At 69.6% G+C, this 57061-nt stretch carries 47 protein-coding genes and 8 pseudogenes (1 of these 55 cut by a window edge); 29 read left to right on the plus strand and 26 right to left on the minus strand.

The annotated features are described in order from the left end of the window. Positions 1–67 precede the first annotated feature (67 nt). Together ACSNOH_RS00800 and ACSNOH_RS00805 are read left to right on the plus strand one after the other, a co-directional pair. The gene (locus tag ACSNOH_RS00800) at positions 68–664 is read left to right on the plus strand and encodes a hypothetical protein (RefSeq protein WP_436719174.1); all 597 of its coding nucleotides are present in this window, start codon (positions 68–70) and stop codon (positions 662–664) included. Between the two features lie 461 nt (positions 665–1125). Then, the gene (locus tag ACSNOH_RS00805; protein ID WP_436719175.1) at positions 1126–2082 is read left to right on the plus strand and encodes an immunity 49 family protein; all 957 of its coding nucleotides are present in this window, start codon (positions 1126–1128) and stop codon (positions 2080–2082) included. A gap of 58 nt (positions 2083–2140) precedes the next feature. On the opposite strand, the gene ACSNOH_RS00810 is transcribed toward ACSNOH_RS00805, so the two are convergent. Both ACSNOH_RS00810 and ACSNOH_RS00815 read right to left on the minus strand, forming a co-directional pair. Continuing rightward, the gene (locus ACSNOH_RS00810) at positions 2141–2728 is read right to left on the minus strand and encodes a hypothetical protein (RefSeq protein WP_436719176.1); all 588 of its coding nucleotides are present in this window, start codon (positions 2726–2728) and stop codon (positions 2141–2143) included. Positions 2729–3126: 398 nt separating this feature from the next. Continuing rightward, complete coding sequence (locus ACSNOH_RS00815) at positions 3127–3750, minus strand: histidine phosphatase family protein (RefSeq protein WP_436719177.1); 624 nt, start codon at positions 3748–3750, stop codon at positions 3127–3129. A gap of 1403 nt (positions 3751–5153) precedes the next feature. Here ACSNOH_RS00815 and ACSNOH_RS00820 point away from each other — a divergent pair. The 3 genes from ACSNOH_RS00820 to ACSNOH_RS00830 all read left to right on the plus strand — a co-directional run bounded on the left by ACSNOH_RS00820 (position 5154) and on the right by ACSNOH_RS00830 (position 9179). After that, positions 5154–6713: an FAD/NAD(P)-binding protein gene (locus tag ACSNOH_RS00820; RefSeq protein ID WP_436719178.1), complete on the plus strand. Its 1560-nt coding sequence runs from the start codon at positions 5154–5156 to the stop codon at positions 6711–6713. Between the two features lie 38 nt (positions 6714–6751). After that, positions 6752–7990: an MFS transporter gene (locus ACSNOH_RS00825; protein ID WP_436719179.1), complete on the plus strand. Its 1239-nt coding sequence runs from the start codon at positions 6752–6754 to the stop codon at positions 7988–7990. A gap of 313 nt (positions 7991–8303) precedes the next feature. After that, a complete protein-coding gene (locus ACSNOH_RS00830; protein WP_436719180.1) occupies positions 8304–9179 on the plus strand; it encodes an endo alpha-1,4 polygalactosaminidase in 876 nt (291 codons plus the stop codon). Positions 9180–9676: 497 nt separating this feature from the next. Here the strand turns inward: ACSNOH_RS00830 and ACSNOH_RS00835 are convergent, their stop codons facing one another. Continuing rightward, entirely contained in the window at positions 9677–10828 is a 1152-nt protein-coding gene (locus ACSNOH_RS00835) for a NucA/NucB deoxyribonuclease domain-containing protein (RefSeq protein ID WP_436719181.1), read from the minus strand. A gap of 297 nt (positions 10829–11125) precedes the next feature. On the opposite strand from ACSNOH_RS00835, the gene ACSNOH_RS00840 reads away from it, so the two are divergent. Next, a complete protein-coding gene (locus ACSNOH_RS00840) occupies positions 11126–12394 on the plus strand; it encodes a hypothetical protein (protein WP_436719182.1) in 1269 nt (422 codons plus the stop codon). Positions 12395–12591: 197 nt separating this feature from the next. Here the strand turns inward: ACSNOH_RS00840 and ACSNOH_RS00845 are convergent. The 4 genes and pseudogenes from ACSNOH_RS00845 to ACSNOH_RS00860 form a co-directional block, all read right to left on the minus strand. Continuing rightward, a pseudogene (locus ACSNOH_RS00845) lies at positions 12592–12846 on the minus strand (hypothetical protein); the annotation flags it as partial. Positions 12847–13164: 318 nt separating this feature from the next. After that, positions 13165–13455: a hypothetical protein gene (locus ACSNOH_RS00850; RefSeq protein ID WP_436719183.1), complete on the minus strand. Its 291-nt coding sequence runs from the start codon at positions 13453–13455 to the stop codon at positions 13165–13167. Between the two features lie 2 nt (positions 13456–13457). Next, complete coding sequence (locus ACSNOH_RS00855) at positions 13458–13718, minus strand: hypothetical protein (RefSeq protein WP_436719184.1); 261 nt, start codon at positions 13716–13718, stop codon at positions 13458–13460. A gap of 5 nt (positions 13719–13723) precedes the next feature. Further along, positions 13724–14272, minus strand: a complete 549-nt coding sequence (locus ACSNOH_RS00860; RefSeq protein ID WP_436719185.1) for a DUF5994 family protein — start codon at positions 14270–14272, stop codon at positions 13724–13726. Between the two features lie 308 nt (positions 14273–14580). Between ACSNOH_RS00860 and ACSNOH_RS00865 the strand changes: the two genes are divergently transcribed. Beyond that, complete coding sequence (locus tag ACSNOH_RS00865) at positions 14581–15057, plus strand: DUF5994 family protein (protein ID WP_436719186.1); 477 nt, start codon at positions 14581–14583, stop codon at positions 15055–15057. Positions 15058–15082: 25 nt separating this feature from the next. Here ACSNOH_RS00865 and ACSNOH_RS00870 read toward each other — a convergent pair. After that, positions 15083–15260 (minus strand): annotated as a pseudogene (locus ACSNOH_RS00870) (YjbQ family protein); the annotation flags it as partial. Positions 15261–15790: 530 nt separating this feature from the next. Between ACSNOH_RS00870 and ACSNOH_RS00875 the strand changes: the two are divergent. From ACSNOH_RS00875 to ACSNOH_RS00890, 4 genes and pseudogenes are all read left to right on the plus strand, one after another. After that, positions 15791–16441 (plus strand): hypothetical protein, encoded by a 651-nt coding sequence (locus ACSNOH_RS00875; protein WP_436719187.1) that lies wholly within the window; start codon positions 15791–15793, stop codon positions 16439–16441. Between the two features lie 180 nt (positions 16442–16621). Further along, positions 16622–17104 carry an N-acetyltransferase family protein gene (locus tag ACSNOH_RS00880; RefSeq protein ID WP_436719188.1) on the plus strand — a complete coding sequence of 161 codons (483 nt, stop codon included), beginning with the start codon at positions 16622–16624 and terminating at the stop codon, positions 17102–17104. A gap of 127 nt (positions 17105–17231) precedes the next feature. Then, a pseudogene (locus ACSNOH_RS00885) lies at positions 17232–17855 on the plus strand (helix-turn-helix domain-containing protein); the annotation flags it as partial. Positions 17856–18182: 327 nt separating this feature from the next. Next, a complete protein-coding gene (locus ACSNOH_RS00890) occupies positions 18183–18317 on the plus strand; it encodes a SapB/AmfS family lanthipeptide (RefSeq protein ID WP_436719189.1) in 135 nt (44 codons plus the stop codon). A 328-nt stretch (positions 18318–18645) separates the two neighbouring features. Here ACSNOH_RS00890 and ACSNOH_RS00895 read toward each other — a convergent pair whose 3' ends face one another. Together ACSNOH_RS00895 and ACSNOH_RS00900 are read right to left on the minus strand one after the other, a co-directional pair. Beyond that, positions 18646–19179, minus strand: a complete 534-nt coding sequence (locus ACSNOH_RS00895) for an MOSC domain-containing protein (protein WP_436719190.1) — start codon at positions 19177–19179, stop codon at positions 18646–18648. Between the two features lie 283 nt (positions 19180–19462). Further along, a pseudogene (locus ACSNOH_RS00900) lies at positions 19463–19552 on the minus strand (SAM-dependent methyltransferase); the annotation flags it as partial. A 932-nt stretch (positions 19553–20484) separates the two neighbouring features. Here ACSNOH_RS00900 and ACSNOH_RS00905 point away from each other — a divergent pair. From ACSNOH_RS00905 to ACSNOH_RS00915, 3 genes are all read left to right on the plus strand, one after another. Next, positions 20485–26400, plus strand: a complete 5916-nt coding sequence (locus ACSNOH_RS00905; RefSeq protein WP_436719191.1) for an FG-GAP-like repeat-containing protein — start codon at positions 20485–20487, stop codon at positions 26398–26400. Continuing rightward, positions 26397–26819 (plus strand): hypothetical protein, encoded by a 423-nt coding sequence (locus ACSNOH_RS00910; protein ID WP_436719192.1) that lies wholly within the window; start codon positions 26397–26399, stop codon positions 26817–26819. The genes ACSNOH_RS00905 and ACSNOH_RS00910 overlap by 4 nt, the downstream gene beginning before the upstream one ends. Positions 26820–26969: 150 nt before the next feature. Then, the gene (locus ACSNOH_RS00915; protein ID WP_436719193.1) at positions 26970–27254 is read left to right on the plus strand and encodes an acylphosphatase; all 285 of its coding nucleotides are present in this window, start codon (positions 26970–26972) and stop codon (positions 27252–27254) included. A 35-nt stretch (positions 27255–27289) separates the two neighbouring features. Here ACSNOH_RS00915 and ACSNOH_RS00920 read toward each other — a convergent pair. The 5 genes and pseudogenes from ACSNOH_RS00920 to ACSNOH_RS00940 form a co-directional block, all read right to left on the minus strand. Then, positions 27290–27532 (minus strand): annotated as a pseudogene (locus ACSNOH_RS00920) (transposase family protein); the annotation flags it as partial. A 43-nt stretch (positions 27533–27575) separates the two neighbouring features. Beyond that, on the minus strand, positions 27576–27797 hold the full coding sequence (locus ACSNOH_RS00925; RefSeq protein WP_436719194.1) for a helix-turn-helix domain-containing protein: 222 nt from the start codon (positions 27795–27797) through the stop codon (positions 27576–27578). Then, positions 27797–28288 carry a DUF2975 domain-containing protein gene (locus ACSNOH_RS00930; RefSeq protein WP_436719195.1) on the minus strand — a complete coding sequence of 164 codons (492 nt, stop codon included), beginning with the start codon at positions 28286–28288 and terminating at the stop codon, positions 27797–27799. Before ACSNOH_RS00930 ends, ACSNOH_RS00925 begins: the two co-directional genes overlap by 1 nt. A 363-nt stretch (positions 28289–28651) precedes the next feature. Continuing rightward, a complete protein-coding gene (locus ACSNOH_RS00935) occupies positions 28652–29629 on the minus strand; it encodes an MBL fold metallo-hydrolase (protein ID WP_436719196.1) in 978 nt (325 codons plus the stop codon). A gap of 250 nt (positions 29630–29879) precedes the next feature. Further along, positions 29880–30347 (minus strand): hypothetical protein, encoded by a 468-nt coding sequence (locus ACSNOH_RS00940; protein ID WP_436719197.1) that lies wholly within the window; start codon positions 30345–30347, stop codon positions 29880–29882. 595 nt (positions 30348–30942) lie between these two features. On the opposite strand from ACSNOH_RS00940, the gene ACSNOH_RS00945 reads away from it, so the two are divergent. Continuing rightward, positions 30943–31425, plus strand: coding sequence for an NUDIX hydrolase (locus ACSNOH_RS00945; protein ID WP_436719198.1), 483 nt, complete (start codon positions 30943–30945; stop codon positions 31423–31425). A 403-nt stretch (positions 31426–31828) separates the two neighbouring features. On the opposite strand, the gene ACSNOH_RS00950 is transcribed toward ACSNOH_RS00945, so the two are convergent. Then, positions 31829–32182, minus strand: coding sequence for a hypothetical protein (locus ACSNOH_RS00950; RefSeq protein ID WP_436719199.1), 354 nt, complete (start codon positions 32180–32182; stop codon positions 31829–31831). 188 nt (positions 32183–32370) lie between these two features. On the opposite strand from ACSNOH_RS00950, the gene ACSNOH_RS00955 reads away from it, so the two are divergent. The 5 genes from ACSNOH_RS00955 (at position 32371) to ACSNOH_RS00975 (ending at position 38548) form a co-directional block, all read left to right on the plus strand. After that, entirely contained in the window at positions 32371–33207 is an 837-nt protein-coding gene (locus ACSNOH_RS00955) for a TnsA-like heteromeric transposase endonuclease subunit (protein WP_436719200.1), read from the plus strand. Next, on the plus strand, positions 33207–35444 hold the full coding sequence (locus tag ACSNOH_RS00960) for a transposase (RefSeq protein ID WP_436719201.1): 2238 nt from the start codon (positions 33207–33209) through the stop codon (positions 35442–35444). The genes ACSNOH_RS00955 and ACSNOH_RS00960 overlap by 1 nt, the downstream gene beginning before the upstream one ends. Next, positions 35441–36010, plus strand: a complete 570-nt coding sequence (locus ACSNOH_RS00965) for a hypothetical protein (protein WP_436719202.1) — start codon at positions 35441–35443, stop codon at positions 36008–36010. Before ACSNOH_RS00960 ends, ACSNOH_RS00965 begins: the two co-directional genes overlap by 4 nt. A 66-nt stretch (positions 36011–36076) precedes the next feature. Further along, positions 36077–36712 (plus strand): hypothetical protein, encoded by a 636-nt coding sequence (locus ACSNOH_RS00970; RefSeq protein WP_436719203.1) that lies wholly within the window; start codon positions 36077–36079, stop codon positions 36710–36712. 6 nt (positions 36713–36718) lie between these two features. Then, complete coding sequence (locus ACSNOH_RS00975; protein WP_436719204.1) at positions 36719–38548, plus strand: TniQ family protein; 1830 nt, start codon at positions 36719–36721, stop codon at positions 38546–38548. Between the two features lie 49 nt (positions 38549–38597). On the opposite strand, the gene ACSNOH_RS00980 is transcribed toward ACSNOH_RS00975, so the two are convergent. Beyond that, positions 38598–39332, minus strand: coding sequence for a hypothetical protein (locus ACSNOH_RS00980; protein WP_436719205.1), 735 nt, complete (start codon positions 39330–39332; stop codon positions 38598–38600). Positions 39333–39561: 229 nt separating this feature from the next. Continuing rightward, complete coding sequence (locus tag ACSNOH_RS00985; RefSeq protein ID WP_436719206.1) at positions 39562–40404, minus strand: helix-turn-helix transcriptional regulator; 843 nt, start codon at positions 40402–40404, stop codon at positions 39562–39564. A 256-nt stretch (positions 40405–40660) separates the two neighbouring features. Here ACSNOH_RS00985 and ACSNOH_RS00990 point away from each other — a divergent pair, with 256 nt between their 5' ends. Together ACSNOH_RS00990 and ACSNOH_RS00995 are read left to right on the plus strand one after the other, a co-directional pair. Beyond that, a complete protein-coding gene (locus tag ACSNOH_RS00990) occupies positions 40661–41593 on the plus strand; it encodes an oxidoreductase (RefSeq protein ID WP_436719207.1) in 933 nt (310 codons plus the stop codon). A 54-nt stretch (positions 41594–41647) separates the two neighbouring features. After that, positions 41648–42628: an aldo/keto reductase gene (locus tag ACSNOH_RS00995; protein WP_436719208.1), complete on the plus strand. Its 981-nt coding sequence runs from the start codon at positions 41648–41650 to the stop codon at positions 42626–42628. Positions 42629–42774: 146 nt separating this feature from the next. On the opposite strand, the gene ACSNOH_RS01000 is transcribed toward ACSNOH_RS00995, so the two are convergent. The 6 genes and pseudogenes from ACSNOH_RS01000 to ACSNOH_RS01025 form a co-directional block, all read right to left on the minus strand. Further along, positions 42775–43014 carry an amidohydrolase family protein gene (locus tag ACSNOH_RS01000; protein WP_436719209.1) on the minus strand — a complete coding sequence of 80 codons (240 nt, stop codon included), beginning with the start codon at positions 43012–43014 and terminating at the stop codon, positions 42775–42777. A gap of 70 nt (positions 43015–43084) precedes the next feature. Then, a pseudogene (locus ACSNOH_RS01005) lies at positions 43085–43702 on the minus strand (amidohydrolase family protein); the annotation flags it as partial. 41 nt (positions 43703–43743) lie between these two features. Continuing rightward, the gene (locus ACSNOH_RS01010; protein ID WP_436719210.1) at positions 43744–45495 is read right to left on the minus strand and encodes a CocE/NonD family hydrolase; all 1752 of its coding nucleotides are present in this window, start codon (positions 45493–45495) and stop codon (positions 43744–43746) included. Positions 45496–45537: 42 nt separating this feature from the next. Then, on the minus strand, positions 45538–46746 hold the full coding sequence (locus ACSNOH_RS01015) for an amidohydrolase family protein (protein ID WP_436719211.1): 1209 nt from the start codon (positions 46744–46746) through the stop codon (positions 45538–45540). A gap of 45 nt (positions 46747–46791) precedes the next feature. Beyond that, a complete protein-coding gene (locus ACSNOH_RS01020; protein ID WP_436719212.1) occupies positions 46792–47406 on the minus strand; it encodes a DedA family protein in 615 nt (204 codons plus the stop codon). A gap of 247 nt (positions 47407–47653) precedes the next feature. Next, complete coding sequence (locus ACSNOH_RS01025) at positions 47654–49177, minus strand: MDR family MFS transporter (RefSeq protein ID WP_436719213.1); 1524 nt, start codon at positions 49175–49177, stop codon at positions 47654–47656. 126 nt (positions 49178–49303) lie between these two features. On the opposite strand from ACSNOH_RS01025, the gene ACSNOH_RS01030 reads away from it, so the two are divergent. The 3 genes from ACSNOH_RS01030 (at position 49304) to ACSNOH_RS01040 (ending at position 52659) form a co-directional block, all read left to right on the plus strand. Then, positions 49304–50218, plus strand: coding sequence for a LysR family transcriptional regulator (locus ACSNOH_RS01030; RefSeq protein ID WP_436719214.1), 915 nt, complete (start codon positions 49304–49306; stop codon positions 50216–50218). A gap of 265 nt (positions 50219–50483) precedes the next feature. Next, on the plus strand, positions 50484–51710 hold the full coding sequence (locus tag ACSNOH_RS01035) for an amidohydrolase family protein (RefSeq protein ID WP_436719215.1): 1227 nt from the start codon (positions 50484–50486) through the stop codon (positions 51708–51710). 4 nt (positions 51711–51714) lie between these two features. After that, positions 51715–52659: an amidohydrolase family protein gene (locus ACSNOH_RS01040; protein WP_436719216.1), complete on the plus strand. Its 945-nt coding sequence runs from the start codon at positions 51715–51717 to the stop codon at positions 52657–52659. Between the two features lie 69 nt (positions 52660–52728). On the opposite strand, the gene ACSNOH_RS01045 is transcribed toward ACSNOH_RS01040, so the two are convergent. Then, positions 52729–53172, minus strand: coding sequence for a MarR family winged helix-turn-helix transcriptional regulator (locus ACSNOH_RS01045; protein WP_436719217.1), 444 nt, complete (start codon positions 53170–53172; stop codon positions 52729–52731). A gap of 117 nt (positions 53173–53289) precedes the next feature. On the opposite strand from ACSNOH_RS01045, the gene ACSNOH_RS01050 reads away from it, so the two are divergent. From ACSNOH_RS01050 to ACSNOH_RS01060, 3 genes and pseudogenes are all read left to right on the plus strand, one after another. Further along, the gene (locus ACSNOH_RS01050) at positions 53290–54555 is read left to right on the plus strand and encodes a multidrug effflux MFS transporter (RefSeq protein WP_436719218.1); all 1266 of its coding nucleotides are present in this window, start codon (positions 53290–53292) and stop codon (positions 54553–54555) included. 391 nt (positions 54556–54946) lie between these two features. After that, positions 54947–55351, plus strand: a complete 405-nt coding sequence (locus ACSNOH_RS01055; RefSeq protein ID WP_436719219.1) for a methyltransferase domain-containing protein — start codon at positions 54947–54949, stop codon at positions 55349–55351. Positions 55352–55492: 141 nt separating this feature from the next. After that, positions 55493–56116 (plus strand): annotated as a pseudogene (locus ACSNOH_RS01060) (IS5 family transposase); the annotation flags it as partial. 251 nt (positions 56117–56367) lie between these two features. Here the strand turns inward: ACSNOH_RS01060 and ACSNOH_RS01065 are convergent. Further along, the gene (locus ACSNOH_RS01065; RefSeq protein ID WP_436719220.1) at positions 56368–56589 is read right to left on the minus strand and encodes a hypothetical protein; all 222 of its coding nucleotides are present in this window, start codon (positions 56587–56589) and stop codon (positions 56368–56370) included. Between the two features lie 323 nt (positions 56590–56912). On the opposite strand from ACSNOH_RS01065, the pseudogene ACSNOH_RS01070 reads away from it, so the two are divergent. Beyond that, positions 56913–57061, plus strand: a pseudogene (locus ACSNOH_RS01070) (NF041680 family putative transposase); it runs 1333 nt beyond the window's last position.

The raw sequence follows: 57061 nt of genomic DNA on the forward strand, positions 1-57061 counted from the left end.
CGCCGGTACGCCGGTACGCCGGTACGCCGGTACGCCGGGTGCGCCTGTCACATAAGCTCTCTTGATCATGGGAGCGGACATTACGGCCCTCATCGTCGAGTGGGCCCACCTGGAGAACACCCCCGTCCTCGAACGCGAGCGCGCGCTCATCGAGGCAGCGTCCCCCGACGTCTATGACGAATCGGTCGAGGACGGCTGGGCCTGGCTGCCACCCGCCCCGGAGGGATTCCCCACCTGGTGCGCCCGGTACGAGTTCGGCGGCACCCTGGGGTCGTTCAAGCCGCACTTCTGGGCGGGCGAGCGGTGGTGGGCCGTACGCGAGCATGCCCCGGCCGACCTGCGGGCGGCGCTCGATGCCTTCCTTGCCGGGCTGATCTGGACCCCTCCCGGCACCGACGACGACCTGGACGAGGACGACGCCGAGCCGTGGTACGGCTCCATGTGGGCCTACTGCCCGCCCCCGGACGTCCCCGCCCTGACACGGGCATGGAACGCAGCCGGCCCACGGCTTGAGGAACTGCGTGAACCCTTCACCGCTCATGCTGCCGCCCCCGGGCAATGGATCGGCCAGTTCGACGAATTCACTCAGCTGCTCCACGGCTGGGCGAGGGCCGTCGCAGAAGCCCACCAGCGCGGATGGGGGCTGATCGGGCTGCCGATCTGATCCCTCCCGGCGCGAACCACCGCGCCCCGGTCACGGAGGTCGGCAGGGCAGTGGTCGTCGTGATGGTCACGCGGATCGTCCTCACCACAGGAGCGAGCACCGCCATCGCCGAGCGCCTTGGCAAACCGGCAGGGAGGAGAGCCGGGAAGCTCGTGACGGGGGGATTTATCAGTGCGCCATCGTCAGGCCTCGACCTGCTTGAGGATGGTGCTGCGGCGTCTTCGGGCTGAGCTTCAGGGCCGGCAGGCGTCCATGCCACCAGGTGCTGCGCCCCTCATGTTCACGGCCCGTCCGGCGGGCACCCCGCTCAGAGCCACCCACCGAGCGGGGCCTCCAGCACTGCCCCGGCACTCCGAGGGCGAGCCGGCGTTCGTTCATCCTCCCGGCGGCGCGCAGCGGCACTGTCAGTGGCTGCTGACATGATTGACGCCGGTTGGAAAGAACAACGAAGGACGGCATCCATGCAGGACGTGACACGCCATACGGTGAGCGAGCAGAAGATCGCCCAAGCGCTGGAGGACATTTACCGGCGAACGTTCTACCGCTATCACGGGCTCCGCTACGACCATCTGTCCCTGAAGGGACTGCAGGAGATACACGACGAACTCCTCGACTATGTCGCCGCCCGCACCGTCACGGACCCTGCACTCGACAAAGCGTCGCGCACAGCGCTGCTGACGGCGGGGGAGTGCTCCCTGGGGATACTGAACGTCGGCTGCTTCCCCGACGGCGACCAGGAGATTCCCCTCCCGTTCATCGACGAGGAACTCACCAGCGAAGAGATCGCCTTCGGCGACGACGTCATCGATGAGGCCCCTACGGCCCGCACATGGTGGGACACGTTCGCGATATGCCTGGTCAGCGGCCTGATGTGGCAATGGCAGCGGGTGGTTGGACTGCTCCTGCGCAGCGACCTCGCACCCGCGATCCGAGACGGAATCCCGTACTCGAAGCTGACGTCGGTGTCGGCTCCGGCGGACCTCGCCGCGATGGACGCACTGTGCAGCTACCTCACCCCGGCGCACGGGCACCTGCCGAAGGACTGGCCCACCGTCCCCTTGCGCCGGCCCGGAGCCGACGAACGCGCGGAGGCGGCGCGGGCCTTGGACCTGGCCGGCTCCCTGACGCCGGACCAGCGCCTTCTCCGCGTGCTCCTGGACGACGACCAGCATGCCTTCGAGCAGGCCCTCGCCGCCCGGCTCACCGAGCACCGGGAAAGCCTGGAACCCGACCCCGCCCCCCGGACTCTGCTGCCGCTCGGCCCTCTGGCCCTGGCCGCCCTCGCGATCCAAGCACACGGATGGGACCTGGGCGTCCGGTCCGGCTATCTGCCGCACGGCATCTTCAGCTCCCTGCAGGCGCTACGCGAAGCGGCGGGAGCAGATAAGAATGAACTGGGCGGCTGGACCGCCAAGTAGCAAGCTCCCGGCGGCGCGAACGGCGGCGACCGGGCAGCGTTCGCCGGGTGCCCGCACTCTACGCGGGTGTCCAGCGGGCGCCCGGCCAGTTGTACTCGTCGAAACCCTCCGACACCTTGCCGCACGGAGCGTAGATGCTCACGGCGAAGGTGCCTGTGGAGCGGTACCAGTTCACGTCCACCTTGTCGCCGGTCTCACGCTGCTCGAACCGGAAGCCCCGGTCCGATATGTTCTCGCTGGTGAGCTCCCAGCCGCTACCCGCAAGGCGCAGGCGGGTGCGCTCCTGAGCGGAACGAGCGACAGCCTCCGGGATATCCGTCACCTGCCACGACAGCTCGAAGCCGTGTACGTCCCTGAGGCTCCGGTCGATGTGGGCAATGGACTTCAGGCCTCGGTAGTAGCAGGCGTTCGTCGCCACCCGGGCGGGAGCGTCAGGGGCCTTGGGAAGGGCCGCCTCGTCGTAGACCCGTCGTGTCTCTTCCTTGAGGCGCGTGGCGACCCGGTCGGGGTCGGCCGCGGGGTACGGCTCGCCGTTCCACAACCGGAGGCCGACCACGACCATGCCGATGTTCACACCGACGACGAGCAGACCGCCGGCGCACCACAGGGCCGCACGGGCGGGGCAGCTTCCCAGAACAGAACTCATGATCGGGAGCGTAGGCGGCCCCTGCTGGGCTCCGCGTGGGTGCGGGTACTCAACTGCTGATGAGTAGCGCGTCGGGCCGAGTCTGTCCCGACCCCATGCTGACCACCGCGCGGTGCGGTGGGGTGGGGGCGGGATCAGTTGGTTCTGCGAACGACCTCCCGCACTCGCCCCTCACGCCCGATACCGGCCTGGGGGTCCATGCACGCCCGGACCGGAGCGAGAGGGCGACCATGACCCAGGCGCTCAAGTCCATCACGACCGGTGTTCCCTGGCCCTGGCATATCGGTTTCGGGCGGGACCGTCATGTGAAGGTCCTGTGGCCGCAGGGCGTACTGAAGCGGCGCCGGGTATTGGCTTGTGCGTCCCCGCAAAGGTGGTGCGGCTGACGACACCGGCTGTCAGATGCGGAACTCGGGTGGGAAACCGGTCCAGCGCAGTGATTCGGGGAGGTGCTGCATGTCGTTGAAGAAGAGCATCGAGGAGGGCCGGCCGGGCGAGTACCGGATGACGGTCAGGGCCGCGTTGCAGTGGTTGAGGCCGATCCAGCGCCACGCCGGGGCGTCCTGGGAGGCCCGGACGAACCAGCCGATGAGGAAGTTGTGCGTGACGACCAGTTCATGGACTGGTTCGTCTCCCTGCACCGGGCCGGTGAAGTGCGCCAGCGCTGCGCGGGCCAGTGCTGGACCGTTCTCGTAGTCCTCGGCGGGGAACTGGCCGAGGTAGCGAAGCACGGCGTCTGCCGATTCCGGCGGTAGCTCCCCCTGCTGCGGCAAGTGGGGGATGTAATCCCCGGCCAGCTCAGAACAGTGAAGAGGAACGTTTTCGAGTTGTTCGCCGATGAGGTGAGCGGTCTGCTCCGCCCGGGGCAACGGGCCGTGGTGAACCACTGACAGAGGGACGTCCCGGAGTCGTTCGCCGAGAAGAACGGCCTGGCGGCGGCCGTTCTCGGTCAGACTGCTCTCGTCCGGTGTGGCCTCGCCGTGCCGGGCGAGGTAGAGATAGCGAGTGGCTGTTCCAGTCATGCGCGGTCGCCCCTGTCAACGTACTGACCTTGTGTAGTGCTCGAACAGACGATGGGTAAGGGCTTCCGGTTGCGGGGTCATGGCTGTCCACGCCTGCCCCGTGTCGGCTCGGAGGGAAAGCCGTCGTGCGGGCGTGGCGGATCCACGCGCGGCTCCTCCCGTCCCCGTTCGGGATGCGCCGTTGAGCCGGGACGTCAGGCGGACTGGAGGCGGTTACAGCTCCTTGTGGCTCCGGCCGTCGCAGTAGTAAGGGTTCAAGCGGATACCGACGAGGTCGCGGCACCGCGCACCGTGCCGGTCGCGGTGCGCGGGTTGTCTCGCCGTCGTCGATCTGTATGACGACTGCTTCGACAGGGTCGTAGACGGCCGCCGCCCACGCCTGCCGGGCACCACCGTAGGACACGGCGCGGTAGCCGTTGCTGGTTCACGCCCGGATGTCGCGGGGAACGAACCGCTCGCGTTGATCGTCAAGACCGTCTCGCGGGCCCATGGGGCCCGGTCGAAACAGCCCGCCGCGGCGGGCTTGTCCGCTGCTGCGGCCCGCAGCGCGACGGAGTCCGGGTCGGTCACTCCTCGTCGTCCTTGCGGTGGTCCCCGCCTCCGGCGGGGTGCTGCTGTCCAAGGGCGGGCTCGCTGTCACCGCTGCCGTGCTTGTCCGGGTGCAGTCCTCTTGCCGCCTGACCCGTGCGTGCGACGCCGCGCCTGGGCAGTAGATTGCGCCAACCATGTACCTGAACACCGTCGACCAGACGACTTGCCGGCCGGTGCGACGGGGGCCGGATTCCCTGAAGTCGGGCCGGTCGCGCCGCCGTGTCGAGCAGGACTGCGCCTCCATCGGCACGGACGGCTTCGGTTTCTCCGACACGCGGAGGCGGTCCGGCGCCACTTCGGCTTCGACGCCGAGTCGGCCACGGTAGCGGTGCTCGCCGCGCCGGCACTGCGGGGCGAATCAAGCCGGTAACAGTACGGGAGGCCGGGCGGCGATACGCCCCGGAGCACTGACCCGACCCGCACGGGACGCCGGCGTCCAACCGGGCCGGCGCCGGATTCCGACGGGTAGTTCAGGCGGCCCCGGAGGCTGTTGGCGGGTCATGGACCGGACGATCGGGCTCCGCGTACCACCGGAAGCGGGATCGGTGAAACCAGTAGGGGAATTATGGCCTCCGTCACTGTGGAACCTCCTCCCGAACTGGTGAGGTGTGCCTTACGCGCCGGGTGCGACATCGCCTCTGACTAGGGGAGTTGAGGATCCGGCTGGATACGCATGCCGGAATTCCTGTGGAGCCGACTGCCGGAGACCCCGCCGCCGGAAAGACCACCGTCATCCTTCGCGTTCCCTCTCACCGATGCCGGACCGCCGCTCGTACGGAGGGACGTGTCCACCACACACCGGAGCAGCAGTGTTGAAGAAAAGAACCATCGCCGTCGTCGGAGGCGGTGCCGCGTGCACCGCGTTCCTCGCAGCGTACGCCCGACAGTTGTCGGGCGACGTGGCCGGCGCGGCGGCGGATGTCATCGTCTTCGAACCGGGGAAGAGCTTCGGGCCCGGCATCGCCTATGCCGAGGACGCCGACACCGCTTTGCTCAACCGGCCCTATTCCGCCATGTCGGTGGACTACGGTGACCCGGGACAGTTCCGCCGCTGGCTCTACCGGCAGACCTCCGCCCGCCAGGCCGGCGACCCCGAGGCGCGGCACACGCCGCGTTCGCACTTCGTCTCCCGCACACTGTTCGGACACTACCTGCAGGACGTCTTCTCCCAGTCCCGGGAAGACCTGCGGCTGCTCGGGGCGCAGGTGACGCTCGTACCGTCGGCCGTCGTCGACCTCGCCGTGGAAGGCGGGGACACCGGGGGGACGGTGGGGGCCGGGGGAAGCGACACCTACCTCCTGACCACCGCCGACGGTGCGCGCTTCGTCGCCGACGGGGTCGTCCTCGCGATCGGCGCCATCGCACCGTCGGATGTCTACGGGCTCAACGGGTCCGCCGGATTCGTCGCCCAGCCGTACCCCCTGGTCAGCTCGCTGGACGAGGTCGACCGGAGTGCGGAAGTCCTGGTCCTGGGCGCCGGGCTGACGGCGATCGACGTGGCCGTCGTCCTGACGGACGCCGGACAGGAACGCCGGATCACCCTCGCCTCACGGACCGGGATGATCCCGGATGTCCGCACCGACCTCGGTACCGGCGAGCTGCCGGAACTGCTGGCCGGTGTCCGCCGGTTATTCGCTCGTGGCACCATCAGCCTGCACAGCGTTCATGAACTTCTCGACGCCACCCTCCGGCTGAGCGGGACAAGCATGCGTGAGGCGCTGCTTCCGTACACCGATTCCTGGTCCGCGCCCGACCTGATGCGCCATCGACTGGAGAACCCGCTGCCCGGCGGCCTGGTGCAGCGTTGCGTCGCTGCCCTCACCCCGTTCTACTCGGAGCTGTGGCGGGCCCTCCCGGAGGCGAGCCGCCGCCTGTTCCTGCGGGAGCACTACCGGACGTACAACTGCCTGCGCAGTCCGATGCCGGTGACCAACGCGCACCGGCTGCTCGGCCTCCACGAGGCGGGCAGGCTCGACTTCGCCAGAGGCATCACCCACGTCAAGGCGGCCGCGGGCGGCGGCTTCACCGCGACCTTCGCCGACGGGCGCACCGAGCACTACGACGCAGTTGTCAACGCGGTGGGACGAACGAACGACACGGCCGCCGCATCCGCCTCCTCATTGACGTCGCGGCTGGTCCGCAACGGCATCTTCGTCTCCCACCCGCTGGGCGGCATCCGGGTCGACCCCGGGACCAACCAGGTGCGCGGCTCCTCGGGGTCGGTGTTCCCCCGGCTCTACGTGCTCGGCGACCTGGCCTCGGGTGAGCACTTCCACGTGAGCTCGATGGAGCTGGTCGCGGGGCAGGCCGCCAAGGTGGCGGCGCAGCTCGTACCGGCCTCGGACCGGCTCCTGGTGGGGGCCGTCGCGTGAAGGAGGCCGGACCGCCGCGGGGGCTGGCCGTCTGCCTGATGTCACTGGTATTCGTGCCGCAACTGGCCCTCGCCGCTTACGTTCCCGCACTGCCCGCCATCGGCAGGTCGTTCGGCGTAGGGCCGGGCAGCACCAGCAGCTCACTCGTCGGCTACATGGCCGCGTACGCCGTGTGCATGATCCTCACCGGCAATCTCGCGGACCGCTACGGCTCCCGGCGCGTCCAGCTGACCGGGCTCCTCCTCTTCACCGGTGCGTCCGTCCTCTGCCTGCTGGCCCCCGTGTACGGGGTCTTCGTGGCGGGCCGGGTGCTGCAGGCACTCGGCGCCGGTACGGGCACGGTGATATCCCGGCTGTGGGTGCAGCGGGCGCTGCCCGAAAAGCAGCGGCTGTCCATGCTGACCGCACTCTCCACAGTGATCGCGGTGACCCCGGCCGCGTCACCCCCGCTGGCGGGCATGGCCGTGGAACACACCTCCTGGCGCGTGCTGTTCGCCTTCATGGCCGTACTCGGGGCCGTCATCGCCGGCGCGGTCGTCAAGCTCCTGCCGGCCGACGGCACCGGCGCCGCAACGGAAGCCGAGGGGGCCCCGGCCGGTCCCGTGCGGCCGCCGGGAGGGCTCGCCGGGCTGGGCAGGGCGTACCGCACGGTTCTCGCCAACCGTGACTTCACGGTGTTCGCCACTGCCATCAGCCTCGCCTGGTGCACCTACTTCACGTTCACCACCTACTCCAGCGACCTCCTCCAGCTGCGGCTGGGCGCTTCGCCCACCCTTTACGGAGTGCTGTACACCCTGGTGATCACGGGCTACGTCGCCGGCAGCACCACGGCGAAGCGGCTGGGCAGGACGCGGTCGCTGGAGTTCATCGCGCGCACCGCCGCAGCGGTGGCGGCGGCCGCCGCTGCGCTGATGCCGGTCACGGTGCGTCTGTGGCCGCACAGCACGCTGAGCATCGTCCTGCCGATGGCCGTGTGCATGCTGGGCGTAGGAGCGCTGTTCCCCACGTGCCAGGCCGGGATGATGCGGTACGAAGGCGAGTACGCCGGCGCCGCTTCGGGGCTGTTCTTCTTCCTGCAGATGGCGTCAGGAGCCTGCTACACCGCCCTCACCGGCATTGCGGGATCCCCTGATGCCCCGATGCTCGCCCTGGCCATCGCCCTGCCCGCCCTGTCACTGCTCCTGCTCTGCTTCTTCGCACTGCGAAGCCGCCCACGAGCAGGCCAGGAGCTCTCGGCGGTCCGGGACACAAGGCCCGTGAAATCGGGCAGTGCCTGATCGGCGGAAGGTTCCGGATCTGCCCGTCGGCCGCCACTTCGTGAGAGGTGGCGGCCGACGGGCAAGAGGCCCTCACCGGAGGGCGGCGTGGCAGCCGGGTACGGGTACCTGTGGCGCGCCCGCACACAGCCGACGGATCGGCTGCCTTCCAGGCGACATCCCTGGCCGTGTCCTGCGAGCAGCCGGCGGGAGGGGCAGTCGCGAGCTGCTGGGGTTGCCTTCCGGAGCGGTCCGTACGCTGTCTGCGGCCGCCCGCTCGGGTGCTTACAGCAGCGGCCGCGGCTTGTACCGGGTGTGAACATAGGGTGTCCTCGTGTTCCTTCTCCGCACCCGTGCCGCTTGCGCTGCCATGGTCCTGTCCACATTCTTTATCGCGGCCTGTTCCGCCACGGAAACGGACCAGGGCGACGACCCCCGGGAAACCACGCCCCCCATTGCCGAGGGCCCGGATGCCGATGCCCCGGCGAACGTGCGGCGACCGAGCCCGGACGCCGTCTTCGACTACCAACTCGGCGGCGCGTACCCGCCTGCCGGCAACGTGCGGGCTGTCTCCCGTGACCGTGAGGCCAAGCCTGCCGAGGGGCTTTACAACATTTGCTACGTCAACGCCTTCCAGACGCAACCGGGCGAAGCCGTCAGCTGGTGGAAGAAGGAGCATCCGGACCTGCTCCTGAAGAACGACGACGGCCGCCTGATCGTCGACAAGGACTGGGACGAACCGCTCCTGGACATCTCGACCCCGGCCAAGCGCGACGCCCTGATGAACATCATCGGCCCATGGATCGACGGCTGCGCCGCGGCACATTACGACGCGGTGGAGCCGGACAACCTCGACTCCTACGAGCGCTCCGAGGGCAAGCTCACCTCCCAGCACGCGATTGCCTTCGCTCGTCTCCTGAGCGCTCGCGCACACAAGCGGAACCTGGCCATCGCCCAGAAGAACACCACTGATCTGCTTCCCGAGCACAAGCGCATCGGGTTCGACTTCGCTGTCGTCGAAGAATGCGGACGCTTCAAGGAATGTCCCGAATTCAGCCGCGCCTACGGTGCCAGGGTCTTCGACATCGAGTACGAGAGGAAGGACTTCACCGCTGCTTGCCGGGCGTGGGGGAAGGAGCTCTCCATCACCCTGCGCGATCGGGAGGTCAGCCCTGCCGGTAAGCGCGGCTACGTGTACGAGTCCTGCTGAACGCCTTCCGATGCGGTGCTGCGGGGGATGTTGCCCCCGTCATGCACTGGCCCCCCGATACCCGAATGCCCGGTCGCCCGAGCGACCGGGCGGGCATCGCGCTCCGCGTTGCCGAACAAGATCCCGAGGTGTGGTCGAAAGCCGCTGGTCGGCGCCCACCCGGCAGACCGGTCCAGCGGGCCGACGTGCTCAGTGCCGCGTGCAGCTCACCAGCGGCGTCCACGGTGCGAGAGAGAATCGGAGGGCCCCGCGGGCGCCGGCGAGCGGTGGGCACCGAGCCGGAACGCCGACAGCGCCGGCAGGGCGCGCTCGCGAACCGTTTCGACAGAACCGTTTCGACAAGAGCGATTGCCACGAGTTCGACCAGCGGGCCAAAGCCTTCTACGGCCCTGTGACCGTTGCGGCCATACGACTGTGGCGTCGTGCATGACCGTCAGACGGAACCTGACCGGCCCCTGGTCTGCCTCCCCGGCTGCCCGGGGAGGCAGACCCGCCGCCTACGGGGTGATGATCACCTGGTACCACTCACTGTCGAGGATGCGGTCGGACTGTACCGCCCGCCCCAGCTCGCCGCCCGCAGCAGTGTTGTCCCTATTGTCGACATGGGCCCGGATGCAGGGCGCGTTGGGCGGGGTGCCCCGGTCGACGGTGACACCCGCGAGGTCCCATACACCGTCGATCGGGCGCGGGGTGATGTCAATACACTGCGCACCGTCATTCCCGCCCTGCCAGGACCTGGCGAAGGGGTATTCGTCACAGGAATCGTTGGGGATACCGGTGGCACCCCGGGGGAAGGCATACGGCCCACGGTCACAGGTCTTGGCACGCCTCTTGCTGGCGTCCGGGTCAAGAGGATCGACAAACCGCGACAGCAGGTGGTCGGCGTCGCCGAATCTGCCCGTGAGGTTCTTCTGCGCCCACTCGTAGGCGACGGCCGCCCCCCGGTATTTCGACTTCGAGAAGGTCACATTGGGCGTGTGCCCCATGACGATGCAGCCGGGGATGGGGCTGGCGTCGCCGATCGTCGCGTCACAGCGCACGGTGGGGCCGTCGAAGATCGCGCTGTCATACCCGGGAACGCCGGTGGCGCCGAGGGCGGCGCCGTTCACAAAGTAGGTGACATCGATGTGGGAGATGTCCGTCTTGGCGGCGACACTGGACCTGTACACGATGGTGCCCTGCACAATGTCACCGCCCTTTTCCACGACCGCGTGCGCGCCGCCCCAGGCCGGCCCCGCCGTGCTGCACATGCCGCTGCACGTGGCATTCACGGCCACATCCACGGCGGACACCTTGTCGTCCATGTCGCCGGGGACAGCGATGATGTTCTCGGTCCACTGCCCCGAGTAGGAGTCGAGCGTGCCGATGGCATCGACCACGATGTGGGCTTCGCCGATCTTCACGTTCTTGTCGTTGAGGAGAGTGTATTTGAGGGGCATCCGTGTGCAGTAGGCGTGCCGGTTGGAGATGACACGTTTACTGGAGTGTTCGAGGCAGAGCTTGAGCGCCTCCCCCGGGTCGGAGGGGGCGAAGGAGGGGGCGGGGGCGAAGTCGGCGACAGGGTCCGCCTCGACACAGGTCCACGCCGCGCCTTGGCTGCGCGCGGCGGATCCGTCGGCCGCGGTCGTGCAGTGGCCCTTGAGGGGCACCCGGCTAGCGGGGGAGGCTGTGGCCGGTGAGGTGCCTAGGACACACAGGGCTGCGGTGAGGGCGAGCGAGGTTATCGCCGCCAGGCCGCGTCTGACGCGTTTCACAAGGTGGTCCCTTCCTTCGGTGGCCCCTTGCGGGCACAACGAAGGTATGGAACCGGGCAACTCCCTTTTCTTCCAACCGAATTCGGGACAGTTCTTGATTTTATTTGGCCAGTTGTGGTATCGCCCTGCCGTCCCTGTGGCGCTATTTTCACTCACACTCGCCTCACAGACCACACACAGAGGGAAACAACGATGCGCCGCACAAGAACCCACCTTGGCAGAGGGCTCGGAGCGCTCATAGCCACCGCGACGGCCGCCGTGGGCCTGGCCGCCGCCCCGGCCGCCGCCGCCCCGGCCGCGCCCGCCGCCGCCGGGCAGAGGGTCCAGCCCGGCCAGACCTGCACCGCAGCCGATCTCGGTACCCGCCACCCGATCATCAAGAGCGCCGAAGTCGCCCCCACCATCACGCACTTCAAAGGCTGGTACGTCACCGAAGGCTCGACCGGTAACCAGAGCGTCAACACGAACGTCACGGAGACCATCTCTGTCTCCGTCGGCCTCAACGGCACCGTTCAGGGCAGCTTCGCCGTCGAGGCTCTCGGCTCCGTCGGCGCGAGCCTGGGTCTGAACGTGCAGGTGAACTACACATCCACCAGCAGCACGTCGACGTCCGTCTCGTGGAACTTCCGCAATCCCGGCTATTACGGCCTCTACAAGGGCACCAAGAAGGTCACCGGTACGTACGGCAGCCTCAACTGCAACCGCGTCCAGCAGGGCGACGGCAGTTGGGCGTTGAAGTGGATCGAAGGGGCCGACACCGGCAGCTACACCACCTACACCACCCTCGAAGAAGGCGCGGTGCGCTGCGAGGACAAGGTCCCCGCCAACAGCATCATGCGCAAGGCGCAGGAACTCCTCGACTGCGGCTCCGCCACCGCCACGGCGAAGCATCCGGCCGGGCCGGTCGTCTCGGCGAAGGCCACCAAGGCCAGGCACGACGCCGAGAAAGCTGCCAAGGCTGAGAAGAGCGTGAAGGCCACCGGGGTGTCGGCCCCCGCCACGCCGGCCGCCCTGAATTGCCAATCCGTCGTCTACAAGATCGAGGTCCCCGGCAAGCCCTTGAACTGGAGCGCACCGCTCCTGGCCAACGACGGCATCCGCCTGCGCGAATCGAACTGGACCAGCGCCCACCTGGACAACTGGCGGCTGTGCAACGTGACGGAGCGCAACGGGATCATCGAGGCCTCCCTGTGGAACTGGGGTAACGGCGGATGCGCGACCATCCCGGCGAACATCGCCAACCGGGAGCAGGCCTACCTGACGACGACCACCTGCGGGGAGGACGACCTCCAGCGGTTCTACATCTACCGCGACGTACCCGGCAGCACGAAGATCGGCCTGCAGAACAAGTACACCGGCTCCATGATGGGCCACGACCGGTACGCGGACGGGGAGCTCATCCGCCAGTACTCCAGCGGCAGGCAGGACGGCACGGGTACGTACACCCTGACCGCAGTCTGACGACACCCTCCGTGAGCGCGGCCCCGCATGTGAACCCCGGCCTCCCGGTTCCGTGCGGGGCCTTTCGCGTCTCTACCCCGAACCCGGCCTGGGGACCGGTGCCCGTGGTCGAACATCTCCTGACGCAGCTGCCGCGGGCGGTGGAGAAGCCCCTGGGTTGGGGAGAGCCGGCCGTTGAGGAGGAACACAGTGTGGAGTCACTCGTAACGCAGGCGCAGCGACTCCTGTTCGTCCTGTTCATCCCGCTTGATCTGCTCGATTGGCTCGATCTGGTCGACGGTCAGGCCAGGCAGGTTCAGCTGGGCCAGCGTCACCTCGGCGCTCGTCGGCTGGGCCTCGGCAGGCCCCCACTGCTCCGGTTGCCAGACGTTGGCGCGCATCAGCGACTTCGGGCAGTGCGGATAGGCCTGCTCAACCTGCACCATCAGCGCTGTGACCGGCGGCTTGCCAACGTCTGACGGGTAACGGTCCTGATGAACAAAGAGGTGCGGGACATGGAGCGAGCACCCCGACAAGCTGTTCTCAGGGCTGGACGGCCTCAAGTGGGTGCCTGAACCGGGTGGTGTCACCGCGGTCGGCGCGATCGGCAGATCTTGTGCGGTCGCTCCCGCCGGGTACGGTCCTGTCGTGGGCTTCGTCCTCCGGGGCGAGGGGAGGCCGCGGGGTCCGCTGACTGGGGTCCTGCTCCTGTTCACGGAGCCTGGCAGGGGGTGGAGCCTCCTTCGCACTGGGAGAGGCCGGGCAAGTCGAGGCGGCGATGCATGGGCCGTTCAGACGTCGCCGTGCTGCGGGCGGTCGGCGGCAAAAGCCCGGCTGGTCGCCAGCCAGGATCGCGCGGGTTCGGCGGGACGCGTGGTGTCCACGGTGAGGTGGAGCCGGGTACCGCCTTCATGGCCGGCCGGGTAGCTGCGTTGTTCGGTGGAATCGAAGCAGCGCCGGAGGACTTCCGCGACGCGGCGGGCGGTCTCGGGGGACGCGGCGACGACGCGAATGTCGGCGTACCCCGCCGGGGGCACCGGATCCGCTGGTGCGGGGGTGGGCGTGTTGTGTGCGGACGTCATGTTCACCGCCTCCGTCCGGAGAAGATCCGGCGGCGTTCGCCGTCTCCGTGCGGTTGCTCGCGGCGGTTACGGGAGAGGAGGGGGCCGGCGGGGTCGATGGCCGACCGGGGGCCCTCCCGGAATCCGCTGTCGGGCCACGGCAGGACGCCGCTGTAGTGGAAGCTCGCGATTCCTTCGTCGTGCTGGGCGTTGAGCCGGCGGATCAGGAGGGCTCCCGCAGTGATCAGGCTCAGGATCCAGGCCAGGGTGACGGCGATCTGCACTGCCTTCACATCCTTCGGGCGGAGCGCGGAGGCCCGGTCGGTGGTGGCGCGGTCCCGCCCTCGGTCTCCCATTCCTCTTCGCGGTCCCGTGACTCCGCCGCGTCGTCGGCCGCTCGCTCGTCCTCCATCAGCCTGCTCGCGGTGAGGAGGCTTCCGGGGGTGGTCGCGGCGGACATCAGCCTGGCGGCCGCGGCCGGGCCGGTCTCCGGCGGGATGATCAGCAGGTCCAGGCGGTCCGCGGTGTAGGAGAACACGAGGAGCTTGTGCGGGTCCTGCTCATTTGTGAACCACCCCACGTGCACCGTGTGTCCGGTGACGGGAACCTTGCGCGGGATCACGGGCCAGAAGACCGGATTCACCGTGACGCGGGTGACTCGCCCCCAGGAGTGGTCCAGCCTCTCCGCCAGTGCGGGGAGCTCGCGGGAGAGGTCGCGCGAGCGAGGCCACCAGGAGCCGTCCAGAAGCCCCGGCGTCGTTCCCGGCGTCAGGGACAGGCGAGCGGGCGGCGAAGCGGCATGCTCCTCGGTGGTCGTACGGTCGATGTTGACGGCCATGATGCAACCTGCCTCCGGGCTCGTCGTCGGCCCGGCATTGCGACTCGCCGGGAACGACACCCGCATGGAGGCCGGTGTACCAAGCGTTCCCGGTTTCTCCACCCTACTCCGGCAGGCGGTCCACAGGCCCCGCGCGACCAGGCAACCTTGCGGGAACGCGGGCGTACGACGGCGGCCCTGCGGGCGACCCCGCCGCCGGCCTGCGCGGAGTACGGTGGGGTTATTAAGAGCGCTTCGCCCCGGTGCTGCCGGCGTATTCCGGACGACGAGCGAATGCGCGGAACTCTCGGAGACAGGGCGAGCACACCATGGCCGATTCCGACACCCCACGCCCTCCCGGACTTCTGCCGGATGCGATTCACCACGCCGTGAGACCTGGGACGGCGCTCCTGCGGCTGGAGACGACGCAAGAGCGCGGAGGAATCCTGGACGGTGCGTGGTGGCCGCGCTCCCGCGACATCCATGCCGAGCTTCCCGGTCTGATCACCGCCCTGACCGAGCACCTCGGGCCCATCTTGCGTGTGGGCCTGGACGGGAGTGCCTGGGAGGAACTCCCGACGCGGCTGACCGTCGACGACCGGGTCGTGCACATCGACTCCTTTCCTGTCGGTGACGACACGGTCCTCATCACCCGGGGCGACAACGATCACTTCGCCCTGCTGGTGGTCCCGCCCGACGCGGCACCCCACGCGGCACGGGCCGCAATGGCCAGAGCCGTACGGGCCGACAATGTCACCCAGGCCGAACAGATCCTCATCGACACCGGCAGCACTCCGCGGACCTGAACGCCCGGGCAGCAGTGGCGTCCGGTCAGCCGAGGAAAGACAGCCGGACCTTTGGGCCGGTGGTGTCCTGGCCGGTGGTCACCAGAACGACGGACTGCGAGGTCCCCGGCTCCAGCCCCACCGCCGACCACGGGCAGAGTGGCGTGGGGCGGGACCAGGGCCGGGAGCATGTGATCGCCGCCGGGGCCCGCACTGCCGTTCCGGTCTCCGCCCGCACCGACCTGATAGACACGGGTAAGGGAACCGTCCGCATGGTCATCGGCGCGGGCGGCAACATCGCCACCAGCCAGGACGACCTCTCCGGCGCCCCGCGGGCCCGGGTCCTGGACGGCCTGAAGGACGACGAGACCTCCTCCGGTCCCCGCGAGCCGGTGTGGATCCCCGGGGAGGCGCCCTGGGCTGCCGTCCAGGACCGCAAGTACAACCGTGGCTTCGCCGCCTTCGACGTCGGCCCCGGCGACCGCCGCGAGGGCCTGACGCGGACGCGGGTCACCTACTGCACGTTCGACGGACCCTATGGCGACCTGACGCCCGTCGACACCTTCACCTTGCAGCGCCCAGCGCCCGGACGCGCGCCACTGAACAGACGGCACCGGCGAGCCCGGGCAGCGGCCGGAGGCCTCCCGCAGGATCCCGGCCGGGCACACCCGAGCGAAGACCGTCCGGTCCGCGCGGCCGTCCGGGGACGGCTGCCGCATAGGATGCCCGGGATCAAGCGAGGGAAGGGACTCCATTGAGAGAAACGCCCGGTGCGCGTGCGGAGTTGGACCGGCTCGGGCGCGCCCTGCACGCGCAGCTCGTCGAGCTGATCGACGCCCTGACCCCCGGCACCGAACTCGGCCTCCTCTTCCTCGACGAACCGAACATCGCTGATTGGCGCGAACCTGTGCGCTACAGCTACTCGGCAGTGTTCCGTGGGCAGAGCCCCGAAGGGACCGGCGCTGCCGACGTCGCATCCCGGGCGGCCGCCCTGCTCAGCGCGGCTGACTGGGACGTCGTGGGACCGGAGGAGGAGGCCGCCGACGGCACGAAACGTACGTACGTCCTCACGGCCCGCAGTCCCGACGGCATCCGCATCGAGGTCCGCACAGGGGACTGCAACTCGGCCGTGCTCTACAGCGGGCAAACCCCTGCCCCAGCCCTGCGCGAGACGGAGGAGTTCCAGTGGCCGGAGCCGGTCCGGACGCCCGAGACTCTCACGCCCGGCTACGTGCTCTGCTACGAGTGTGACGGCCTCGGAGCCTGCCACGGCTGCGGTGGGCGCGGCTGGGCGCCCGGCGAGCCCCAAGGGCGCAGCAACTGCCACCAGTGCGGCAGGCAACGCGTCTGCCTCATCTGCCGGGGCGGGGGCGAACTGGCCGTCTCCCAGTTGTCGCCGTACTAGCGAACCTACTACCCGGAGGCGTAGGGCCGAAGGCTTCCGGTACGCAGGCACCGGACGGAGCTCCGCACCAAAGGGCTGTCCCGTAACTGTTTGGTCAGTGAGCCGTGAGAGCCGTGAGAGCCGAGGGCGTCGTGGACGGCCCGTGGACTGCTGCACGAGTGTCGCGGCAGACTCGTGGTCATGGTGCACCTGCGGGTTCTCACGACGAGCGACTGGCCGTTGTGGCGGGAGGTTCGCCTTGCTGCACTGAGCGAGGCACCCCAGGCCTTCAAGGCTGGGCTTGCAGAATGGCACAACGGTGGGGAAAAGCGGTGGCGCGAGCGCTTGGCGATGCCCGCCACCTACAACGTCGTTGCGCTGCTGGACGGCCGAACCGTAGGGATGGCTGCCGGCCTTCCCGGGGACGGCGGCGCATGCGAGCTGAGGTCGGTGTGGGTCAGCCCTCAGGCACGGGGCCGCAGCGTTGGGGACCAGTTGATAGCGGCGGTCGAGGGCTGGGCCCGGCAGAGGGGTGCTGCGGCTCTGAAGCTCGCGGTTCTACCGGGCAACGAGCCCGCTGTCGCGCTGTATCAGCGCAATGGTTTCGTCGATACGGGAGAACTCGGAGACCTTTTGTCCGACGGGGTGACCAGGGAACGTCTGATGGTGAAGACGCTTCGCTGAGAGGACGGCGTGACGAGCAGAACAGATCATCCATCGGATCCTGGGAGCGGTGGCCTTCGATCCGAAGGCCACCGGCACTGCCGACTTCTGTGCGGCGGTGGACGGCCACAGTTGCGATGACCTTATTGTGGCTGGTGTGATCACGGCGTCCGTGCCATCTTGGACAGCCCCGTTCACCGGGCTGAGCCGCGTGCCTTCGGGCAGCTGGTGACGGTTCTGCGGCGTGAGGGTGCGGGCACGCTTCGCAGGGGGGGGCGGCCGTGGCGCGTTCCGCTGGAGGACCGGGCACTGCTCGTCGCGGCGTACCGGCGCACGAACCTGACCATGCGGCAGCTCGCTCTGCTGTTCGGGGTGTCCAAGTCGGCGGTGGGCCGCATCATCGACCACCTCGGGCCGATGCTTGCGCTCCGGCCCCGCAAGCGGTTCGCCAAGGACACCGTGCTCATCGTGGAGGCACGCTGGTCCCACCCGGGACCACACCATCGCCGAGCGGTCGAAGGACTACCGGTACTCCACGAACCACCAGGTCGTCAGCGACGCCGACCCCCGCCTGGTCGTCGTGGTCGGCCGGCCGCTCGCCGGGAACCGCAACGACTGCAAGGCGTGGGAGGAGTCCGGCGCCAAGGCCGCCGTCGGCAACACCCTCACGATCGCCGACGGCGGCTACCCGGGCACCGGACTCGTCATCCCACACCACCGGCAGCGCGGCCGGACCGGGCTCCCTGCCCGGAAAGAGGAACACAACAAGGCGGCGAATGCCCGAGGTGACCTGCAGATCATTTACGGGACAACCCTAAGGCGCCGCCATCGAGCCCGGTGACGTCCCGGTACTGGGCGGTAAGGCGGGAGTTCCGCCGGATGCGGGGTCGGTATTAGCGCTCGTTTGTGATTTTAGAGGCGCGCGTTGAGGGGCCTTCTGTGTCTGGGAGTGGTGTGGGGGTGCGACCTCATCCTTGGAGGGGAGCGCGGGCGAGTCGTGCGAGGGGCGTGCGCGCCTGTTGTCTCCGGCTCGTGGGAGTGGAAGGCCGATCAGGCCGGTTGTAGCGGGCATCAATGAGGTGAGAGGAGGTGAGGGAAGATGGAGATGGCGCTTCTTGATCTGCAAGCCATGAAGCCCTCCGAGGCCGAGGAGTTGGGCCCGGACTTCGCGGCCAGCGTCGAAAACAGTGGCATCAGCATTTTGATCTGTGACGAGGATCTGGCGCCGTCCTGAGGAGGCGGGAGTATCTGAGGGTTGCTTGTGGGCTACCCCGGCTGCCGTCCGCGCGCACTGCGAGGTCTCGGCTCTCGGCGGCTGGGGTGGCTGAGCGGTGGGAAGAGGGGGTCGGGCAACAAGCCGTGCAGCGGCGGGGCCTTCGGGTCGGCCGGCCGCCGCGTAGACCTCTTCCGGAGGCTTCGGAAGAGGGCCGAGCTTGCACCATCCCACGGCGGCAACGGGCTCGCCCAGCAGCTCTGCTGCTTTGCGCCGGGCCGTCAGGACGTCACGGGTTACGAGGTCCTCTCGCTGGAGTAGAACCGATCGGCGCGGCGAACCACGGAGATCACACGCGGTCGAGAGGCCGGTGCGGCTTGTCCGGGAGCTCGACGGTGATCGGGTCGCCGGGGCGCACTCTTCCGCCCGCCTTCACCACACTCATGATTCCGGCCTTGCGCACGATGTGGCCGGCCTCGTCGTAGCCGACGACCTTCTTCAGCAGTCCCTTCTGGAAGTTGTCGATCTGCAGGCAGGGGTTGCGCAACCCGGTGACCTCCACGATCGCCTCGTCGCCGATGTGCAGCAGCGTTCCGACGGGCAGGCCGAGCAGGTCCAGGCCGCTCGTGGTGATGTTCTCGCCCAGTTCACCGGGTGCCACGGTGAACCCCTCCTGCCTGAGCTCTGCGAAGAGTTCCTCCTGTATGAGGTGGACCTGGCGCAGGTTCGGCTGGGCCGGGTCCTGGGCGATGCGTGAGCGGTGTTTGACGGTGACGCCTGCGTGGACGTCTCCCTCCACCCCGATACCGGCCAGCAAGGTAATGCCGGCCCGGTTGGGCTTGGTGAACGAGTACACGCTGTTGCTGCTGACTGCCCTTACCATCGCGGTCACTATCGGGCTCCCGTTCGAAAAGTACTGATGGTCAAGAGCCTAGTCCGAGAACTGTGCTCAGGCGTGTGCGTGGGCGTGGGCGTGGGCGTGTGGGTTGGGCGCGTGCGCGGGCGTGTGGGTGGGGGTGAGGGTACGCGTATGAGCGGGCCGGTGAGGCGAGTAGGGGCGGGCCGGTAACCACCACCAGTCGTCCCGGGGCCGCATGAGCGGCCGTGCAGCGTCTGCTGCCGCTCCCCGGCCTTGCCGATCGGGCCGGCGCCGCCCCCGGCCGACACGCCCCCGGGCGGCGCCAGTACGTCTCGAGCAGGTCGTCAGCGCAGTCTCATGGAACGGGCACCGGCTCGGCGCGGGCGCCGATCGCGTCGTACAGCCGTGCACCGAGCAACTTCAGTTGTCCCTCCGGTGTCACCTGTACGTCCTTCGCCCGTGCCTCGAGTTCCAGGTGGCCTGTGTCTTCCCCCCTTCCCTTCGCTTCCCTTCCCTTCCCCTTCTCCGAGCGCTGCCCCCTCTCTCCCCTCGGCCCGGTCGACGGTCGGGTGATGGCTGCTTCCAGGGCCTGCCCGAGCACCGCGCACCGCGCACCGCGCACCGCGTACCGAGCACCGCGCAGTGAGCGCGAGGCACATCCTTCCCATGCACGCGGACCACGGAGACGGCCGACCAGGACGTCCCGGCCAGAGCCGGACTATGGTGAAATCCGGCCACGCGGCCACCGCCGTACTCCGTCGACGACGACCACCTGCGCTTTACCGTGCCCCCGCAGTCACACGCCAGCGACTATCGGACATTTATCCGGCTCCTCTCGCGACGGTTCGATCAAGTGGGGAGTATCTGTGTGTTTCCTATGGGGGGAGTGTGACGAGTGTTGCGATCTACGCGACCCGCACGAGCTAAGCGGCCTGTGCCATCCGCACGATTTACGCGGTCTATGCGGTCTATGCGATTTCCGCGAGCCGCGCGGCCTACGCGGCCTGCGAGCCCTGCGCAAACCACGCGCCGAAGAGCCGCCCGGCTACTGTCCTGTCTCCTGGCGTTCGCGCTCCTGGCCGTCGCCGGACTCACCGAGACGGCCTGGGCCCGTACGGTCTTGCCACCCGTGCCGGGCCGGACCGCACCACCTCCCGCACCGGACCCCCTCCTGACCCGTACCGCGAAGGACCTGCCCAAGCCTCCCCGGCCGATGACCCTGCCCGAGCGGCGCAAGCAGCTCGACGCGAACCGCGGCAGCAGCGGCCCGATGCGCGAGTTCGTCCGGCCCCAGTCGCCGGACCATTCGGCGAAGCCCGCGAGCCCCGGGTGCCCTTGGCGGCCGAGGCCGGTACGGCTCCCAACCCCGACTGGGTGTCCGCCTACGCCTCCGCCTACCCCGGCATGCTGTCCATCGGCGGGCAGGTGAAGTTCTCCGGCATCGACGCCGCCAAGCTCACCAGCATGTGGCTGTACGTCATGGACGAGGAGAAGAAGCCGGTTCTCCAGCAGGAGATCAAGAAGGCCGACGGCAACCCCCAGGGCAGGTACCTCGAGAGCGGCGCCTGGTGCTACGGCTGGTGGCCCAAGAACTCCTACCCCGCCGACCAGTGCTTCTGGTGGACCTCCAGCCTGCTGAACGGACACCTGAAGGACGGCAAGAAGTACTACGCCTGGATCTTCCTCACCGCCACCGACGGTTCCTCCAGCCCCGGCGGCACCACCTCGCCCTTCGTCGAAGCCTTCTACACCCCCGACATCCCCGGTGCCCAGGCCGGTCTGTGCACGTGCTACGCCCAGGAGCACCGCGCCGACCCCATCAACACCGCCACCGGCATGTACTACGAGAAGATCACCGATGCCACCCTCGTCGGCGCCGGCAAACCCTTCTCGCTCGACCGCTACTACCGCTCCGACTCGGCGGCCACCGGCCTGCTCGGCCGCGGCTGGTCCACGCCCTTCGACAGCAAGCTCACCCTCGCCCCGGGCAGCGCCACGCTCCAGACGGACGACGGCGCCCAGGCCGTCTTCAAGCTGTCGAACGGCACGTACACCACCCCGGCCGGATCGGTGCTGAAGCTCGCCAAGTCGGGTTCCTCGTACGTCCTCACCTCGATCGACCACACCCGGCGCACCTACAACGCCTCGGGCCAGATCACGGCCGTCACCGACGCGAGCGGTCACGGCCTGACCATCGGTTACGCGTCCGGACGCCCCGCGACCGTGAAGGACGCCGCCGGCCGCACCGTCGAGTTCACCGTCGACGGCTCCGGCCTGCTGACGAAGGCGGCGCTGCCCGACAACACCACCGTCACCTACGGTTACACCGGCGGCCTGCTCACCTCCGCCACCGACCAGCTCGGCAGGACCACCACCTACACCTACGACGGCGCCAAGCGCCTGGCCACCTTCACCGACGCCGAGGGCGCCAAGGTGACCAACGCCTACGACGCCGCCGGACGCGTGAAGTCCCAGACCGACAGCGCGGGCAAGACCACCACGCTCACCTGGGACAACAAGCGCGAGTCCCACGTCACCGACCCGGGCGGCGGCGTCTGGACCGACGTCTACTCCGGCAACGTGCTGATGGAGAGCACCGACCCGTACGGCAAGACCGTCTCCTACAGCTACGACCGGCAGCTGCACCCGGTGTCCATCACCGACCGGCTCGGCAACACCACCGAAATGACCTACGACGGCGCCGGGCGGATGCTCACCCGCAAGGCCCCGGCGTCCGCGGGCTACACCGAGAGCTGGACCTACGACGGCGCCGGAAACGTCACCAGCCACACCGACGGCCGCGGCAAGACGTCGAAGTACACCTACACCTCCGACAACCAGCTCGCGACCAGCACGGACCCGGCGGGCGGGACGGTCACCTACACCTACTCCCCGCTCGGATCCCTCGCGAGCATGCGCACGCCGCGCGGCAAGACCGTCACCTACGACCACGACGCCGCGGGCAACCGCACCGCCGTGACGACCCCGCTCGGCGAGAAGACCACCTTCCGCTACGACGCGGCCGGCCGGATCACCGAGAAGACCGACCCCCGCGGCAACGCCCAGGGCGCGAACCCGGCCGACTTCACCACGACGTACACCTACGACGGCCGCGGCCTGCTGCGCACGGCCAAGGACCCGCTGGGACACACCACCGTCTACGGCTACGACGGCGTGGGCCGGCTCACCTCGGTCAAGGACGCGACCGGCCGCACCGCCGCCTACGAGTACGACGGCGAGAACCGCCTCACCAAGACCATCAACCCGGCGGGCAAGGCCGTCACCCGCGCCTACGACGCCAACGGCAACCTCACGGCCGTCACCGACGCCCTCGGCAACAAGACGACCTACGCCTACGACAAGGCCAACCGCCTGATCGCCGAGGTCTCGCCCCGCGGCAACGCCCAGGGCGCCAACGCCGCCGCGTACACCACCAGCTACGGCTACGACGCCAACGGCAACCGCACCACGGTCACCGGTCCCACCGGAGCCGTCACCACCACCGGCTACGACGCCCTCGGCCGGCCCGTCTCGGTCACCGACCCGCTCAAGCAGGTCACCGTGACCACCTACGACGCCGCCGACAACATCACCACGGTCACGGACGCGCTCGGGAAGGTCACCCGCTACACCTACACCGACACCGACCTGGCGGAGACCGTCACCGACCCGCTCGGCAAGAAGACCACCTACGGCTACGACGCCGACGGCCACCGCACCAGCGAAACCACCCCGCTGGGCCGCAGGACCACCTGGACGTACGACGACGACGGGCGCACCGCGACGCAGACCGACCCGCGGGGCAACGCCCAGGGCGCGAACGCCGCCGACTTCACCACGACCTACACCTACGACGCCGCCGGTAACGTGACCAAGGTGCGCGACCCGCTCGGCGGGACCACCGTCACCGCCTACGACGCGCTGGGCCACGTCATCTCGGCCACCGACCCGCTCGGCAAGGTCACCCGCACCGCCTACGACGAACTCGGACGCGTCGCCAAGGTCACCGGGCCCGACGGCGCCGTCACCGCCTACACATACAACACGGCCGGCGACCTGGCCACCCGCACCGACCCCAAGGGTCACACCACCACCTACGCCTACGACGACGCGGGCCGCCGCACCGAGGTCACCGATCCGCTCGGCCGCAAGAAGTCCTTCGGCTACGACGCCGACGGCAACACCAACCGGATCACCAACGCCCGCGGCACCACCGCCACGGTCGCCTTCGACCCCCGCGGCCTGCCCACCGCGACCGCCTTCACCGACGACACACCCGGAACCACCCTCTCCTACGACGCCCTCGGCCGCCGCAAGTCCGTCACCGACGCCACCGGCACCCGGGCCTACTCCTACGACCCGGCCGGCCGGCTGACCGGCGTCACCCCGGCGTCCGGCAAGGGCGCCTACGGCTACACCTACGACGCCGCCGGGCACCTGACCTCCCGCACCGTCGACTACACGGCCCCCAAGCCCCTCGACTGGAGCGGCGCGGCCCTCACCACCACCGGCGACCTCGACGGCGACGGCACCACCGACGTCGTCGCCACCGACGCCAAGAGCGCAGTGCGCACCTTCCTCGGCCGCGCCGACGGCACGTTCGCCGCCGGCAGCACGCTCACCGGCACCGCCACCGGCACCGGCCTCCAGCAGGCCCTGACCGTCGAGTTCACCGGCGACGGCAAGACGGACCTGCTGGCCGTCGACAAGGCCACCGGCCACCTGTGGCGCTACAACGGCGACGGCAAGGGCGGCTTCGCCGCGCCCGCCGACCTCGGCGCGGGCTGGGGCCCGATGACCCTGACCGCCGGGGACTTCAACAAGGACGGCAAGGCGGACCTCCTGGCCGTCAGCTCCGGCGCCAACCGGCTGTACTTCTACCCCGGCGACGGCAAGGGCGGCTTCGGCGCCCGCACCGACCTCGGCAGCGGCTGGGGCAGCTACCGCATCACGCTCCTGGAGTACACCGGCGACGGCAAGCCCGACATCCTCGCCGTCAACCCCGGCGACGGCCATCTCTACCTCTACCCGGGCGACGGCAAGGGCGGCTTCGGCGCCCGCACCGACCTCGGGGCGGGCTGGGGCGCCATGCACCTCGTGCCGGGCGAGTTCAACGGCGACGGCAAGCAGGACTTCCTCGCCGTCGACACCGCCGCGCACAAGCTGCGCTTCTACCCGGGCAACGGCACCGGCGGCTTCGGGACGTACATCCTGCAGTCCGACGACTGGACCCCGTACGGCATCCCCGCCCCCGCCCGCACCGGCGCTTCGGACCGCCCCGGCATCATCGCCACGGCCGGCTCCCGGCTGCGCACCTGGGAGGGCGACGGCAAGGGCCGCTTCACCGACCCTGCGGACGCCACCACTCCGGCCACCGGGTCGAAGGTCGGCTACGGCTACGACGCCGACGGCCGCCGGACGACCCAGACCGGCGCGGCCGGCAGCATCACCTACGACTACGACCCCGCCGGGAACCTCAGCACCACCACCCTGCCCGCGGGCAACGGCCACACCGAGAAGCGCGCCTACGACAACGCAGGCCGCCTCACCTCCGTCGTCAGCGCCAAGGGCAGCACCGTCCTGTCCGGCCGGCAGCTGACCCTCGACCCGGCGGGCCGGCCCACCCGGGTCGCGACCACCCGGGCCGGACAGCCCGACAGCTACCGCTACTACACCTACGACAACGCCGGCCGCCTCCTGACCGACTGCGCCTCCGCCGTCAAGGCCGACGCCTGCCCCGCCGCCGACGCGGCCACCACCACCTACACCTACGACTCCGTCGGCAACCGCAAGACCCAGAACCACAACGGCACCACCACCTCGTACACCTACGACGACGCCGACCAGCTCACCTCGGCCGCCTCCGGATCCACCACCCGCGGCTTCACCTACGACGCCGACGGCAACCGCACCGGCGCCGGAGATGACACCCTCCGCTACGACGCGACCGGGCGCCTCGCCTCCGTCACCTCAGGATCCGACACCTACACCTTCGGCTACGACGCCGACGGCAACAGGGTCACGGCCGACAAGGCCGGCAAGCGGCTGCGCACCACGACCTGGGACGTCAACGGCCCCCTCGCCACCGCCGGAACCGAGTACGACGCCGACGGCACACAGAGCGCCGAGTACCAGTACAACCCCCTCTCCCAGGTCCAGGCGCGGACTGGCCCCGACGGCACCCTCTTCCACCACCACGACCAGCTCGGCTCGGTCACCGAGACCACCGACGCGGCGGGCGCCGCCCGGAGCAGCTACACCTACGGGGCGTTCGGCGAGACCGAGCGCACCGACAGCGCCGGGAACCCGCCCGCCAACCCCTTCACCTTCGCCGGCGGCTACGCCGAACCCGCCACCCCGGCGGCCGGCCTGTACCTCAGGGCGCGCGACTACGACCCAGCCACCGGCCGCTTCACCGCCAAGGACCCGGCGCCCGCCACCGTCCACGAGCCGTACGTCTCGACGTACGCCTACGCCAACAACACCCCCACCCGCTTCACCGACCCCACCGGCCTGAAGGCCGACGACCCTAACAACGACCACATCGACTCCTTCGGCGAGGGCGTCGAGGTCTTCGGCGACGGCTTCCTCCAGGGCCTGAAGATGCCCTTCGAGTTCGTCGGCGACCTCTACAACGCCTTCACCGGCAAGAACGGCGGCGCAGGCGGCTTCTTCGACAAGTACGTTCCCGTACGCCCCGCCTACACCCTCTACCGCGCCTCGTACCACTTCTCGCAGCAGGGCTGCGAGGAGCTCTCCGAGGTCTACCGCAAGGCCGCCGACGAACTCGCCGCGCAGGTCGCCCTCGTCGGCCTCGGCGGACTGCGCGGCTGGCAGCGCAAGGTCGTCCAGGAGGAGACCAGCGTCCTCGGCTCCGAGGGCGTCGCGCCCAAGCCGGGCAAGGGCAAGGGCGGCGACGGTCCGCCGCCGCTGCGCCAGGCGTACATCAACGAGGTCGAGGCCCTCTCCCAGCAGGCCGCGTCGATGCGGGCGGCGGGCGTCGGCCCGGAGACCATCGCGCGCACCCTGCACCAGGCCCGCCGCGACCTGGGCGTGAAGTACAAGGACCTCACCCCCGAGCCGCTGCGGAGCGAGATCTACCAGCGCAACCTGCAGAAGTACGGTGACAAGCTGGGGCCGACGATCGACTGGCTCCGCGCCAAGGGCAAGACGTGGGAACAGATCATCGAGAGCGCGACCCGCACCGGCGGGCAGGACCTCGGACTGGGGAAGAAGCAGGAATGAGCATCACGGTGCGGTCCTTCGACCGCTTCGACGAAGCGGCCGCATTCGATCCGGAGAGCGGCGAGCTCGGCCCGCGCACGCGGGCCGGCTCCCCGCCCCCGGGGCAGGCGCCCGCCGGGCACTACGGCGAGCTCGGCGGGGTCCCGGTCGTGCTCTACCGCACGGCCGGCGGCCTCCGCCTGCGGCTGGGGGAGCGGGACGTCGCCGTCGACGGCCGCCTGGAGATCCGGCACGAACGGTCCGCGGACCGCTGCCTGCTGACGGTGGGCACGACCACCCTGGCCTACCCCGTCCCGGACCACCTGATCGACCCGGAGGACGACCCGACGGCCTTCGCCGAGGCAGAGGACTTCGACATGGGCCTGTTCGTGGCCAACGTGGCCGGTGATCCCGGGAGAAGGGAGGCGGTCTACCGGTAATGGGGCCTGGCGGGGCCCGGGCGCGCGACCATTCGTGATAGGGAGGTTTCGTCGGTCCTGTCGGTCCTGTCGGTCCTGTCGGTCCTGCCTGTTGGTCCCGTTGGTCCCGGCATCCGCGCCCTGCCGCCCGCTCTGGAAGAGAGGCACCCTGTGATCCGTAAGCACGTCGTCGTCTCCGGCCGCGTCCAGGGGGTGTTCTACCGGGACACCTGCCGAGAGGAGGCACGGCGCCACGGGGTGGCCGGCTGGGTGCGGAACATGCCGGACGGCACCGTGGAGGCAGTCTTCGAAGGCCCCGCCGAGGAGGTGGAGCAGATGGTCGGCTGGGCACACCGGGGGCCGTCCCGTGCTGAGGTGCGGGGAGTCGAGACCGAGGAAGAAACCCCGGAAGGACTGACCGATTTCGAGGTCCGCCCGACGGCGCCGGGCATGTGAAACGAATCGCGGTTCCTCCCGGAACGGCGGCAGGTGAGCCGGCCGGGAATCGCACACCCCTGTCCGGCGAGGGTGACGGACGGCGGGACGTCGGCGATCCATTCACCCAGCGTCGGCAGCGAAGTCGCACCGGTCAGAACCGCGCACGCGGTCAGCGCGAGGATGGCGACCAGAGCGTGCCGTACGCCGCGCGGATCGCGAGGGCCGGGCACCTCGGCCCAGCCCTCCAGCGGGCCGGGACCTCGAATACGGTCCCGGGCGCTCGCGGAGTTGGCCATAGCCAGGCGGGATCGGCAATGACCCCGCGTCGGCAGGCATGGTTCATTCGCCTGCGGTGTCCTCGGCCTCCCAGCGCAGCAGGTCGCCCGGCTGGCACTCGAGCACCTCGCAGAGCGCGGCGAGTGTGGTGAAGCGCACTGCCTTGGCGCGGCCGTTCTTGAGGACCGCCAGGTTGGCGGGCGTGATCCCTACGCGGTCGGCGAGCTCACCCACGGACATCTTCCGCTTGGCCAGCATCACGTCGATGTCGACGGCGATCGGCACTAGATCACCTCGTCCAGCTCGGCCTGCATCTGCGCCGCTTCGACATCGCGCGTGACGGCCTGGGCGAGCAGCATGCGCAGCACGAGCACGATGAGCGCGACTCCCAGGATGGCCACGCCGACCCCGCCCATGATGACGGTGACGCCCGGGTCGTCCCGCTGGCCCGGCGCATTGAGGGCCGTGACCGCGAACCACAGGAGGGCCGCCGCCACGATCGCGCCGATCACGCCGTCCACGTACCGGAAGGCGGCGTGGGAGAACACGGTTCCGCGTCGCACCATCGTCACCAGCCGCCATACGCAGACCAGGGCGACCTGGGCTGACACCATGCCCAGGATCGTGATCACGCGCAGCGGGGTCAGTGGGAGCGACCCGTCCTCCGGGTCGCTCCCACTGACCAACGCCCACACCATCCCTGCCTGGACGAACACGGTGCCGGCGAGCACCACCACGAGCACGGCGCGCAGCGCACCCACTGTCAGCTTTCCCATGACCTGTCCTTACATCGATTCGCGATGGGAATCTATCGAGTTTCGATAGGTGAAGCAAGGGCTGGGAAACTGCGCAGGCAACGGCGCAACTGACGCCGGCTACCTGTCCATCCGCTCAGCAAGCGCCAGATTCCGCTGCAGTGAGGTGGCGGAGGCCGGTCTCTTTGTCCGGGGGTGCCCGGAGGTGACCGAGAGGTGCCCGGCGCCGGTGCGGGTCAGGCGGCGGGTCATCAATGTGGTCGCTGTGATCGCTGCCCCCCGATGGTCAGGGTTTCGGAGTGCTGGACGAGCCGTTCATGTCCTTCGCGTGCCGACGGGCACGCATCGTCGGGGCCAAGGGGCCAAGGGGCCAAGTCAAGGACCTCACGCTTCGGCATCGGCGATCCTCCCGCGCAGCATGGAGTCCATCACCGCCATGAACCGCTGCGCCCGTGGCTGTCCGAGCACGAAGGGGTTGGCCCCGTCCGGCCGCTGCCGCAGCTGCTCGGCGCGTTGGAGACCGTTGTCGTTGGGGTGGTTCGACAGTTCGACGTCCACGTTCGCTTGCCGCATCCGGGCTCGGAAGGAGTGGACCGACGCCAGGTAAGTGCGTAGCTCGGTGGGTGTGGCGGGCGGCAACATCCCGCCCCACAGCATGGCCATGTGGCGCTTGCGGCCCGCCTGGACCGGGAAGATCGGCGAGACGGTGCCCGAGGTGTGGCCCGGGGTGCAGTGCAGTCGGATCGTCGTGCCGCCGAGGGTGAGCTGTTGCCCGTCGGTGATCTCCAGATCCCGGGCAGGGGCGTGGGCCGGGCGCGTGCGGCTGAGGAGGTCCCAGTCGGCCGGTGTCATCAGTACGCGGGCTCCGTAGCGGTCGACGAGGTACTGCGCGCCGCCGAAATGATCGTTATGGCCGTGGGTGATGACGACGTATTTGATCGTTTCCGGGGCGGCTCCCAGCGTGCGCAGCCCGGGGACGAGGATGCTTTCGGCCTCGGCGGGGGAAGTGAGCGCGTCGATGAGCACGACCCCGTCGTCGGTCAGCACCGCCATGGCGGAGACCCAGCCGGAGCTCAGGAAGGCGAGGTTGTCGAAGATCTTCAGGGGCTTCGGAGCGGGCGGGGGAGGAGGAAGGGTGGAGCCGGGGGTCAGTGCTGCCAGAAGGGCGCGCAGGACCGGGTCGCTTCCGGCAAGCCTGCGGGCGCGGTCGTAATGGACCTGCGCGGGGGTCCCGGCGGCCGCGGCCGGCGAGGCGAGAAGGGCCGGCCCGGCACCGGCGGCGAGCCCGAGGGCGGCGAGCCGCCCGAAGCGGCGCCTGGAGAGGTGGCCGGTCGTGCCGTCGTTGTGCGGTAAGCGCGGCATGTGGATTCTCCTGGAGGCTGTTGTGACGTGTGAGCCAGGTCCGGCCCACCCTACGTATGCCCGCCCGACTGGGAAACGGAGACCGTGCCGTACTGCGCACTCGCCGGCAACTCACGGAGGCCGCGTACCTGGCAGGAGCAAGGAAGAGATCTCACCTGCTTGCCCGGGGGCCACTTCGGCCACTTCCCGCGACATCACGACTCGGCCGAAGGTGACCACGGCCACGGCTACCAAGTGCGCGCCCGCGCGCTTACGGGGGCGGTGCTTCGACTTCGAGCCAGCGGTGACGGTGCGCCCCGCGGTACTCCAGGGTCTGCCATCCCAGATCCTGCACAACGCGTGCGCAGAGCTGGAGCTGCTCGTGCTGCTCGTAGACAGCCCCACTGCCGGGAGGACCCTTCCATTCCACACGGGTGGTCGCATCCTGCTGGTGCACGCGGTACCCCGTAGCGGTGCGCCGGCCATCGGCATCCACACTGGATGCCGGAATCCCCGCCGACTCCAGAGCGATGGAAATCGCGCGCACGGGCTGCAGACGCTCCCACTGAGCGGGAACGGACACCGGCCGGCCGGACGCCGGGTTCACCACCTCGCGGATGTGCCGCAGGGCCTCCAGGACCTGACGCACTGCTGCTGCACGCTCCGCCGGGTCCTGGACATCGTCGACCGAGCACTCGTCCCCGGTGACCACACGGAAGCCGGGCAGGCTCCCCGTCATACGACTCTCTCCCCCTGGATAGCGACTCGTGTCCTGGCGGGGCACGACGGCGCGGCCCCGCCCCCCCCATGATGCCGCCCGGACCGCCGCCGACGGGCCGGGATACCCCTCGGTCCATCAGCACGGTGTGGCACACATCGGTGGACGCAGAGACCAGGACAACGGCGAGGCGCGAAGGACCCCTTCCGGCGTCGCCCCAGCTCCACTGCGCCCCGCTGTGCGGCCCCGCGGCGAGCGACCACGGCGAAGGCCAGGCCGACACCCCGCTCGCCGTCATGGGTTTCGGTCACCTCGTCGACCGCGTGATCCCGGTGGCCGGAAAGCATCCGGGGGACTGCGCGGGAATGTCAACTCCCCATCTGCTGGCTGGCTGTCGCGGCCGACGGCACACCTCGTACGCTCCTCTCACGGCGTTCGAGCCGGTTTCCTCAACCGGCCCGGACGACTCCTCTGCTATGGCATGGCCGGCCAGGTCCCCCTTTGGCTGGGTTCCGCTAGCGCGAGCGAGGAAGGGCGGCTGGGGTGAAAGAATACGGCGGCCCTGTCTTGTGCGGGCCGCACGGGGCCCGTGTCGCGAGCAGAAGGAGAGCGCACGGTGAAGGGGGATGACCGGATGCGTTTCGGTGCGGGCGCTTGGGGGCTGATCCGGCGGCAGGACGGACACGTGCTCCTGGTCCACCATGCCCGCTCAGGCCTGTGGACCCTGCCTGGAGGCAGGGTGGAGGAGGGAGAGACGCTCAGGGAGGCAGCGGTAAGGGAGGTCCGTGAGGAAACCGGGCTTCGCGGGGAGGCCGGGCAACTTTTGGTAGTCCGGCACGCACGTCCGGGCACTTGGTTCGGGCCGCTGCAGCGCACACGGGACTCGCTGCACTTCGTGTTCGCCATGGACGTCCCGGCGGACCAGTTCTGCAGTGTCCGCCGGCAAGAAGACGAGGTCCTGGATATCCGGTGGTGGGCGCCGGACCAAGTGGCGGCCGACGACCAGCACGAGCCTTCGGTTCTCATCACAGCCGCCCTCAAAGTGCTGGCGGGACGGACCGAGGGATGTGCGTACCTAGAGGACAACGAGATGCTGTAGGTCGACCGTCTCGTGCCCCGGCGCTACGCCGGTGTCGTACGCCGGGCTGGGGAGCTCCGGCTGCCTGCCACCGTGCCCCTCCCGCTTCCCGGCCGTGCCGTGGCCATGTATCCCCCTGAAGCAGGGGTGCCGGGTAGCTGGAGCAGCCCGCGCCCGGTTTGACCGACCGCCTTGCCGGGGGCATACGCGGTCTCTTCGTGCCATCAACGCAGGATGGGCTTCAGGGATCCCAGGAAACCGGCTCGGCTTGGTGCTGGGAGTCCCCGAAGGCCACCTCGCAGGGTTCGGGTGCCACCTTTCCGCCCTCCAGGTGCGAGCTCCGCCTGGCCGTCCGCGAGCTCTCCCCACACCTGCGGCGCAGACCCCTCCTGCCCGCGCGCGGTGGCAGCCTTGACGTCCACGACTACGTGGTCTCGGCGGCCGGCTCCTCATGGGCATGCTTGAGCGCCATGCGCGCGGCGACCACGTCACCACGGTCCACGGTCGCCCAGAACGGGTGCGTGGAGACAGTGACGCTCAGCTCGAGCACACGAGCACGCAGTGCGGCAACGGCATCCTGTTCCTCCTGCGTCCAGCCGGGACTGTCGGACCGCTCGCTGCGGTAGCCGCGGGTGTGCTCGGGGTCAGTCGTCCAGCCCGTCATCGGCTCGACCGACCAGGGCAGGCCGGCAAGCAGGGACGACAGGTCGGCGCGGGCCTGGTGGAGCTGGACCTGAGCGTCACGGAGATCTTGAGGGAAGGAAAACTTTTCAGCCACGACCGGAATGATACTCCTGTTCGAATAGTTCCTCCGGTGCGTCGATCTCGGTGTGACGTTGCGCGATAGCTGGCCACTTTGACTGCTACCTGGCCAGTAACGCAGGGTGAATGATCCCGCTGTGACCACTTGCGGTCAGGTACGGATTTCCCTGCACGCTGCGTATGCGCTGCTGCTGTGCTGAGGGTGTGGAGACGCGGGACTGCATACGGTTTCCTTCGGACACGTGCGCGCTGGAAGAGCTCGTCGTTCCGTACGCCGTGGGCGGCGGGGTACGGGACCGGCTGCTGCTCGGCGAGACGTGGTCCCGGCGGTGGTCGGTGACATGGCGGCTCCACGGTGGCGAGGTGGTCTGGGCCGTGCGGGACGTGGCCGGGGTATCGCTGCTGTCGTCCGAGCCGGTACGCCGGTTCTCCTGGCGGGCTGGGCAGCGGCACCGGCCGGGCCTGCAGTTCATGGTGTCCACCGGTCGGCATCACGGGTTCGAGTCGCTGGAGGAGCAGCGTCTGCTGTTGGCGTTGGACTTTGTCACCGTGGTGGAGGTGCTTCCGCAGCCGTTCTTGCTGTCCTTCGAGCACGCTGGCGGCCGTGGCTCCCACACGCCCGATTTCTTGGCCGTCATGCCGAGCGGGGGGCTGTGGCTGTTCGACGTCCGGCCTCGCCAGCTGGTGCACGAGTCAGACGAGCTGAAGTTCGCGGCCGCCGCGGAGATGGCGGCTGCCTGCGGCTGGCACTACACGGTCGTGAGCGGCTGGCAGCCGCACGTGCAGTCCACCTTGGACCAGCTGTCCGCCCAGCGTCGCCCGCTTGAGGATCCGCTGGCCTTGCAGGGTCAGCTGGAGGTCGCTGTGGATCGGTGCCCTGGGATCGTGTTCGGTGACCTGGTGGACGGGACGTCGCTGCCGGCCGTGGCCCGCGCGCATGCCCTGCATCTGCTGTGGCACCGGCGGCTCGCCGTCGACCTGGGCCGGCCGCTGGGGGATGGCTCCCCGGTCTGGGAGGGCCGCAGCGAGGCGAGCTTGTGATGGCGCTGATGGATCTTGCGCCCGGTGTCGGACTGAGGATCAACGGCCTGGAGTGGACGGTGGAAGAGATCCGCCCGCAGGCCGGGGCTGTCATTCTGGCCTGCGATGGCGTTGAGCGCGAGGTCCGCTCCTTCCGGTGGCTGATGCACCACCCGGATTGTGTTCCCGCGCAGGCGTCACATCTGAGGGAACGGGTCCCCTGCCAGCCGGTGATCAGTGAGGATCTCACCCATGTCCAGCTGCAGCGGGCTCGGTTGCGGGCGGAGCACGTGCGGGAGGCGGAGACCGGCTACCGGCTGGGGCACCGGGACCGGGCGCTGCCGGGCGAGCCGCGGCCGGCCTACGACCCGGAGCGGACCACCGTGACGCAGCGGCGCCAGGCAAAGGCGGCCGAGCTGGCTATCCTTGATCGCGCCGAGGCCGCGATGCTGGGCCTGGCACACATGAGCGTGCGGACGCTGCGGCGTCTTGCCGCTCAGGGCTCGGCACAGCTCGCTGGGGGATGTGCTGATGGCCGGTGGACCCGCCGGAGCGGTGGGCACCCGAGCGTGACGGAGGAGATCCGGGAGGCGATCTTCGCGGTGCGGCAGGAGTGTCTGCACCGGTCGAGGATCAGCATGCGGGCCCGTCACCGGCTGATACACCAGTACGTCCGCGAGACATTTCCGCAGTTCCCCGTCGAGAACATTCCCAGCTACTACACGCTGCGGAAGGTGTGGCCGGAGTGGTTCGGCCCGGACGGTGCCCGGCAGCGGTATGTGCGCTCGGCCGCGGCGGCGAAGACGTCGCCGCGCGTGGTGGTGCACCGCCCGGGACAGGTGGTGGCCCTGGACACCACGCCGCTGCCGGTGAAGGTGCGCGAGGCGGTCTTCGGCGAGCCGGTCTCGGTGATGCTCACCCTGGCCCTGGACTTGTACACGCACTCGATCGTCGCCTTCCGGCTGACACCGACCTCGGACACGGCGGTCGACATCGCGATGCTGCTGCGCGACGTGATGATGCCGCTGCCGCTGCGGGAGGGCTGGGGGGCGGAGATGGAATGGCCCTACCCCGGCATCCCCGCCACGGTGGTCGCCCAGTTCGCCGGCCACCGCGTGGCGGCCCTGCCCTTCTTCGCCCCCGAGACGGTGACCACCGACCACGGCAGTGCCTACCGCAACCACCATGTGGTGGAGGCCGAGCGGATGCTGGGCTGCAACATCCTGCCCGCGCGCACGCTGCGCCCCACCGACAAGTTCGCCGTCGAGCGGGTGTTCTGCGCGATCAACAGCCTGCTGCTGGAGCACGTGCTCGGCTTCACCGGCGCCGACGTCGCCGACCGCGGCGCTGATGTGGAGGCGGATGCGGTGCTGTCCGTGGCCGGGATGGAGCACCTGATCGCGACCTGGGTGGTGAAGGTCTGGCAGAACCGGGCGCTGGGCGAGTACGCGCCGGCCTGGGGGCCGGGCGAGAGGCACAGTCCGAACACGCTGTTCGCCGCCGCTCTGGACCAGGGTGGCTTCGCGCTGCAGATCCCGCGGCCTGAGCTTTACTACAGCCTCCTCAAGCCCCACTATGTCAAGATCCATCCCCGGCGCGGGGTGAAGATCGGCGGGCTGTGGTATCACGACGCGGTGCTGGACGATCCGCGCTTCCACCAGCCCTCGGCCCGGGGCGGACGCCACAAGGGCAAGTGGCTGATCCGCTCCGACCGCCGCGACCGCCGCACCGTCTTCTTCCAGGACGACATCGGCCCCGGCACCTGGCACACCCTGCGCTGGACCGGTCTTCCACCGGTCGGCGAGGTACCCGCCTTCTCCGAGGCGACCGCCGAGCACCTCCTGGCGGAGGTCCGCCGCTGCAAGCTGGCCCCGCGCTCCGAGGCGGAGCTGCTGCCGGTCCTGCTGGACCTCCTCGGCGAGGTGAGCCCGGTGGCGAGCTGGCCGACGCGGATGTCCAAGCGCGAGCGCACCGCCCGCTCCCGGCAGGCAGAACAGGCCCGCACCGCCAAGGCCGACCGACCCCCGGCCCCCGGGGTAGGCGGGGACGAAGCGACGGTGGTGCCGTGGCGGGCGCACGCTGTGAGCGTGCGGGAGGCCGTGGATGCCGACCGGCGCCGCCGCCGTGAAGAGGCCGTGCGGGACCGCGGCGGCCCGGTGCCGCCGCCCCGGCTGGGTGAGTCGGTGCGACGCCGGGCCCTGTTCCTGCTGCCGCCCGATGAGGAAGAGCCCGCAGCGCAGGCCAAGGAGCACGGGTGACATACGAGCCCCGCCATGAGCACTTGGATCTAGCTGCTGGGCTCCTCGAGCCGCCACCGCGGCGGGACACCTTCGCCGGCTGGCAGCGATGGCGCACCAGCCGGGGCCAGTTCACTGCGGCGCCCCGGCTCACGCTGGCCCAGTGGCGGGCCTTGAACCCCAGGGAGCGGTCGTTGTACGACCTGCACCGCACGGCAACGCATGTGAACCTGCCGTTGCAGGAGACCCCGATGTCGCTGAAGGTCTCACGCCTGGTGAACCGGCGCATTCGCAACAACGCGCTCAAGACCCGGCCCTCCACCCGGGCCGGGGTGATGGTCACCGGCTGGGGCTACCAGGGAAAGACCGAGACCGTGTGCGAGGTGGCCGCAGCGTTCGAGGACGCCTGGCTGGCCATGCACCACCACCTCCACCCTCAGCCCATCGAGGGCACGCGGGACCTGCACGCGCCGGTCGTCTACGTCCAGACCCCGGTGACCGCGAAGCCGAAAAGCACCTGCCAGGCGCTCCTTGGGTTCTTCGGGGCGGAGACCAAGCGCCTGACGCTGCCACAGCTGATCCGGTAGGTCGCCGATTCCCTCGACGACCACGGCACCAAGGCCCTGATCCTGGACGACATCACCCGCCTGCGCATGCACCGCGCCGACGACCAGGACACCCTCGATCTGGTGCGGGCGTTCATGAGCATGAACGTCACCCTCATCCTCGTCGGCGTCGACATCCTCGGCTCCGGTCTCCTGCGCCAGGGCCGCTTCGATGAAGGCACCCGGCAGTGGGTGCTGCCGCCCTCCCAGCACGCCCGCGTCCACGGCCTGGAGGCCACCCAGACCGAGCGTCGCTTCGACCTCGTCGAACTCGACCGCTTCCGCTACACCACCCCCGCCCAGATCGCCGCCTTCCACGACCACCTCGCCGGCCTGCAGGCCAACCTGCGGCTACTCAAAGCACCGCCTGACATGCTCACCGGCGCCGGCATGCCCGAATACCTCATGCGCCGCACGGACGGCGTCGTCGGCCTCCTTGAGCGTCTCATCGAGGACGGCTGTCAGGAAGCCATGGACAGCGGCCACGAAACCCTCGACGAGACGCTCCTGGACGACGTCGTGCTCAGCCTCGACGACCCCGACCGCGATGCACAGGCCGGCGAAGTACCCGCAATCCCGGGCTCCTCCCGCCCCCACACGGCCAGGCCCGCGGCCAACGACCGTCGCCGCGGCCGGAACACCGTCTTCGACGACCAGGGCCCGTACGGCCAGGCCGGCGGCTGATCCACCGTGCTGCTGCCCGACCCGCTGCCCCGGGCCCTGACGCCGCTGCCCGGCGAAGGGTTGCCCGGTCTGCTGTTGCGGCTCGGCCACCGGCTGGACGTGGCGCCCTTCCAGCTCATCCAGCGCACCGGCATCCATGACAGTGACGCCTATATCCCCGGCCGGCTCCTGCTGACCCTCGATGCCCGCCTCGCCGTATTCGCCCACGCCACCCGGCTCACCACCACGGAAGCCGCCCAACTCACCCTGGACAGCTACGTCTCCTGCTTCCCGCCGGTCGCCGAGTCCCTGAAGACCAAGCCCGGCGTCGCGGCCACTCGTGCTCCGGTCGACGCCTGGGTGCTGTCCCACTACACCCGCTACTGCCCGCGCTGCCTGGCCGGCAACGGCACGCTCATCCAGCAGCGGCACGGCGGCCCCTGGAAAGCCGAGTGGCGCCTACCGGTGATCTTCACCTGCCCTGAGCACGACACCTTCCTGCACCACCTGTGTCCCGCCTGCGCACGGCCGGCGCACGCCTTCCACATCGGCGGCAGCAAGCTGATGCCCCTAATCCGGCTCCCCGGCCTCCACCCGGCCCAGTGCCGCAACCCCCACAACGACGCCCTGCCCAACCGCCTTAGCTTCTGCGACGCCCGCCTCGACACCCCCACCCTCAGCGCCGGCCGCCCGCCAGTCAGCCCCCCGCTGGCGGGACTGCAGGAGCGGATCCGGCACCAGCTGAGCCCGGCAGGTAACCCAGCCGAGTCGCGCCGCTACTTCACCGGCCTGCGCGTGCTGACCTCGATCCTGGCAGCCACCTGGCCCCTGGGCCGCGAATTCGCCCTCGCGGCCGCCCCCGAATCCGTGGACCAGGACCTGGCCGAGCGACGGCACCAAGCAGCAATCCGGCCCCCGGGCGCCCGGGGACGCGTCCCCTTCACCACCTGGGACCACCCACCCCGCTCCGCCCTGGCCACCGCCACCCTCCTGCATGCAGCCGACCAGATCCTCGCCCTGAACCAGACCGAGCTCCGCCACGCACTGCACATGATGCTGCGCAGCGCCCCGACCATGGACAGCGGGCGGTGGGGCCGGAGCTGGCACCACCTGGCCCACTACGGCGCGCCAGCCCTGAACCGGGAGATCACTGGCGCGCTGAGGAAGCATGCCCTGGCCGGCCTGCGCGGACCCGCGGTGAACCTTCACAAGCTCCACTACCGCATCCAGCACATCCCGCAATGGCTCCCAGAGCACTGGCTGCCCCACCTTCGACCAGGAGTCCCTCTCGCACCGCTGCTAAGGGCCCTGCACCACCGGGCAGCCGCCGTCCGCCTCATCCAGATGGCCTCCGGCATGACCTTGGAAGACGCCGCCCGCTACCTCGGCATCCCCGACACCTGGTACACCGACCCCCACCACCTGCGCCTGCCGACCAACCCCTTTTTCTATGACGAGCAGACCACGCAGCTGGCAGGCACCCTCCACCTACTCGGCCACACCAGCGACTACCACCGTCGCCGCCAGCACCTCGCATCATGGACACTGCCGGACGCGGACTGGGACACCATCTGGCAGCAGGCGATCATCACCGGTCAGTACGGACGTCCGAAGGCGGTCCGCCACCTTCACCAGGTCGCCTCCGAATTCGTGTGGACCCGGATCACCGGCAGCGAACGAAGCCTCGCCCCCGCCCTTCCCGGCCTCACCTCCGGATGCCGCACCACACGCCACATGTGGCTTCCTCTCACCTGCCCCACGCCCACTCAGCGACTCCACGGCTTCTACCGCGCGCTACGGGAGCTGCTCAAGAGGTACGCCCACCACCTCGCCGTGGAGGCCGGCCATCGCGCCTAGAGACCGACAAGGATCAGAGCGCGGACACCAGGATGCTGCATGACCTTCGTCAACGGGTTGCCAGCCGTATCTGCGCTGCGTACGCGATGCGGAGCGCACGGCGGGTCAGGCGGACCAGGTAGGCGGGCGGTGGGTCCTGCCCGATGGCGGCGAGGACGTGGTCGTGGTGGAGGGAGAGCAGGACGGCGCGGCCGAGCCGGTGCAGGGGGCGGGGGAACGAGCGGTGGTTGAACTGGTGGATGAGGGCTTCGGCGCTGCGCCGTCCGGCGGCGGTTGGGCGGTACCACTGGGGGGATTGTTCGTAGTCGCGGAGGGCCTGCTGCATGCCGGTCCAGGTGGTAGGCAGGTCGCGGATGTTCATGCGGGCGCCGACGGCGCGCCAGTGCTGGACCTGGACGGCTTTCTCCCTGTCGGTAAAGGCGTCGATACCGGCGAGGGTGAGGATCTCGTCGGACAGAAGAGTGAACAGTGCGATGCCGTGAACATACGTCTCGTGGGAGAAGGGGTAGCTGCGGGCGTAGTGGTCGTGCATGCGTTGGACCCGGTCGATCGAGGCGGCGGCCTGCGAGCTTGCCGCACCGTGCCGGACCCAGTGCTGGAAGTAGGCGATCGTGTCGTCGGCGCGGGCTTGTCCGCTGTGGTGGATCTTTCCGGTGCCGGCGCGGTCGACGGCGGCTGCCCCCTCGACCTCGCCGACGATCCGCATCAGGCCCAGGGTGTAGAGCAGGTGACTGGTGAAGCCTGCTCCGACCGGCGGGGTCATCCGCCGAGCGATGCCACGCATGATGCGCGCGTCACCTTCTGCGCTCTCGTGCCGGTGGTCGGGCTCCTGCGGCAGCGGTTGTGACACGGGATCCTCCTGCTCGGGTGATCAAGGGCGGGTCGGTGACGGCCCGAAGCTGTCCGGCGTTCCCGCTCGACGGTGTGAAGAGTCCGAACCACTGGCCCGGGCGCATTTCGGGCCCCGCTGGCGCATGTCCGGGGCCTGGGCGGGCTGGGAGGGGCGGGTGGTGTCAGGTGGTGAAGGTCTGGTTGCCGAGGACGCGGAGGAATTCCAGGCGTTCGGCGGCGTCGGTGCCGGGCTGGGGCCGGTAGAGGAAGAGGCGGTTGCCGGTGCTGGGGCTCAGGACGACGTCGCATTGCAGGTCGAGGTGACCGACGTGCGGGTGGAGGAGGGTCTTGCGGGTGGAGCGGACGGTGGCGACCTCGCCCAGTTCCCAGAGGGCGGAGAACTCCTCGCTGCGCTCGAGCAGGTCGTCGACGAGTTGCTCGCCTGCCGGGTGGGGGCCGTGGCGGAAGACGGCCGCGCGCAGGTCGGCGACGATGACGCGGCCGAGTGATGCGTGGTCCTCCTGCGGGTAGAGCCGGCGGCCCTCGGGGTGGGTGAACCAGAGCCAGGCGCCGTTGCCCTCCCGGCCCGGGCGGTTGGCCAGCGGTCCCAGCAGGGCGACGGCCGCGGCGTTCTGCACGATCACCGTTCCGAGCTCGTCGACGATCTGTGCGGGGGTGTCGGTGATGGCGTCGACGATGTGCATCAGCCCGGGGTCGGCGTAGCCGTCGGCGGAGCGGTGTTGTGGGGGCTGGTAGCCGGCGACGGCGTAGAGGTGGTCGCGTTCGTCGGTGGACAGTCGCAGGGCGCGGGCGAGGGAGCCGATCAGGGCTTCGGAGGGGTTGACTCCACGTGCCTGTTCGAGGCGTTCGTAGTAGTCGGTGGAGATGTTCGCCAGCATGGCCACTTCTTCGCGGCGCAGGCCGGGGGTGCGGCGCCGTCCGCCGGGGACGAGGCTGACGTCGGCGGGGCGCAGGGCCTCGCGGCGGGCGCGCAGGAAGCGGCCCAGCTCTCTGCGGTCGGTCATGATCGGTGCTCCCTGGCGGTACGGCGGACGCTGCGGGTGGTCGGGGCGGGGCCGGCTCGCAGTCGCTGGCATGACCAGCTTGGTATGTCCGCCTCCGGTTATCCACGTACTGCCGGACCGACGATAAACGCACCGTGGATACCTCTTCGTGCCTGCAGCAGGCTGGGAGACAGCCGCTGGGAGACCCCCCGGGCCGGTGTTTTCGCACGTAGACGGTGCTTTGCAGCCGTCGAGCACTGTTGAGGAGCTTCATCCCATGGCCAAGTGGACCAACGCCCGCATCCCCGACCAGAAGGGCCGCACGGCTGTCGTGACCGGGGCCAACAGCGGCCTGGGTTTCCAGACGGCCCGCGAGCTGGCCCGCCACGGCGCCCACGTCGTGATGACCGCCCGGGACCGCAGCCGCGGCACCGCCGCCGTGGAGCGGCTCCTGGCCGAGCAGCCGGCAGCGAGCGTCGAGCTGCGGCTGCTGGACCTGTCCGACCTGGACTCGGTGGCCGCCTTCGCACAGAAGATCCTCGACGACGGCCTGCCGGTGGACGTCCTGGTGAACAACGCGGGCGTCATGTGGCCCCCGCACCGGCTCACGCGGCAGGGCTACGAGCTGCAGTTCGCCACCAACCACCTCGGCCACTTCGCGCTCACCGGCTTGTTGCTGGGCCGGCTGGAGAAGTCCGCCGCCCAGGGCCGCGAAGCCCGCGTGGTGACGGTCAGCTCCGTCGAGCACCGCGGCGGCACCGTCTTCTTCGACGACCTGCACGGCGAACGCGCCTACGCCCCGCGCGCCTACTACTCCCAGTCCAAGCTCGCCAACACCCTGTTCGGCCTGGAACTCGACCGGCGGCTGCGCGCAGCCGGATCGACGGTGACCAGCGTCCTGGCCCATCCGGGCTACTCCAGCACCAACCTGCAGTCCAGCGGCCCGACCGGCTTCCTGCGGTTCTTCTTCTCCAAGATCGCCAATCCGCTGATGGCCCAGCCCGTCGAGAAGGGCGCCTGGAACCAGCTCTACGCGGCCACCGCACCCGGGGTGAAGGGCGGCCAGTTCATCGGCCCGGACGGCTTCGGCGAGTACCGGGGCCACCCCACCGTCGTCCAGCCCGACAAGGCCGCCCAGGACCCGGACGTCGCCCGACGCCTGTGGTCGGTCTCCGAGCAGCTCACCCAGGTCCACTACCCCTCCCACTGACCACCGCCCGACACCATCACGTCCATCGACGAAGACATCCGAAAGGCACCACAGATGACCATGCACAAGCGCGTCCTCGGCCGGCAGGGCCTGACCACCTCCGCCCTGGGGCTGGGCACGATGGGGATGACGATGTTCTACGGCCCCAGCAACCGCGACGAGAACATCACCACCATCCGCCGCGCGTTCGACCTGGGGGTGACCCTGTTCGACACCGCCGAGGTCTACGGCGGCGGCACCGGATCGAACGAGCGGCTGCTCGGTGAGGCCGTCAAGGGCTTCCGCGACGAGGTGGTGCTGGCCACCAAGTTCGGCTACGACCTCGCCAACCCGGGCGGCCTCAACAGCCGGCCCGACAACATCCGCAAGGTCGCCGACAACAGCCTGCGCTACCTCGGCACCGATCACATCGACGTCCTCTACCAGCACCGCGTCGACCCGGACGTGCCGATCGAGGAGGTCGCCGGGACGGTCAAGGAGCTGATCGAGGCGGGCAAGGTCCGCTACTTGGGTCTGTCCGAGGCCGGCCCCGAGACCATCCGCCGTGCCCACGCCGTGCAGCCGGTCTCGGTCCTGCAGACCGAGTACTCCGTCTTCGAGCGGCACGTCGAGGACACCGTCCTGCCGGTCGTGCGCGAGCTCGGGATCGGGTTCGTGCCCTATGCCCCGCTGGGACGCGGCTTCCTCACCGGAGCGATGAAGCCGGCCGACCAGTACACCGCGGACGACTGGCGCCGCCTCGACCCGCGCTGGCAGGGCGAGAACTTCGACACCAACGCCCAAGCCGTGGCCGCCCTCACCGAGCTGGCCTCGTCCAAGGGCATCACCACCGCCCAGCTCGCCCTCGCCTGGCTGCTCGCGCAGGGCGACGGCATCGTCCCCATCCCCGGCACCCGCAGCCCCGAGCGCCTGGCAGAGAACATCGGCGCCACCGGCGTCACGCTCACCGGCCACGACCTCGCCCGGATCAAGGAGATCCTGCCGAACGGCGCCTTCGGCGACCGCTACGCTGCCCCCTTCATGCCCAAGGGCTGACACCGACCCCGACCCGCCTTACGGCGCGTCCGGTGGGTCATCCATGGCTCACCGGACAGCCCCCAGGGGCATCGGCGGCCGTGCCGGCGACTTCGAGCGCGGGGTGCCGGGCGAGGGCATCGCCCGGCAGCCCCAGGGAGTCCGGATCAGCCGAACAGTTCCTGCGCGTTCTTGAACTTCATCCGGTCGAGCAGATCGCCTTCGAGCTCCGGTGACGTGTCCAGGGCCGACGCGGTGGCCTGGATCTCCGGCAGAGGCGTGAACGGGTAGTCGCTGCCGTAGTGGATGCGCGTCGGGTCCGCGACCCGCAGCAGCGCGGGCAGCGCATCGGGTGTCGGCATGCCGGCCAGGTCGAAGTGGAGTTGGCGCAGCGCGTCGTGGATCACGTGCGGTTTGCCGGTGGAGGAGGTCGAGGCGGGAGGCCATGACGGGCAGGGCGGCCCCGGCGTGGGCCACGATCACCCGGATGTGCGGGTAGCGTTCCAGGACACCGGAGACCACCATGTGCGTCACCGAGCGGGTGGTGTCGAAGAGGAATTCCATCAGCGACCGCGGGTAGGGCAGCGGATAGCCGCCGTCCGCGCCGCAGTTGGTGGCGGGGCTCGTGGGGTGCAGGAACAGGACGGCGCGGCGTCGGTCCAGCTCGGCGTAGACCGGCTCGAGGAGCTCGTCGCCTAGGTACGTCCCGTGGAAATTGGTGGTGAATACTATGCCTGCGGCGCCCAGTTCGTCGTACGCGTAACGGATCTCCTCCAGCGCGCCCTGAACATCGGGCAACGGCGTGGAGGCGAAGAAGCCGAAGCGGTCGGGGTGGGCGCGGGCGAGCCTGGCGCCCTCCTCGTTGACCTGGCGGGCGAGAGCGCGGGCGGCCGCCGCGTCGCCGAAATGGACGCCGGGGGAGGATATGGAGAGGTACTGCTTGGCGACACCGGTCTCGTCCATCGCCTTGAGGGCGGCCTGCTCGCTCCACTCGGGGATGAACGGGACACCGTCGGGTTCCGAGTGACCGCCCGCGATCAGGGCTTGTCGGTAGAAGTCCGGGAGGTAGTGGCAGTGCACATCGATGCGGTTCATGATGCGTCGTCTTTCTTCTGCGTTCTTCTTCTGCGCGGTGGTCAGCGGTGGATGTGGTCGCCGTCGGCGTACTTCGGGGGAATGACCGGGACCGTCAGGTAGGCCTGGTGGTCGCCGCCGGTGTGAAGCACGTGCCGGCCCTTGTTGTCCGCGTTCCAGGCGAGCGGCTCGAACCAGCCCTCGCGGATGTAGTGGCCCGCGATCTGCACCCGCAGCCGCTGTCCGGCGTGCCAGATGCGGCTGGTCGGCCAGATCGGGATGTCGACGGGCACGATCTCGCCGGGCTTCAGCTTCTCCTCACGCTCCTGGGTCAGCACCGGGTGGTACGGCGTGGACTTCTCCTCGTCGAGTGCGCGCCGCGAGACGCGCAGCTTGCCCCAGGCCCCCGGGTGCGGTTTGCCGACCACGCTCGTCGGCAGCCACTCCCCGCTGGTGCTCAGCTTCTGGATGTTGACGAAGAGGTCAGCCTCGTCGTGACCGTCGGCCTCGACGTACAGGCGCAGCACCATGTAGCCGGTGAGCTCGGTCTGCTTCGGGAAGGTGATGTCGAAGGTGGCGATCCCCTCCGCCGCGTCGTACGAGGTGGACGCGGGAGACGGGGCGGGCTCGATGGACAGGCTGCCGTCGGAGGCGTCGAGGTAGAGCTTCTCGTAGCGGGTGCGGGCAAGGGGGAAGGTGTCCTCCGCGCGGCGGGGCTGGTGGTCGCAGTCGTAGGCGTCCATGACGTCGATACGGACCTTGGGTGTGAGCTCCCAGCCGTTGTGAATGCCCTTGAGGTAGCGGTCGAAGAACCGCTTGAGGTCCTCCAGATTCTCGGGCGAGTACATGTCGGACCACTCGAACTCGCGGTGTGCGCGGATCCACTTCTGGTCCGTGGACACGTGCCGGAAGCCCTCGAAGGCGCCGCGTAGATGGAAGTGGCTCCAGCCCGCGGTGATGTAACAGGGGATCTCGATCTTCGAGAGGTCCGGGGCCTTGTCCCGCCAGTAGTTGTTCATGAACGGGTAGCGGCGCGCCATCACGCCCATGTCCTCGACCTTGCCTGGGCCGGTGAGCAGGCTCGTCAGCATCGACTGGAGATCGGAGCCCGGCACACCGCCTTCGTACAGCGACTCGGTGAAGATGTCGGAGGTGCCCTCCCATGGCGCGATGGCCGCCAGGTGCGGAGGGCGCTGGGCGGCGATCGCCCACTGGGTGACGGCGACCCCGGAGTTGCCGTTCATGCCGACCTTGCCGTTGCACCATTCCTGCTCGGCCAGCCACTCCACGAAGTCGTAACCGTCGCGAGCGTCCTGGGAACCGTGGAAGTTGATGTCTCCCTCGGAGTGGCCGACGCCGCGCGGGTCCGCGTTGGCGATGGCATACCCCTGGTGGCACCAGTAGCCGGGGTCGGGGGACTCGAACTTGGCCATCAGGGAGACCGTGTCGGTCGGTACGCCCTGGGTCTTCCACTCGGTCATGCCGTCGCCGGGACGCTTGCCGAAGTAGCTCCAGGAGACGATGACCGGGACCGGCTTGTCGGTGTCGGGCCGGTAGATGTCCGTGTAGATCACGGTGCCGTCGCGCAGAGTGACGGCCACGTCCTGTTCGCAGAGGATGCCCGGGGCGGCCTCGTACGTACGGGGATTGAAGGGCGGGCAGTAGCCGAGGTAGCCGTTGCGGACGAAGGGGTCGTCGTCGCCCTCGCCCATGTCCGGCGGCCGGTGTGCGTCGCGGTAGACGACCTCGATCTTCTCGCCGTCGAAGTCCTGGACGACGGGGTAATGGGTCGCGGCCGGGGGCGGTTCCATCATGGTGATGCTCCTTGGCGAAGAGGGAGGGAGGAGGGCGAGAGGTCAGTCCGTCGGGTCCGTGACGAGGCGGCCGTCCCGCCAGACGCGGTCGACCTTGCCGATGGCGGTGATGCCATCGAGCGGATTGCCGTCCACGACCACTAGATCGGCGAGCTTTCCGGGCGTGACGGTGCCCACGCGATCGGCGATGCCGAGCAGTTCGGCGTTGCCGCCCGTCGCCGCGGTGAGCGCGGCCAGAGCGGGGATGCCCTGGTCGTGCACGAGCATGACCAGCTCGTGGTACAGCTTCCAGCCGTGCAGTCCCGGGGAATGGGCGTCGGAACCGACTCCCAGCCGCACACCCGCGTCGAACGCCTGCTTCACCAGCTTGTTGCCGTAGGTGAGCGTGGTCGGGTCGACGTCCGCGCCGGCACGCTGGTGGGCGGTCATCGTGGGCACGAGGTACGTCCCGTTCGCGGCCATCAGCGAGAAGAGCTTCTCGAAGGTCTCGGAGTCGGAGAGGTCGGGTTCGCGCATCACCAGGTGCTCGATGTCGTCGACCCCGGCCAACACGGCCTTGAGCGCGTCGACGACGTTCTCCGCATGGGCGGCGACGCGCAACCCGTGCTCGTGCGCCGCCTTCACGATGGCCTCGGTGACGGCCCAGTCCATCTTCAGCTCGGGCTGCGGCAGACGCATGAACGCGTTGTCCGAGATGATGATCTTGATCAGGTCGACGCCGGCGTCCGCGAGTTCGGCGACCATGCGGGCCGCATCGGCCGGTGTCCCGGGCAGCCGAGCGCCCTCGGCGAGAGCGACCGGGTCGTTGCCCCAGACCGTTCCGTTGGGGTGCCCGCCCTCGACCTGGAAGCTGGGACCGCTGGTCACGATCCGGGCTCCGGGCAGGGTGCCCTTCTCGATGTCGTCGCGTACGGCGAGGGTGTCGGTGAGGAAGTCGCCCAGGCTGCGCTGGGTGGTGACGCCATGACGCAGGGCATCGAGGCGGGGCCGGGCGTAGTCGTCGGTGGCCTTGCGCCCGCCGAAGGACGGCCGGACGCCGAACCCGAGTCCGCCGAGGTGCACATGGGCGTCAATCAGACCGGGCATGAGCGTCTTGCCGGTCAGGTCGACCACGTCCGCGCCGTCGGGCACGGTGACCTCGGGGCCAACGGCCGCGATGCGGTCACCGGCCACGAGCACCGTGGCGTTCTGGATGGCACGGCCCGTGCCGTCGATGAGGAGCGCGCCGGTCAGGGCGAGAGTGTCGGTCATTGCAGGGGTTTCCTTGTGATGAGGGGGATGGGTGGGTCAGAGGGTTCAGAGGGAGGGCGCGGTGCCGTCCTGGGCACGACGCTTCGCCTTCAGCCGCTTGATGAGGACGTTGCCGACGGGGACGACGATCACGACGGCCATCGCGATCCCCGTGTACTGAGTGATGGCCGGACCGAGGGCGTAGCCACCGCCGATCAGGGCCGCCGCCCACAGGGCCGTGCCCAGCAGCCCCGCGGCGAGGAAGCGGGGGAAGGAGTAGCGGGCCGATCCCATCAGCAACGGCACGATCGGGCGCAACAGGGCCACCCAGCAGACGGCGACCATGGCGAGCGCGCCGCGCCGCCGCATCAGGGCCTCGCCCTTCTCCGCGCCCGCCCGGAGCTTCGAATGCGGCGGCCTGCGCTGGATCCGGCGGTGCACGGGCTGCCCGCTCCGGTAGGACAGGGACAGCGAGAGTGCTGCGGCCGCGCAGACGACCACGAAGACCAGCGGAGCGGAGAGCTGCCCGTTGGCGGCGAGAATCCCCGCCACCGCGAGGAACAGTTCAGCGGGCAGCACCAGGCCGATGGGAAAGATGAACGCGGCGGCGCCGACGCACGCGAACACGGCGTAAGGCACCCAGCCGTCCAGGCCGTCGACGAACGAGGTGAGAGTGTCCATTTCAGGTCACCGCCAGGGAGTTGGGGGCAGGGGACAGGAGTGTCCGCCTGGGGACTGACTCCTTGGCAGGAAGGGAACGAGCCCGGTCGGACGGTGCCTTCGCGCAACTGGGCCGGTGCGGGCGAGGCCACGATGTGGCTGGTGAGCGTGCCGAGTCCCTCGACAGAGGCCGTGACGGTGTCGCCGGGCCTCAGCGGGCGGCTGAGGGGGCCGGCGTCCTGACCTCCTGAAGGACGTCGCAGGGTGCTCACTCACCGGCACCACGCAGTTGTTCCTCGCGCGTCCACCACATCGCCGCGAGCCCGAGGAGGGCGATGGCGGTGGCACACATGTAGATGGTGTCGATGCCGGAAGCGATCGACTCCAGATAGCGGACGCGCAGGCTGTCGGTGAGCCCTGCCAGGTCCGACGTGCTGAGCTGGCCCGTCGCCGCACCGTGCATGCCGTTCGTGATGGCCCTGTTCAGCAGTGCACCGAAGACCGCGACGCCGAGGGATCCCCCGATGGTCCGGAACATGGTCACGGCCGCGGAGGACACGCCCAGGTCCTCGCGCCCCACACTGTTCTGCGCGACCAGCAGGGGCATCTGCATGAGGAATCCCATGCCACAGCCGAGCAGCGCCATGTACAGACTGCAGGTCAGCTGAGTGGTGTCCGTCCCCATGGTGGACAGGCCGTACGTGGCCACCGCCATCAGGCCGCATCCGACGAGCGCGCGCGATCGGTATGTCCCGGTCCTGGTGATCCGACGCCCGGCGATGGTCGACACCACCATCAGCGTGCCCATCATGGGCAGCAGCAGAAAGCCCGAGTTGGAGGCGGACACGCCGAGCACGGTCTGCTGGAAGAGCGGGAGGTAGGTGCTAGCGCCGAACATCATCGCGCCGAGCACCACGGACAGTACCGCCGAAGTCGTCACGTTGCGCACCCGGAACAGCCGCAGCGGCAGGACGGGATCGCTCGCCCGCGTCTCCCACCACAGGAAGGCGCCGAGCGCCGCGACACCGGAGACGGCGAGGCCGACGATCTGCACGGAGCCCCAGGCGTACTCCTCGCCGCCCCACGTCGTCACCAGGGTGATCGCCGTGATCGCCACGCCGAGCAGCAACGCGCCCTGATAGTCGATGCGCACCCGCTCGGGTCGCTTGCGCGGCAGCTTCAGGCACAGCGCGCACCAGACGAAGGCGACGATGCCTATGGGCACGTTGATGTAGAAGACCCACCGCCAGCCGAGGCTGTCGGTGACGAAACCGCCGAGCAGCGGACCGCCGATGGTGCCGATCGCGACGACTGCGGCCGTCATGCTCTGGTACGTGCCGCGCTCCCTCGGCGGTACGAGATCACCGATGACGGCGAACGCGGTGACGGCCAGGCCGCCCGCGCCAACGCCCTGGACGATCCGGTAGGCGATCAGGACGGCCATGGAGTGCGCCGTGCCGGAGAGTGCCGAGCCCGCCAGGAACACCGCGATCGAGACGAGGAAGATCTGCCGGCGGCCGAGTGTGTCGCCGAGCTTGCCCCACACCGGTGTCGTGACGGCGGTGGCGAGCGTGTAGGCGGTCACCACCCATGACAGGTGGGACATGCCGCCGATCTGGCCGACGATAGTCGGCATCGCAGTGCCGACGACCGTGTTCTCGATCATCGCCAGGAGCAGCGCGAGCATCACGCCGATCATCGTGATCCGGACGGACGGCTGCCGTGCGGCGTCCGCGGGAGCCGTACCGCGCCGGTGCGCAGAGCGCGCTTCCCGAGCGGGATTCTGGGCCATGGGCTTCACAACTTTCGGTTCACGGGCAGGCCAGGCAGGGGGTCTGTTTCAGCGTGCCGCCCATGAGGTGATCTGTGAAATCAATGATTCCTATGGAATCATCATGTGGAGCGATACCCTGAGGTGGTGAACCGCCCCGACTTGAACCTGGTTGTCGCCCTCCACGCCCTCCTTGAGGAGCGCCATGTCACCCGTGCCGCTCAGCGCATCGGCGTGGGCCAGCCCGCCGCCAGTGCGATGCTGGCCCGTCTGCGCCGCCACTTCGACGACGAGCTGCTCACCCGCGTGGGAAACCGCTACGAGCTGACGCCGCTCGGCACGTTCCTGCGTGACCGGGCCGCCGGTGTCCTGGAGATGAACGACCGGCTCTTCGCCATCAAGTCGCGCTTCGACCCGGGCCGCACCGAGAGGGAATTCGTCATCGGAATCTCCGACTACGCTCTCGGCGTCCTCGGCCCGCGCCTCCTCGAACGATTCGAGGAGGACGCCCCCGACGCGCGCCTGACGTTCCGGCTGTACACCAGCCCTGACCACGACTCCGACGGCGACATCGCGCTCCGCTCGGTGGACGGCATGATCCTGCCGTACGGAAACCCGCACAAACACCTGCCGCACAAGGAACTCCTGCGCGACGAGTGGGTGCTCCTCCTGGACGGGGCGAACGACCTGGCCGGAGGTGCCCTGTCCAGGGAGGATCTGTCCGAGCTGCGCTGGGTCGTCGCGTACGGCGATCCGGCCCACCCCACGCCCGGCACCGGGCAGCTGGAGGCCGCCGGGGTGACCATGCGGCACATCACGGTCGTGGACAGCTTTCGCATGGTGCCGTACTTCGTCACCGGGAGCAGGCGCGTCGGCGTCGTGCAGCGGCGGCTCGCCGAGAGCCTGCCGGAGCATCTGGGGCTGCGAGCGATTCCGGTGCCCTACCCGATGCCCGAACTTGTCCTCGCCTTCTGGTGGCATCCGATCAACACCGTTGACGCGGGCCACAGTTGGCTGCGCGAACTGCTCGGGCAGGTGGCGGCCGAGCTAGGCGCGGGGTGACCGGTCTCCCGCAGCCGATGGAACGCGCTGCCGTGGAAGACCAACGGCGGGCGGACCGGACTGCCGTGCAGCCGGCGGACGCGCAGCAGCACGACCGAGCTGCAGGACGCTGCCGGCCTGTTCCTGCAGTTGCTGTCCGAGGGGGTGAGGCGGTAGCGGTTGCCCTCGCAGGTTGAGATCAGCACCCAAGACTATCGACCAGGCTGATACATCTATATGGATCATTGATTTCCTTTATGTCTGGTGCGGCAGAAGACTCGAGTGCATGAACCATCCCGAACCGAGCCTCGTGCTCACGAACGCTCTGCTGATCGACGGCACCGGCGGGCCTGTGATCGACGGCGCGACCGTCATCGTCTCCGGCGGCCGGATCGCCGCCGTCGGCACCGGCGTAGCGGTCCCTCCCCACGCGACGGTGGTCGACCTGGCGGGCAAGGCGGTCCTTCCGGGGCTGATCGACGCCCATGTGCACCTGGGCGGACTGGGCTTTCGGAGCACGCCGCCGTTCGGTGGCCGGGCCGCCACCGACGACTACGCCGCCGCTCGGGAAGGGGCCTTGCGGTACGGGGTCACCACCCAGCGCAGCCTGGGCGACTTCCTCCACGACAGCATCGCCGTGCGGGACGGCATCGAGAACGGCACCCTGGCCGGGGCCCGGGTCGTGACCAGCGGGCCGAGCTTCCAGGTCGAGGGTGGGCACCCCAACGCCACCGTCTGGGGCAGCGAGCCGGCAGCCGTACGGGAAGGCGCCCGCATGCCGAAGACGGCCGAAGAGGCGGAGCGCATGGTCGACGAGCTCGCCGCCGCGGGCGTCGACCTCGTCAAGATCATTATTTCGAACAACGCGATCTTCGGCCCGGCCCGCCCCGAACTGAAGATGCCCTGGCACCTCACCGAGGCCATCGCCGACGCCGCCCACGCCCGCGGGCTGCGGGTGGCTGCCCACACCGAGACCGTCGAGGACGCCAGGACGGCGGTCGAGCGGGGTGTCGACGACATCGAGCACCTGGTGCTGCGCGCGGAGGAACCGCAGGACGAGGCCGCCGCCGAGGATCTGTTCGCCCTCATGGCCGACCGCGGCACCTACCTCGTACCCACCATGGTGGCGCACCAGTTCGAGGCGACCGCCGACGGGGACGCCCGCACCCTGCGCTACGGCAACCACCTGGTCCACCGCGCCTACGAGGCGGGCGTACGGCTCGGGGTCGGCTCGGACGCGCACTCCCCGGGGCTGCACGGCTGGAAGCTGCGCGACGAGCTGGTGATGATGGTCCACGACCAGGGCATCCCGGCCCTCGCGGCCCTGTCCATGGCGACGAGGTCCAATGCGGAGCTGCTTGGTATCGCCGACCGCCTGGGCACTGTCGAGCCGGGCAAGCTTGCCGACCTGCTGATCGTCTCCGGCAACCCGGCCCACGACATCACCGCCATCGGCCGTGTCCACCAGGTGATCCGAAGCGGCCGGGTCGTCCTCGAGGGCGAAGGAGCGTGACCACGTGACGAAGATCGACGTCCATCACCACTTCCTGCCCGACTTCTACCGCCAGGCGCTGATCGACAACGGGCACTCCCGTCCCGACGGCATCTGGGGCATCCCCGACTGGGGCGAGACCTCCGCCCTCCGGATGCTCGACGAGGCCGGGATCGCCAAGGCGTATCTGTCGATCTCCTCCCCCGGAGTCCACTTCGGCGACGCGGCCGCGGCCCGTGATCTGGCCCGGCGGGTCAACGAGGAGGCCGCGCGGCTCGCGCGAGCCCACCCGGGCCGGTTCGCCTTCTTCGCCTCAACTCCGCTGCCCGACATCGACGGAGCCCTGACGGAGATCACGTACGCCTTCGACGAGCTCGGCGCCGACGGCGTGGTCTTCGAGACCAACTTCGACGGCCTCTACCTGGGCAACGAGCAACTGGAGCCGGTCTACGCCGAACTCGGCCGCCGCGACGCCGTGCTGTTCCTGCACCCCACCAGCCCCGCCGCCCCCTGCACCGGGCACGCCCCGGCCCTGCCGTATCCGCGCCCCATGCTGGAGTTCCTCTTCGACACCACGCGGACCGTGACCGACATGGTGCTCTCCGGTGTGCTGGAACGGCACCCCGGCCTCCGCGTGATCGTCCCGCACGCCGGTGCCGTCCTGCCCGCCGTCGCCTCGCGCGTCGACGTCATCGGCGCGCGCACGGCCGGCAAGGAACACCAGCAGCCGATGCGCAACGCCCTGCGCGCGCTCCACTTCGACCTGGCGGGCATGCCCCTGCCCGAGATGCTGCCGGCCCTGCTGAACGTCGCCGACCCGGCCCGTCTCCACTACGGCAGCGACTGGCCTTTCACCCCGCTGCCGGAAGTCCTCACCTGGGCCGAACGCCTCGAAGCGGCCACCACCGCCCTCGGCGAGGACGGCTTCGCCAAGGCCCTGCGCACCAACACCGAGGCGCTCTTCAGCTGAACATCCGCGGCCTGCCGGCCGCGTGTGCAGCCGGCAGGCCGCCCCGCACCGCGTGGCGCGGGCGACCCGTCAGGGCCGGCGGTCGCCGGCCGTCTTCTCGACGTGGTCGCCCATCACCTCGGCGAGACGCTCCAGCGCCTCGAGCACCTCGGCGCGGGCGCCACCCAGCGCCTGGAACATCTCGGCCTCCACCGCCAGGCGCCGGGGGAACAGGGAGTCCATCAGGCGCTTGCCCTCCTCGGTGATGGTCACCAGCGACGCGCGCCGGTCGGCCGGATTGGGCGTACGCTCGATCAGCCCCCGCCGCTCCAGCTTCGCCAGCGCCTTGCTCACCGCCGCCTGGGTCAGCCCCAGGTCCTCGGCGAGCCGACGCGCGATCACCGGCTCCTCCTCGTAACGCAGCGGTACCAGGAAATCCAGCTCCTGCAACGTCAGCGGCGCCCCCTCGACGAGCGGCTCGACCGCCCGGTCCAGCAACGACGTGCACCGCTTGATGAGCGTGACGATCTCCATCGAGGACGTGTCCAGCCCAGGGTTGTTCGCCGCCCACTGGCCACGGACCCTGCCCGAGTGCGCGTGCACCGGACCTCCAATTGCTTAACCAGTTATGTATTGGTTACGGTTTTTCTCATGGTATCCCCGACCCGAACGACAAATACCACCCCGCCCACACGCCGAACGGCCGCCCCCGCAACGCGCGGCGCCGCCCTGATCGCCGTGCTCGGCGCCCTCAGCGCCGTGGCCCCGCTGGCCACCGACATGTACGTGCCCGGCTTCCCCGCCATGGGAGCCGCCCTGCACGCCGACAGCTCGGCGATCCAGCTGACCATGACCACCTTCCTCGCCGGCCTGGTCGCCGGCCAGCTGGTCATCGGCCCCCTCAGCGACGCACTCGGCCGGCGCAAGCTCCTCATCGGCGGCACCGCCGCCTTCGCGGCCCTGTCCCTGGCCTGCGCCCTCGCACCGAACGTCCAGTCGCTCCTCGTCCTGCGCCTGCTCCAGGGCATCGCGGCCGCCACCGGCATGGTCCTCGCCCGCGCCGTCCTCACCGACCGCTTCGACGGCCCCGAGGTCCCCCGCTACTTCGCCCTGCTCGCCCAGGTCCTGGGCATCGCCCCCGTGGCCGCCCCCGTCCTCGGCGGCGCCATCCTCAGCGTGACCACCTGGCGCGGCATCTTCGTCGCCCTCGCCCTGGCCGGCGCCCTGCTCACCGTGGCGGTGCTCGCCAAGGTCCCCGAGACCCTGCCCCCGCAGAACAGGCAGTCACAGGGACTGGCGAACACCTTCCGCGCCATGGGCGCCCTGTGCCGCCGGCGCGCGTTCATGGGGTACGTACTCGTCCTCGGCCTCACCTCGGCCGCACTGTTCGCCTACATCAGCGGGTCCAGCTTCGTCTTCGAGCACCTGCACGGCGTCTCGCCTACGGCCTACTCCCTGATCTTCGCCACCAACGCCGTCGGCATGCTGATCGCGGGCTTCGCCTTCAGCAGGCTCTCCCGGAAGATCAGCCTCAACACCATGCTGACCACAGGCGTCGCCATATGCGGCCTCGGGGTGACCGGCCAGCTGGCCGTCCTCGGCACAGCCGGCGAAACCCTCGCCGGCACCTGGGCCAGCCTCTTCGTCACCCTCCTCGGCGTCGGACTGATCTTCCCCGCCGCCACCACCCTCGGCCAGGCCCTCGGCCGCACCGCCCCCGGAGCCGCCTCCGCCCTCCTCGGCGGACTCCAATTCCTCTTCGGCGCCCTCGCCTCCCCCCTCGTCGGCCTCTTCGGCGAAACCAGCTCCACCCCCATGGCCCTCATCATGCTCATCGCCGTCGCCCTCGCCGCACTCGCCCTGATCGCCCTCGCCCGCCCCTGGCTCCGCCACGGCGAAACGCCCACCGACCGCTAACCCCCCACCAGCGCCGGAGCCCACGTTGCGGAGCGGCCAACTATCCCGCCACAAACTGGCCAACCACGGATCCACACGGCCGCCCGTTCTGCGGAGATACGAAGACTGCTGGCCCCCTATCGAGCAACGTCACATCGGTGTGGCCTTGCTCGGCAGTCGGCCCCTTTGCTCGCTACTTGGTCTGCATCCGGGATGCTCCGTTGCCGGTACGGCGGGTGCTTGTTGTCCGTGAGTGCGTGTCGGCTGCGGGGCAGGGGAGGGTGCGATGGCTGGTGACACAGAGGCCTTCGGGGACCTGCCCGTGACGGGTGGGCGTCGGCGTCTCCGGTGGCCTCGTTGCGGGCGTTCAACCAGCCTCGGTTCGCGTTTTTCGACCGGTATGTAACGGCAGGTGGGAGGCGAGCGGCTGCCGTTCGCTAATGGTGTGTTTACGGTGGTGACCTGTCTGGACGTGCTTGAGCACGTGGCCGACCCCGGTGAGGTGGTGAGGGAAATCGGCCGTGTGCTGGCGCCGGGCGGGCTGTTCCTGTTCGACACGATCAACCGGACGTGGCTCTCGCGAGCGGTGATGATCTGGGGGCTGGAGCGGGTGCTGCGGATCGTGCCGCGTGGGGCGCACGACTGGCACGCCTTCGTCACCCCCGCCGAGATGACCGGCTACCTCGGTGCTGCTGGGCTCACGCCCGTGGGCCGGATGGCCGGGCTGATGCTGGGAAGCCGGCGCCGGGACGGTAGCTTCCAGAACCGCCTGACCCGGGATCCGTCCTGCACCTACCTCGGTGTCGCCCGGCGGTGAGCCGCCGGGCCGATCCGTAGGCGGACGAGACGGTCGCGGCCCCGCTGATGCGCCCGCAGGATCGGGCTCGACGACGGCCACAGCGAACCCGCCCTCAGCCAGCACTCAGGCGGCCAGCAGTCCGGCCACTGAAGATGGTAGGCGGACGGCACGTGGGAGAGGATCCTGCGAGCCGTCCGGGCCGACGCCGACGCGGAAGGCCGGATCGACTGGAGCATGGTCAGTGTGGACTCGCCCTCCTGACGTGCCCATCAGCATGCTGCGGGCGCCCGCACTGGCGCGGCACGCATCCCCGGACGGCGGAGCCAGCCTGTTCAACATCGCTCGGATGTGGCCCGGGCCGCTCCCGTGGCGGGCTGACCGGCAAGGTCCCTCTGGCCGGTGAAGGCGGTCGGCGTCCGCTCGCGGTCGTCATCACGCTAGGCCAATACCACGCCCGGCCAGTGGGGCGATGTCCCGCAACTGATCCCGTCCTCGAACGCATCCGTGTCCCGCGTCCGGCCGGTGGCCATCCGCGCACACGCCCCGATCACCTGGGCGGCGATAAAAGCATACTCGTCCCACAGAAACCGCCGGTATCTGCGGCGTCGGCAGATCAAGCACACCATTCCCAAGCGCAAGGACCAGCGGGCCAACCGCCAACGCCGCGGTAGCGCGGGCGGCTGGCCCACTGCCTTCGATCAGACGATCTACATGCGCCGCAACGAGGTCGAGCGAACGATCAACGCGCTCAAGGGCTTCCGCTCCGTAGCCACCCGCTTCGACGGCTGCTGGCACCTGCTCTGGCTGGCCTGCCTCACCCTGTCGGGATACCGCGCTGTAGGCGACCGACCGCCCCTACTTACGGCGTTGCTGCCCGTCTTTGGCAACGGGCGCCTCGACAGCACTCCAAGGCTCTGCGGATTCGCGCAACATGGGTGCATCTCGCTTTCCCGGGGTCCAATGCGGGGCTGCCCGGCACCCTGCCGTGGGACCGTAGCCGGGCGCCGGGTGTGATGTCGTCGGGCGATGGTCTGCTAGAGCCCCTGCCCGATCACGTTGCCGACCTCGCAGCTGAGGTCTGCGATCGGGGGACCGCCCACGGGTACCACAGCCAACTCCTGCAAGCACACAGCGGAAGAAATGAAGTTCCAGGGGTCGGCTGCCTTCGCGCCCCCGCTGACGCTGTCGGCGTCAGCAGGGGTGGTCAGCGCGAGAGCGGCTGCGGTCATGATCGTAAGAGTGATGATCTTCTTCATGACTGGATCAACGAAGCACCTTCGGCATAGTCACCCTACGGCCGTCCGGACGGATCCTCGGCGGTTACCTCGGAGGTGACCTGACAGCCACCGACGCTCGTTCAGGATGTCCCGCAGCACAATCGAACAGCGCCAGGGACGGGCGCTGGACGGCTGGCCCGAACGAGATCCAGTCGCGCGGGTCGGCCCGGAATTCAGCTTGATCCTTAACGTCTGGCCTGGTCACGTGGTCACCCTTTGGAGTGATCGCAGGGTATGAGGGCGGCCTTCCCCGTGATCCTGAACTCTGCGACGAGATTCAGGAGTTCACGACGAAGGCCGTGGTGATCAGTGTGCTGCAACGTGTCGGGGACCGCGATGCCTTCGCAGGTCTGTCACGCTTTCGGACGGCCTTCTACGAGTGTCTGTCCACGCGGGCGGATGCGTTCTTCGAGCTGACGGACGCGCTGCTGTGTGCGGACGGGCCGGTGAG

Source organism: Streptomyces sp. URMC 127, assembly GCF_051386535.1.
Classification (GTDB): Bacteria; Actinomycetota; Actinomycetes; order Streptomycetales; family Streptomycetaceae; genus Streptomyces.

Coding starts and splice junctions, on each gene's coding strand:
- ACSNOH_RS01035 (WP_436719215.1), top strand. CDS start 50,484: ATGAACCATCCCGAACCGAGCCTCGTGCTCACGAACGCTCTGCTGATC.
- ACSNOH_RS00850 (WP_436719183.1), bottom strand. CDS start 13,455: ATGACGTCCGCACACAACACGCCCACCCCCGCACCAGCGGATCCGGTG.
- ACSNOH_RS00895 (WP_436719190.1), bottom strand. CDS start 19,179: ATGGTAAGGGCAGTCAGCAGCAACAGCGTGTACTCGTTCACCAAGCCC.
- ACSNOH_RS01050 (WP_436719218.1), top strand. CDS start 53,290: ATGGTATCCCCGACCCGAACGACAAATACCACCCCGCCCACACGCCGA.
- ACSNOH_RS00880 (WP_436719188.1), top strand. CDS start 16,622: ATGGTGCACCTGCGGGTTCTCACGACGAGCGACTGGCCGTTGTGGCGG.
- ACSNOH_RS00960 (WP_436719201.1), top strand. CDS start 33,207: ATGGCGCTGATGGATCTTGCGCCCGGTGTCGGACTGAGGATCAACGGC.
- ACSNOH_RS00800 (WP_436719174.1), top strand. CDS start 68: ATGGGAGCGGACATTACGGCCCTCATCGTCGAGTGGGCCCACCTGGAG.
- ACSNOH_RS01015 (WP_436719211.1), bottom strand. CDS start 46,746: ATGACCGACACTCTCGCCCTGACCGGCGCGCTCCTCATCGACGGCACG.
- ACSNOH_RS00860 (WP_436719185.1), bottom strand. CDS start 14,272: ATGGCCGTCAACATCGACCGTACGACCACCGAGGAGCATGCCGCTTCG.
- ACSNOH_RS00930 (WP_436719195.1), bottom strand. CDS start 28,288: ATGGGAAAGCTGACAGTGGGTGCGCTGCGCGCCGTGCTCGTGGTGGTG.
- ACSNOH_RS00810 (WP_436719176.1), bottom strand. CDS start 2,728: ATGAGTTCTGTTCTGGGAAGCTGCCCCGCCCGTGCGGCCCTGTGGTGC.
- ACSNOH_RS00805 (WP_436719175.1), top strand. CDS start 1,126: ATGCAGGACGTGACACGCCATACGGTGAGCGAGCAGAAGATCGCCCAA.
- ACSNOH_RS00990 (WP_436719207.1), top strand. CDS start 40,661: ATGGCCAAGTGGACCAACGCCCGCATCCCCGACCAGAAGGGCCGCACG.
- ACSNOH_RS00970 (WP_436719203.1), top strand. CDS start 36,077: ATGCACCGCGCCGACGACCAGGACACCCTCGATCTGGTGCGGGCGTTC.
- ACSNOH_RS01020 (WP_436719212.1), bottom strand. CDS start 47,406: ATGGACACTCTCACCTCGTTCGTCGACGGCCTGGACGGCTGGGTGCCT.
- ACSNOH_RS00865 (WP_436719186.1), top strand. CDS start 14,581: ATGGCCGATTCCGACACCCCACGCCCTCCCGGACTTCTGCCGGATGCG.
- ACSNOH_RS01010 (WP_436719210.1), bottom strand. CDS start 45,495: ATGATGGAACCGCCCCCGGCCGCGACCCATTACCCCGTCGTCCAGGAC.
- ACSNOH_RS00910 (WP_436719192.1), top strand. CDS start 26,397: ATGAGCATCACGGTGCGGTCCTTCGACCGCTTCGACGAAGCGGCCGCA.
- ACSNOH_RS00995 (WP_436719208.1), top strand. CDS start 41,648: ATGACCATGCACAAGCGCGTCCTCGGCCGGCAGGGCCTGACCACCTCC.
- ACSNOH_RS00985 (WP_436719206.1), bottom strand. CDS start 40,404: ATGACCGACCGCAGAGAGCTGGGCCGCTTCCTGCGCGCCCGCCGCGAG.
- ACSNOH_RS00940 (WP_436719197.1), bottom strand. CDS start 30,347: ATGACGGGGAGCCTGCCCGGCTTCCGTGTGGTCACCGGGGACGAGTGC.
- ACSNOH_RS00980 (WP_436719205.1), bottom strand. CDS start 39,332: ATGCGTGGCATCGCTCGGCGGATGACCCCGCCGGTCGGAGCAGGCTTC.
- ACSNOH_RS00935 (WP_436719196.1), bottom strand. CDS start 29,629: ATGCCGCGCTTACCGCACAACGACGGCACGACCGGCCACCTCTCCAGG.
- ACSNOH_RS01065 (WP_436719220.1), bottom strand. CDS start 56,589: ATGAAGAAGATCATCACTCTTACGATCATGACCGCAGCCGCTCTCGCG.
- ACSNOH_RS01025 (WP_436719213.1), bottom strand. CDS start 49,177: ATGGCCCAGAATCCCGCTCGGGAAGCGCGCTCTGCGCACCGGCGCGGT.
- ACSNOH_RS00890 (WP_436719189.1), top strand. CDS start 18,183: ATGGAGATGGCGCTTCTTGATCTGCAAGCCATGAAGCCCTCCGAGGCC.
- ACSNOH_RS00815 (WP_436719177.1), bottom strand. CDS start 3,750: ATGACTGGAACAGCCACTCGCTATCTCTACCTCGCCCGGCACGGCGAG.
- ACSNOH_RS00840 (WP_436719182.1), top strand. CDS start 11,126: ATGCGCCGCACAAGAACCCACCTTGGCAGAGGGCTCGGAGCGCTCATA.
- ACSNOH_RS00825 (WP_436719179.1), top strand. CDS start 6,752: ATGTCACTGGTATTCGTGCCGCAACTGGCCCTCGCCGCTTACGTTCCC.
- ACSNOH_RS01045 (WP_436719217.1), bottom strand. CDS start 53,172: ATGGAGATCGTCACGCTCATCAAGCGGTGCACGTCGTTGCTGGACCGG.